Here is a 55,926-nt window from a genome sequence, read left to right as displayed (position 1 = left end):
CCTGCTGCAGCTGGACGCGATCGCCACGCGGCAGCGGTGCGTCCTCGTCGATATCGATGGTCAGGCCGACGCGGTGGCGGGCCATCTCACCGTCGAGCAGCAGGGCACACTCGTCGGCGAGCGCATGCAGGTCGAAGCGCACGTGCTGGCGTGGCTCCTTGCTGGCCAGGCTACGCACGCGGTTGACCACTTCACTCGCGCGGCGCGCATCGCGCACCAGGCGCTCGATGCCATCGCAAGCCTCGCCGAGGTCAGGCTGGTCACGGCGCAGCCAGCGCAGGGCGGCTTCGCCGTGGGTGACGATCGCGGCCAGCGGCTGGTTCACTTCGTGCGCGATGGTGGCGCTCATCTCGCCCAGCGCCGTCACGCGGGCGGCCTGGGCCAGCTCGGACTGCATCGCCATCAGGGCGTGTTCGGCGCGCTTGCGGTCGGTGATATCCACGACGCTCACCAGCACGCGGTCGTAGCGCGCGGCGCCCAGCGGCATGCTGATCGCGAACAGCACGTTGAGCCGCTCGCCCTTCAGGTTCACCAGGTGGGTTTCGCCCTCGGCGGTACCGGTCCCTTCGAACACGGTGAGCAGCACCTGCGCGAACGTGCGGTCGCTGCCCGGCAGGAACCGGTCGAGCGGGCCGATCAGGTCTTCGCGCCGCTGCGCGCCGAGCAGGCGCACGGTGGCGGCATTGACGTCGGTCACCATCGTCAACGAGCACGCATCGCGCACGAAAGCGGGGTGCTTGTGCAGGTAGGCGGCAAGGTCCACCACGCCCTGCTGGCGCAACACGGCGATGCGCTCCATGACGAGGGTGTAATCCTCTTCCCAGAACGAGAACCGCGCGCTTTCGAAGATGGCGCGGTAACGGCGCTCGCTCTCGGCCAGCGCGGCATCCGCCGCACGGCGCGCGGTGATGTCCGTGCCCGCTTCCAGGATCATCTGCGCGCGGCCCGCACCATCGCGCAACAGCGCGCAGCGGGCCTCGACCAGCACGATGCGGCCATCGCGATGCTGCTGGATGAGCTCACCTTCCCAACGGCCTTCGGAAAACAGCTCCGCATCCATCTCGGCACGGTTGCCCGCGAACGCGGTCGCCAGCAGTTCGCTGGCGCGACGGCCGATGGCTTCGCGCGCGGTCCAGCCGTAAAGCGCTTCCGCACCGCCGTTCCATTCGACGATCACGTCATCCGTATCGCGGACGTAGATCGAATCGTGGGTGAGGTTGATCAGGCTCGCCTGGCGGATGATGGTGACCATGCGCGCGCGGGCGCGGAGCGAAAGCACGCCCGTGACCACGATGGCCGCCAGGCTGACCACGCAACGCAACAGCGCGGCGTCGGGCTCGGGCCAGCCATGCCCGCGCACGTACGAGGCGATGGTTAGCAGGCTGCAACCGGCCACGGCGGCATGGATCGCGGCACGGCTGCCCGATGCGGCGACCAGCAGCACCACCACCAGGTAGACGACCGCGACGGCACCCTGCAGCGGCGTGAAGGTGTCCACGATGAATACCGCCACGGCAAGCAATGTCCCGGCGGCCGACAGCCAGCCGGATGCACCATGCCGCGGACCGATAAGGGTCCCGGCGGGCGCATGGCGAGAGGGCATCGTTGCTGGCATCAGTGGCTCACGTGGCGGCAGTCTTATACAGATTCGGCCAGAATCGTGGCGAAACACGTCATAGCAGTCTTGCACGCCGGTGATGGTTTTTGACCGTTACGGCACGACCGTTACAAGAAAGGTGTCATTGCTCCAAATCATCCTTAGGTATGGGCCCCCAGAGCCCAACGTAGAATTCAGCCGACCCCCTCTTCGCGCATAGGCTGCAAGCATGGGCGACGTGCCCATGTCCCCGCCCCCTCCGTGGAGCCAGACCATGCGCTACGAATCGAACGCCTATGCCACGCCCGGCCCGACCGCCGACGCGGTGCACGCCCTGAACACGTTTGCCGTGACCGCCGCCCAGGATGAGCCGACCGTGGCCCGCCTGCTGGAGCAGGCCCTCACCGCGGTGGAAACCGACCTCGCCACCACCCGCGCCTGCGTGGCCCGGGTGGCCGCGCTGCTCGAACAGGCCGAAGCGCCGCAGGCGCCGGCCGCGGTGGCGCCGCGCCGTCGCGTCGGTGCCGGCCTGGCCCCCTGGCAGGCACGGCGGGTGGCAGCGCATGTCGACGAGAACCTCGGCTTTGCGATCACCATCGACCACCTGTCGACGCTCGCCGGCCTTTCCAGCAGCTATTTCTGCCGCGCGTTCAAGGACACCTTCGGCGAACCGCCGCACGCCTTCATCATGCGCAAGCGGGTGGAGCGGGCGCAGCAGCTGATGCTGCAGACGCGTGAGCCGCTGAGCCAGATCGCCCTGGCCTGCGGCCTCTCCGACCAGGCCCACCTGTGCAACCTGTTCCGCCGGCTCGTCGGCCAGAGCCCCAGCCACTGGCGTCGCTCGCAGTGGCAGGAGGCCTGAGGGATCGTCAGCCGAACAGCTTCGCGGCCGTCTCCGCGATGAGCTTGCCCTGGAACCGCGCACCCGCCAGCTCGTTCTCGCTGGGCCGGCGCGAGCCATCGCTACCCGCGATGGTGGTGGCGCCATAAGGGCTGCCGCCGGTGATCTCGGCAAGGGTCATCTGGCCTTGGAAGCTGTAGGGGAGGCCGACGGGGATCAGCCCGAGGTGCAGCAGGTTGGTGATGATGGAGAACAGCGTCGTTTCCTGGCCGCCATGCTGCGTGCCCGTGGAGGCGAAGGCGCCGCCGACCTTGCCGTTGAGGGCGCCGCGGGCCCATAGCGGCCCGGTCTGGTCAAGGAAGTTCGCCATCTGCGATGTCATGCGGCCGTAACGCGTGCCGGTACCCACGATGATCGCGTCGTAGTGCTCCAGTTCCTCGACCCGGGCCACCGGTGCTTCCTGATCCAGTTTGAAATGCGCGGCCCGTGCCGTGTCTTCCGGCACAAGCTCCGGCACGCGCTTGATGTCTACGCTGGCACCTGCTTCACGTGCGCCAGCCGCCACCGCCTCGGCCATCGTTTCGATGTGCCCGTAGGCCGAGTAGTACAGAACCAGAACCTTTGCCATGGGACGTTCCTCGCTGAAAGGACCAGGACAGGGAAGGTAGGCAGTTTGCCGTGGAAGTCATGTGTGGACGCCACCCCGGGCGGCCACCACGTCGAGGTCATCCGTATGTCGTACGCCACCGTCATCGATATCCGCTCCGCCGCCACCACCCCGCCCAGCAAGGCCCACGCGTGGCAGGTGCTGCACGAAGCCTCGCGCATCGAACCGGACGAATCCGCGCGCATTGCCTGGTATCGCGAGCAGCCGATCCACGCCGTCGGTGGCCACACCGCGGAGTCGCTGGTGACGATGGGACGTTACGAGGAAGTGCTGGCGTTCCTGCGCCGCGTGCGGGTGGACCTTGGCCTTGAGGCGGCGCATGGGTTTGGTGCGTTTTGAACTGAGGCAAGACCTATCGCGCGCAAGCGCGCTCCCACAACCATCCCATGCCGGCCTTTGGTGGGAGCGCGCTTGCGCGCGATGGGGTGTGCGATATCCTGCGGGCATCCCGCGAGGCGCCCCGCACACGTGTCCATCGACGAAGCCCTCCTCCCCGGTAACGACGAACGCCTGAGCGCCGAGCGCGCCTACGAGCTCTACTGGGCCGAGCTGCTCGGCGACGAGCCGCGCTTCACCTGCGTCGGGACCGGCTGCGACGCACCGCTCACCTGCGCCTGCCTCAGGAAGCCCGAGCAGACCCTGCTGATCCGTCCGTATTTCCGCTCGCACCGGCTGGAAGACCACGCCGCCACCTGCGAGGTCGTGCACGGGGCCGGCGAGGCGAAGCGGCTGAAGGGGCCGGATGTGTTCGAGTCCGAGCGGCCGGCCCATCATTTCGATCGGGAGGCATCGCGCCCGAGGGCACTCCCACAAGGGGATGCGAACGCTGTGGGAGCGCGCTTGCGCGCGATGGCCCCGGCTGAAACGACGGCTAAGGAGCCATCGCGCGCAAGCGCGCTCCCACAGGGGCACGGGTCACCTGCGCCGAGCCACTTCTATCGGCTGTCGTCGCTGGTCCAGCGGTTCCTGGAACATCGCCGGGACAAGGACCTGGCCGAGGCGCCGGTCACCATCGGCGGCGAGACGACGACCTACGAGGCGCTGTTCCGCAACGTGTACCGGCAGAAGGCGGCCGACCATTTGCAAACGCGCGCAGTCTGGTGGGGCACGGCCTCGGTGCGGGCCACGAAGGACGGCGGGTATTACCTGCGCTTCAGCCGGCCCTTCCGCCACGGCGACGAGCTGCTGAAGCCGACGATCACGCTCACCGCAAGGGACATCGACGCCTACCCGGTGCGCAAGCTGCTGCGCGCGCGCCTCGACAAGCTCATCGCGGAGCACGAGGGATACTGCGTGGTGTTCGTATGGGCGAAACCCTGGATGCCGAAAGACGCGGAAAAGCCCTTCGTGCGCTTCTACGTGGATAACCTCGACCATATCGACGTCCGCAGCCCGGAGATCCTCGAGGAGCTGAAGAACACCTCGCGCGTCACCGCCACCGACTGACCTGACCCATGCCCCGTAAACGCCGCCTGCGCCTGCCCTTCGTCCGCCACCCCCGCGATGCGTCCCATGAGTTCGACGACGCCAGTTACGACGGCGGCATCTCCGGCGGCGCTTATACGAAACACATCGTGGTAGCCGTCGTGATCCTGATCATCCTGATCGCTATCGCGCGTTCGATCTTCTGAGCGACCTCATTGAAAATTGAGGAATTCGGTAGTCCGGCAGAATTGTCCGAGACATTTTGCAATCGGTTGCACATTTCACGCTGCGTATACCCCTTTAGGGGGTAGTCGCAAATCCTTGCATGCGCAATGCTTCGATCCTCATCCGATACCGTGAGGGTCGGCCATGTACCGCGCCGAGACCGCCTGTTCCGTCAGATTCCCGCGCACGCCCACGCTAGTGATCGACCTCGCGCAGCGTTCGGCCGCGCTCGACAGGCCGTCCGAAGGCACCCAGGTGCAGGCGTTGCGCGATCGGCTGGCGTTGACCGAAATTGCGATCGGCCCCGAGGACGGGGCTGATGACGACCTGCTGCTCGTCTACCGGACCACCGGCCCGGCCGACCCAGGGGCTGGCGCCATCCTCTTCCGCCACATGGCGGACACCCGCGACATCGTGCACCCGCCCGCCGTCCGCAGCCTTGCCCAGGTCCTGTTCGATACGCTCCGCGCCGAGGAGCCCAACGCCCCGCTCATGGCCCACGTGGCCATGGCCCTGCGCGCGATCATCCCGGCACCACGGCGCGACGATGCCGGCACCGTACGTGGCGGCCTCGCCACCTGGCAGGAACGCCGCGCGCTGACCTTCATGGAACAGCGGCTCGACCAGAGCTTCCCCGTGTCCGACGTGGCGGATGCCTGTGGACTGTCGGTCAACCACTTCTCCCGCGCCTTCCGGCGCAGCCTGGGCAAGCCCCCGCACCGCTGGCTGCTGGACCGCCGGATCGACCGTGCCCGTGAGCTGCTGCAGGAGACCCCGCTCACCCTGGCGGACATCGCCCTGGCCTGCGGGTTCGCCGAGCAGAGTCACTTCACCCGGGTATTTACCCGGCTGGTAGGCATGCCGCCTGGCGCATGGCGACGCGCCGCGGAGTAAAAATTCCAAGCGCCGCCGGTAATTTGCAAACACACCCTCTTTCAGTCAATTCCACAAACCCGCAGGGTGCGTATGATGGCCGCCATACCATCGGCAGGAACCACCCACCATGAGCGCGGAAACCGCAAACCGATGAGCGGCGAGAGCACCACACCCGTCGCCACCCTGCACCTCGGCAGGGATCTGATGCTTGCCGGTTCGCGCCTGCGCGATGCCGTGGGGCGGCGTGCCCAGCGCGAATTCGGGATCACCGCCCTGCAGGGCGACATGCTCCTGCTGCTGGCCGCCCACGGCAGCATGATCTCCACGGAACTCGCGACCACCTGCGGGGTTAACGCCAGCACGGTCACCCATGCGGTCGACGCGGGGATCGAGCGTGGGCTGATGAAGCGGACCCGGAACGAGGTCGACCGGCGGCTCGTGGATATCGGCCTGACCCCGGCGGGCAAGCGCATGGCGGAACGCGTCCGCGCACTGATCGCTGACGTGGCCCGCAACGCCCTCGAGGGCGTCGGCGCCCCGCACCTGCTGGTCCTGGCGGAGAGCCTGGCCCAGGTCAGCCGGAACCTCGACCGCGACTAGACCGCGCGGCGGCCCAGGATGAGGTGCAGGCCGAAGAGGGTGAAGATCGCGCCTGCCCCGCCGTCGATCCAACGGCTGGCGCGGACGTAACCGCGGCGCATGGCCGGCAGGGCGAAGATCGCGGCGACCACCCCGAACCACAGCGCCGTCTCCAGGGTCACCATGGCCCACAGGCCCCAGCGCGCGCCGGCATCGACCCCTTCGCCGATGAACGCGGAGAAGATCGAGGCGAAGTAAATGGCCGCCTTCGGGTTGGCCAGGTTGGTCAGCAGGCCGCGCAGCAGGGCCCGGCCGGGGCTGGAGTCACGGACGTCGACCGTGGGCACCGCGGCGTCGGGCTTCGCCTTCCAGGACGCCCGCAGCATCTGCAGGCCCATCCAGCACAGGTAGGCGCCGCCGGCGATGGCGATGCCGCGCTCGAGCCAGGCCAGCCGGTGCAGCAGGAGTTGCAGGCCCAGCAGGGCCAGAGCGGCCCAGACCGCCACGCCCAGGGCAATGCCCACCACCCCGGCCACCGCCTCCCGCCGCGAACGGCTGGCGGCCAGCTGGCTGACGAAGAAGAAGTCCGGGCCCGGCGTCACGAGGGCTACCAGCTGGACGACGGCAATGGTCAGGAATACATGCGACATGGCTGGATTATGGAGGAGCGGGCGCCGTGCGCGCACCCTATTCCCCGTGGGAGCGCGCCATTTCTTGTGGGAGCGCGCTTGCGCGCGATGGACCCGCCGCTAGCACCCATCGCGCGCAAGCGCGCTCCCACAAGGGCGGCGGGCGGGGGCCTTCACGCCTTTTTCGCGCTGCGCCTTGCCCCGGGGCGCCCCGTCCCGTAACCTCCCGTTTTTTAAGCGGTCGCGGGGCTACCCCCCGGGCTTCCAAGGGGTACGTCACGATGCTGGATCTGCTGGGCCACGTTCTGTTTGGCCTGTTCGGTTTGGCGATGCTCGTGGGCATCGCGTTCTGCTTCTCCAATAACAAGCGCTCGGTCGACTGGAAGCTGGTCGCCACGGGCATCACCCTGCAGATCGCGTTCGCCGCCATCGTGCTGAAGGTGCCGCTGGGCCGCGACGTGTTCGACGCGATCGCGACCGGCTTCGTGCGCCTGCTCGATTACGTGGAAGTCGGCTCGCGCTTCATCTTCGGCAGCCTGCTCGATACCGATAAGTTCGGCGTCATCTTCGCGGTGAAGGTGCTGCCCACCATCATTTTCTTCGCCTCGCTCACGGGCGTGCTGTACCACCTCGGCGTGATGCAGCAGATCGTGAAGGGCATGGCGTGGGTCATCACCAAGGTGATGCGCGTCTCCGGCGCGGAAACCACCAGCGTGTGCGCCAGCGTGTTCATCGGCCAGACCGAAGCCCCGCTGACGATCAAGCCGTACCTGGAGCGCATGACCCAGGCCGAGCTCATGACCGTCATGATCGGCGGCATGGCGCATATCGCCGGCTCGGTGATGGCCGCCTACGTGGCCATGCTCGGCGGTGATGATCCGGCCTCGCGCATGTTCTACGCCAAGCACCTGCTGACTGCCTCGGTCATGGCCGCCCCGGCGACGATGGTGCTGGCCAAGATCCTCGTGCCCGAAACCCAGGAGCCGCTCACCCGCGGCACCGTCAAGATCGAAGTCGAGAAGACCACGGCCAACGTGATCGACGCTGCGGCGACGGGCGCGGGCGATGGCCTGAAGCTCGCCCTGAACGTCGGCGCCATGCTGCTGGCCTTCATCGCGCTCATCGCGCTGATCAACGGCCCGGTGCAGTGGGTCGGCACGATCGGTGGCGAGCACAGCATCAACGCCTACCTCTCGGCCAACGCCGGCCACCCGGTCACCTTCAGCCTCGAAACGATCTTCGGCTGGGTGCTCGCCCCGGTGGCATGGCTGATCGGCGTGCCCTGGCACGATGCCACCATGGTCGGCAGCTTCATCGGCGAGAAGGTCGTGATCAACGAGTTCGTCGCCTATGCCGACCTCGCTAAGCACCTGCCGGACCTGATGCCGGAAAGCCGACTCATCGCGACTTACGCGCTGTGCGGCTTCGCCAACTTCTCGTCGATCGCCATCCAGATCGGCGGTATCGGCGGCCTGGCCCCGAACCGTCGCGCCGACCTGGCTCGCCTGGGCCTGCGCGCGGTGCTGGGCGGCTCCATCGCCACGTTCATGACGGCGACCATCGCCGGCGTGCTGGAACGCTTCTGATCCATGGCCGGCATCCGCCTGCTGGTGGTCGGCGGATATAGCGAGGAAGAGCGCTGGCGCGTGCCGCGCCTTCCCCGCCCCGGCGAACCGGTTCATGCCGAAGGCTTCGAGCGCCGTCCCGGCGGGAAGGCGTTCCACCAGGCCGTCGCCGCCGCGCATACCGGCGCCGGCGTGGGCCTGATCGCCGCCATCGGCGATGACGTGATCGACCCTTCCGGCCTGCCGCCGCTCGTGGATGCGCGCTGGCAGGTCATTCCCGGCGTCCGTACGGGGCGCACCGGCCTGTTCGACGAGCCGCGCGGGTCATCGCTTGCCGTGCTTTCCTCCGGCGCGAACGATCACCTCGATGCGGCCTTCGTCGCGGCGCAGGGCGATCTGTTCGACGAGGCCACCGTATTGCTGGCCTCGGCGGAAACGAACATCGATACCGTCGCCGCGGCGCTGGAATTCGCCGGCGCGAAGCGCCTGCTGCGCATCCTCGATCCGGGTCCGATGCCACCGCGCCTCTCGGTGCGGGAGTTCGCCAGCACCGATGTGCTGCTGCTCGGCCTGCATGAGTTCGCCCACGCATGCGGGCGCTTCCTCAATATCGATATCACCGCCGCGGCCGTCACGGCGATGAGCGACACGACGATCAACGCCCTCGCCCGCCGCCTCTGCGCGGGCACCGTGGTGATCTCGCTCGACAAGAGCTGCCTGGTCTCGCACGGCGCCGACCGCCACGACGACCACACCGACGTCTACCGCGTGCCCGCCTGCGGCCACGGCGATGCCTTCAAGGGCACGCTCGCCGCGCGCCTGACCCAGCCCGGGTGCTTCAGGGATGCATTGCAAGCGGCGTGCGAACGCTCAACCTGATTGTCGCGCGCAAGGGCTGTTGTGGGAGCGGGGGGGGGGGGGGGGGGGGGGGGGGGCCGGCCCCCCCCCCCCCCCCCGCCCCCCCCCCCGCTCCCACAAACAGGCACAAAAAAGGCCGCCCTGGGGCGGCCTTTTGTTGCGCCGGACAGTGCCGGATTACTTGACGCCGAGGCGCGACTTCAGCGCGTCGATGACGCGACGGACGCCGCTGGCATCGCCCTGCGCACGCACTTCGGAACCGGCGCCGCTGGGGTTCACGGTGAGGACCACCGAGTGCTTGTTGCCGCCACCCTGCGTCGCCTGCGGGCCGCCCTCGATCGCCTCGTCCGGGTTCTTGTTGCCACCACCGAACATCCGCTTGAAGAAGCCCCGCTTCGCCTCCGGCGCACCGGCGGTGGCGGCGATCTGATAGGTGTGGGTGTCGTCGTCGTGGGCGGTCACCGAACCGACGTCACCGACCGAAAGAACCTCACCGATGCGCTTGTAGGCGGCATCCGGGGCATCGGTCAGGATGAAGCCATCCGAGACCGGGGCGGCCGCCGAGGCGCCGGCAGTGGTGCCCGAGCCGGAGCCCGCGTCCGGAATGACCAGCGCGGCGCTCGTCGACGGCGTATCCAGGCCCGGCGGGATTTCCAGCGGGGCTTCCTGCTTCGCCTTCTCCCACTGCTTGGTGGAGCGGAACGCGCCGCAGCCGGAAACGACCAGGACGGACAGGAGCAGTGCCGGGACGACCAGCGCGTACGAGGTTTTCTTCATGAACAAAGGTTCCGTTGGAATCCGTTTAATTGGGTTGCTCAGGCGGCAGTCGCCAATGGTGCCAGAGCCGCGAGCGTTTCGCGCACTTTTGCCAGCGCCGGGCCGGGCTCGAGCTCGACCAGGGGCAGGCGGGGCGCCGCCGAACCCAGCCCCAGCAGGGCCAGGCCGGCCTTGACGGGAATGGGGTTCGGCGCACAGTTCAGGGCGTCGATCAGCGGGGCCAGGCGGGCCGTGGCGCTCGCCGTGCGCTCCGCGCTGCCCGAGCGGGCGGCGTCACAGAGTTCACGGAAAGGCCCCGGCACGAGATTGGCCACCACCGAGATGGTGCCCGCGGCGCCGGCCAGCATGGCCTGGTGGGCCGAACCGTCGTCGCCGCTGAGGTAGACGAAATCGGGGCGGATAAGTTCCGCGATGGCACGGATGCGCTCCGCGTCGCCGCGGGCCTCCTTGATGCCGATGATGCCGGGATGATCGCGAAGCACCGCCACGGTTTCCGGGGCGATATCGCAACCCGTGCGCGGCGGCACGTTGTACAGGATGACCGGCAGGCCGCCCTGGTCGGCGACGGCAAGAAAATGCCGGCGCATGCCCTCCTGGGTGGGACGGACGTAGAACGGCGCCACCACCAGGGCGGCATCGGCGCCCAGCTCCTTCGCCAGCCGCGTGGTGGCGATGGTCTTCGCGGTGCCGGCTTCACCCGTACCGGCGATGACCGGGACGCGTTTGTCGATGTGCTTCACGGCAAACGCCAGCAGGCGCTTGAACTCATCATGCTCGAGGAAGTGCGATTCACCCGTCGAACCCGCGACGACCACGGCCTGGGTGCCGCCAGCGAGCTGCTGGTCGAGCAGGCGGCCGAACGCGTCGAGATCGAGGGAACCGTCGGCGGCAAACGGAGTTGCCAGCGCGGTGATGCTTCCGGAGATATCCAAGGTGAAACCCATTGAGGAACCAGCCCTTCGCATGTTACCGGGGCGTTTCCGGGGAGTCCATTCGCGCGCGGCGCCCCACGCCGGCCCATGGTGTCTTGCTACTGTCCGATGGCGCCCGTTAAGCTCAACCCAACAGCGACGCCCCGCGCCCCGCGGGCCGCGCCAAGGGTAGTGAAGGCCTTGAATCGTTCCGTAGCACGCAACGCCGCCGATAACCAGCTACTTGTCTCGACGCTGTCGCCGGCGCACCGCGCGCCCATCCTCGCCCTCGCCAAGCGCATCGCCGATGCCGGCTGCAACCTGGCCGATGCCCGGGTTTCGACCATCGGCAACGATACCTCGGTCATGCTGCTCGCCTCGGGCTCGTGGGATGCCGTGGCCAAGCTCGAGACCGCGGTCGGGAAGCTGGCGCGCGACGAGGAACTGCAGATCGTGCATTACCGCACGACACCGCGCGAACCCACCGCCCACCTGCTGCCTTACCTGGTGGAAGTGATCGCGGCCGACCGGCCCGGCATCCTCGTGAAGATCATCGAGTTCTTCTCACGCCGCGATATCAGCGTGGAACAGCTCTCGTCGATGCGCTACCAGGCCATGCAGACCGGCGCTGAAATGTTCCAGGCGCAGATCACCATCGGCATCCCATCCGAAACGCATATCGCCGCGCTCCGCGACGATTTCCTCGAACTGTGCGATGGCCTCAACCTCGATGCCATCATGGACCCCGTGAAGTTCTGACGTAAGGGACGCAGACGTAACGCATGATCGGCAAGGGCAAGAAGGTTCCGAAACTCAAGGGCACGCTCGGCGATGGTTCCACGCTGGCGCTGTCTTCCCTCTCCGGCCAGTGGGTAGTGGTGTTCTTCTACCCCAAGGACAACACGCCGGGCTGCACCAACGAGGCGAAGGATTTCCGCGACCATTACGCGGCATTCCAGGCCCGCAACGCCGAGGTCATCGGCGTCTCGCGCGACTCGGTCCGCTCGCACGCGAACTACGCGGCGAAGAACGAGCTCCCCTTCCCGCTTGTATCCGACGCCGATGAAGCCTGGTGCCAGGCCTTCGACGTCATCCACGAGAAAGTGCTGTACGGCAAGCGCTACATGGGCGTCGTACGCAGCACCTTTCTCATCGACCCCGACGGCAAGCTGTATGCGGAGTGGCGCGGGGTGAAAATCCCCGGCCATGCGCAGGCCGTCCTTGAGAGCGTTCCCACCGCGTGACGGACACCGCGCCACGCGGCTCCTTCCCCCGGCCACGGCCACATGGCCGGGTTTCGCAACCTCCGCATGAGGTCACTTCCGCATGACCGGAAGCAAGCGCATCTACGCCCTCGACACCAACGTGCTCCTGCACGATCCGACATCGCTGTTCCGTTTCGAGGAACACGACGTCTTCATACCGATGACGGTGCTGGAGGAACTGGACGACAAGAAGAAAGGTGGCTCGGAAGTTTCACGTAACGCGCGCCAGGTCAGCCGTTTCCTCAACGAGCTGATCGAACGTGGCGGCGTGGACGGCCTGAAACAGGGACTCGAGCTCGAGAATCCACAAGGCATCAAGCTCAAGCGCGGCGCGGTGGGCCGCCTGTACTTCCAGCAACGCGCCAGCCATGGCAATGGCAAGGCCGATAACCAGATCCTTGCGTCGGTGATCGATCTCCGTGACCAGTATCCGGATCGCCCGGTCATCCTGGTCACGAAGGACATCAACCTCCGCATCAAGGGCTCGATCTACGGCATCACCGCCGAGGATTACGAGAACGACCGCGCCCTCGACGACTTCGCCCTGCTCTTCACGGGTTCCGACGCCCTGCCCGAGGATTTCTGGAACCTGCACCCGGAGGTCCGGTCGTGGAACGAACGCGGCCGCACGTTCTACGAACTGGAAGTACGCGAAGACGAGCATTGGTATCCCAACCAGTGCCTGTACATGCCGGGCGAAAACGACGTGGAACTGCGCGTACTCGAACTGCGTGGCCCGGAGGATGCGCAACGCGCCAAGCTCGTGCTGCTCGATGACCACACCCACGCCGCGCACGGCGTATGGGGTATCGCGGCGCGCAACCGCGAGCAGAACTTCGCGATGAACCTGCTGATGGATCCCGACGTGGATTTCGTCACGCTGCTCGGCACCGCCGGCACGGGCAAGACGCTCCTTGCGCTCGCCGCCGGCCTGGCCCAGGTGATGGACCAGCAGCGGTACCGCGAAATCATCATGACCCGCGCGACGGTATCGGTCGGCGAAGACATCGGCTTCCTCCCCGGCACGGAAGAGGAAAAGATGACCCCGTGGATGGGCGCGCTCACCGACAACCTCGAGGTGCTCGCCAATCCGGAGGAAGGCGGTTCGTGGGGCCGCCAGGCCACCAACGACCTGCTCGCCTCGCGCGTGAAGATCCGCTCGCTGAACTTCATGCGCGGCCGCACGTTCCTCAGCCGTTACCTCATCATCGACGAGGCGCAGAACCTGACGCCGAAGCAGATGAAGACGCTGATCACCCGTGCGGGCCCGGGCACCAAGATCGTGTGCCTCGGCAACGTCGAGCAGATCGACACGCCGTACCTCACCGAAACCACCTCGGGCCTGACCTACGCGGTGGATCGCTTCAAGATGTGGGCGCATTCCGGCCACATCACCCTGAAGCGCGGCGAGCGTTCACGACTGGCCGATTTCGCCTCCGAAGCGTTGTGACGAAGGCCAGACCCAACACCCTCACCATCGCCGGAAGCGATTCCGGCGGTGGTGCGGGGATCCAGGCCGACCTCAAGACCTTCCATTCGCTCGGCACGCACGGGCTCACCGCGATCACCGCCGTCACCTCGCAAAACACGCGCGGCGTCACCGCCGTGCACACGCTGCCGCTTGCCCATGTGCGTAGCCAGATCGATGCGGTTTTTGCCGATTTCCCGATCGCTGGCGTGAAAACCGGCATGCTCGGCAGCGCCGCCGTCACGCGCCTCGTCGCGAAGGAAATGGCGTCGCGGCAACCCGCGTGGCTCGTGGTCGATCCGGTGATGGTCGCAACCAGCGGCGCGCGACTGCTTAACGAGGATGCGCTGGAGGCGCTCGTGACGCGCCTGATCCCGCTCGCCGACATCCTCACACCCAACCTCCCGGAGGCCGAGGCGTTGCTGGGCCGCCCGATCGGCAAGGCGTTCGACGAAGCCGGGGCCGACCTGCTCGCCCTGGGCGCGGGCGGCGTGCTGCTCAAGGGCGGCCACGCAGGCGGACGCGACGTCGTCGACCGTTACTACGATGCGAGCGGCGTGCTGGCCTTCCGCCATGCCCGCCTCCCCTTCGAGGGCCATGGCAGCGGCTGCACGCTCGCTTCAGCCGTCACGGCCCACCTGGCGCGGGGCAAATCGCCGCATGCCGCTGTCAGGGCCGCCATTTCCTGGCTGGAAAAGGCATTTCGCGGCGCCTGGCGGCCAGGCGGCGGCGCCAGCCACGTGCTGGCCCACTGAGGCAGGAGTAAACTAGGCGGGTCCTTTTGAGTGCAACCCCATGAATCTCCTCGGGCCCCGCTTCATCGTCCTGTACGTGCTGATCCTCTTCACGCTGTGCGTGTTGCTGGTGCACCTGCGCGGCCGCTCGCGCCTGCGCTTCGATCGCCAGCTTGTCGATCACTCGGCACTGTTCGCGCCGTACAACCTGCTGATGTACGCCTTCTCGGCCGTGCCGGCCCGCCCGATCCTCGACCGCGCCGGCTTCCCCCAGCTCGACCTGCTACAGAACAACTGGCAGGCCATCCGCGAAGAGGCCATGCACCTTTTCGACGAGGGCTACATCCGTTCGGCGGAGAAGCACAACGACGCCTCGTTCAACTCGTTCTTCAAGCAGGGCTGGAAGCGCTTTTACCTGAAGTGGTACGGGGAGCCGCTCGCGTCGGCCGAGGCGCTGTGCCCGGAAACGGTGAAGCTGCTGAACTCGATCCCGAGCGTGAAGGCCGCCATGTTCGCGCTGTTGCCGCCGGGCAGCCGGCTGAACCCGCACCGCGATCCGTTCGCCGGCTCGCTGCGCTACCACCTCGGCCTGATCACCCCTAACTCCGATGATTGCCGCATCTTCGTCGATGGCGAAATGCACGCCTGGCGCGACGGCAAGGACGTGGTGTTCGACGAAACCTACGTGCACTGGGCGGAGAACCGCACCGACCAGACCCGCGTCATCCTGTTCGCCGATGTCGAGCGCCCGCTCAAGTTCGGCCTGATGACGGCGATCAACAAGCGCGTCGGCGCGTTCATGGGCTCGATCACGGCCTCGCCCAACAGCGACGACGGCAAGGAGCAGGTCGGTTTCGTCAACCGCATGTTCGCGCTCAACCAGCGTGGCCGCGACCGCACGCGCAAGTTCAAGAAGGCGAACCCGAAGCTGTTCCGCGTGCTCAAGTACATCGGCATCGTGGTGATGGTCTGGCTGGTGTTCCTGGCGCCCTACCCCTTCTTCCGGGGTTAAAGAAGATTTCACACCCCGCGATTCCTTGCGGGGTGATACTCCAGCCGGGGTGAGCCTGCATGGAGAAACGGGCATGAAACGGTTCGGCTGGTTCCTGGCTTTACTGATTCCCATGGCTGCGACGGCGGCTGAGAAGCCCGTGCATACGCCGCCACCGGGCACGCCACCCATGGCCGTGGCGCCCGCTTCGAACACACCACCCGACCTGGCTCCCGTCGTGGACCAGCTCGTCGCGAGCCTGACCACGGACTCCCGGACGCAGGCCAGGTCGTTCCGGATGCTGATGGGCCTGGGCAGGCCGGCGGTGCCTTATATCGTTGCCCACCTGGGTGATAGCCGGTCGTTACCCGAGCAGTCGATCTGGGTGCAGGCGCCGACGGGGCGGGCCGATACGCAGTACCACCCGTGGTACGTGCACGATGGGTTGCTGGCGGTGCTGAAGGAAATCACCGGCTTTTCGCGGGCGCCGTTGACGGGACATCTTTTGCCTTCGCAGCGGGCGAAGAGCGTGCGGAAGTGGGTGACGTTCTGCGTCGAGCGCTACCCGGCGCAGGCGGCCGTCTGCCAGCGTGCGCTGCAGAACACCTACATCCCCGCATCCAACGAATCCCCCGAAACCGCCGCTTTGTAGGAACGCGCTGTGGGAGCGTGCTTGCACGCGATGGGTACTTGCGCCACCGCCGATCGCGCGCAAGCGCGCTCCCACAGGCGCGGAAACAAAAAAAGCCCGGCCGGAGCCGGGCTTTTTCGTCATCGAACTACCGAGGCGATTACGCCGTGGCCTTGATCCGCTCGACGATCGCATCGCCGAAGGTATCGGTGTTGCCGGTGCCGCCGACGTCCGGCGTCGTGCGGTCGCGGGCGTTCATCACCTCGCTGATCGCCGAACGCAGGCGCGTGCCCTTGGCCACCATGCCCAGGTGATCCAGCATGTCAGCCGCAGCAAGCAGCAGCGCGCACGGGTTCGCCTTCTTCTGGCCCGCGATATCCGGCGCCGAACCGTGCACCGCCTCGAAGATCGCCGCACCCTTACCGATGTTCGCACCCGGCGCCAGGCCCAGGCCGCCGACGAGGCCAGCGCACAGATCGGACAGGATGTCGCCGAACAGGTTGGTGGTAACGATCACGTCGAACTGCCACGGGTTCATCACCAGCTGCATGCACGCGTTGTCGACGATCATTTCCTGGAATTCGAGGTCCGGAAAATCCTTCGCCACTTCACGGGCCACGTCGAGGAACAGGCCCGACGAGGTCTTCATGATATTGGCCTTGTGCACGGCCGTGACCTTCTTGCGACCCTTCGCGCGGGCCATCTCGAAGCCGTAGCGGCAGATGCGCTCCATGCCCGGGCGGGTGTTGCGGATGACCGAGACGGCCACCTCGTTCTCGCCGGTGCCTTCGCGCGTCTGGCCTTCGGCCATGTACGCACCCATCGTGTTCTCACGCACGGTGATGATATCGATGTTCTCGTAGCGCGCCTTCGTGCCCGGGAAGCTGATCGCCGGACGCACGTTGGCGTACAGGTCGAACTTGCGGCGCAGGGTCACGTTGATCGAGGTGAAGCCACCGCCGATGGGGGTGGTCAGCGGGCCCTTGAGCGCCACGGTGTGCTTCGCGATGGCATCAATCGTGCCCTGCGGCAGCAGGTCGCCGTGCTTCTCGAGGGCCACCATGCCCGCGTCCACGAAATCGTAGGTCAGGCCGCAGTCGAGGGCATCGAGGACGCGGATGGTCGCGTCCATGATCTCGGGGCCGATACCGTCGCCGGGGATCACGGCAATGGTCTTGCTCATGGGGATTACTCCTGGAAGGAAGCGGGTCTTGGACGCACGCGGATGCGGTCGCCGGGGAGAAAAATCGCCCAATTATCGGCGATTTTGCCCGCTTCCTTCAAGGTTTGGCCCCCTGGCGGGGCCGGTTCAGCCGTTAGCGTGGTCCGCGCAGGCCGCGGCATCCGCCTGGGCCGGCTCGCCTTCCAGCGAATCGAGGAAATCCACGGCGCGGCGCAGGTGCGGGATGACGATGGAGCCGCCCACGACCAGGCCTACGCTGAACACTTCGAAGAACTCATCGCGGTTCACGCCCGCTTCCTTGCACTGGGCCACGTGGTAGCTGATGCAATCGTCGCAGCGCAGGACCATGGAAGCGACCAGGCCCAGCATTTCCTTGGTTTTCACATCCAGCGCGCCCTCGCGGTACGTCTGCGTATCCAGGGCGAAGAAGCGGCGTACGACCTGGTTGTCTTCGCCCAGAATGCGCTCGTTCATGCGCTTGCGGAAGGCGGTGAATTCCTCGACGCGGGTCTTGTCCGTGGCCATCAGTGCGCCGCCTCGAGGATCTCGGCCAGGCGGCCGCTGCGGTCGGCAGCCGCCAGGTCGTCGAAACCACCCACGTGGGTGCCATTGATGAAGATCTGCGGCACCGTGCGGCGGCCGCCGCTCTTCTCGAGCATGATGTCGCGCTGGGTCGGATCCATATCGATGCGCACCTCGTTCCATGCGAGGCCCTTGGCCTTCAGCAGGTTCTTGGCGGCGACGCAGTAGGGGCATACCGCGGTCGAATAGATGGTGATATCGGGGGTGGTCATGGAACGGTGTCTCCGAACGCATTGATTACCGCTAAATGGCGGCCTGGGGCCTATTCTACAACCCCATGGCGAACCCCTGCCCGCCCGCGCGGTCCAAGCCGGATCCGGCCCCGTGGTGGTATCGTTTTCTCACTTATGCGCCCGCCCTTTCCCCGCCTGCTGCTCCTTGCCGCCACCACCGCCGTCACCTTCGTGGCCGGCGCGCAGGATGCGGTGCGCCTGCCCGACCTGGGCAGTTCCGCCAATGCCCTGATCAGCCCCCGGGAGGCCGACGACTACGGCGCGCAGATGCTCCGGCAGATGCACGCGCTGGACCTGACCGTCGACGACGCGCTGCTCGACCAGTACATCAACGACCTGGGTTACCGCCTGGTCGCGGCGAGCGACCGGCCGAAGGAGCATTTCCAGTTCTTCATCGTGCGCGATACGCAGATCAATGCGTTCGCGGCACCGGGCGGCTACATCGGCGTCAACGCCGGCCTGATCAACATCACCCAGAACGAAAGCGAACTGGCCGGCGTGATCGCGCATGAAATCGGCCACATCACCCAGAACCACCTGTATCGCGCCTTCGAGGCATCGAAGAAGGACGCGCCCCTCCTGGCGCTGGTCCTGCTCGGTGCCATCGCCGCGGGCGCGGGTGGTGCCGGTGGCGATGCCGCCGCGGGCGTGCTCATGGGTGGCCAGGGGCTTCTGCTGCAGCGGCAGATCAATTTCACCCGAAAGGATGAAATCGAGGCGGATCGCGTCGGCATCCAGACGCTGGCGAACGCGGGTTTCGATCCCGAAGCCATGGCCGATTTCTTTGGCCGCATGCAGGACACGCTGCGCGTCGGCGAGGGCGAGGATGCGTTGCCGGCGCTGCTGCAGACGCACCCGGTCACGCTGGACCGCATCAGCGATGCGCGCGCCCGTGCGCGTGTGCTCGAGGCTCGCCTGAAGGACCGGCCAAAGCTGCCGACGCTCGACAAGGCGGTGTGGGAAAAGAACACCGCACCGGTGCTTTTCGTGAAAGACCCGACCACCCTGGCCGGCACGGGCGCTGCGGTCGCCAGGGACAGCGTGGGCGATACCTATGCGCTGATGCGCGAGCGCGTGCGCGTGCTGTCGGGCGATGTCGGCAAGCTCGCCGCGTACTACGCCACGAACCTCAAGCGGAAGGACTTCGACACCGCGGCCAATCGCTACGGCTACGCGGTGGCCCTCACCCGCAGCAACCGCGGCGCCCAGGCCGTGGAGCAGCTCCAGCCACTCCTCGCCCAACTGCCGGATAGCGTGGTACTGCGCCTGGCCATGGCCGACGCCTACCTGGATGCCGGCCGCTATGGCGACGCCACGGCCATCTACAAGGCGCTGCACGCGAACTCGCCGCGTAACGTCGCCGTCGCGCTGGGCTACGCCAAGGCGCTCGCGGTCCAGGGCAGCACGGCCAGCGCCCAGCAGTCGGCCGCCCTGCTCCGCCCCATGCTGGACAACAGCGATGACCCCGAGATCTTCCGGACCTATGCCCAGGCCAGCGAGCGGGCCGGTGACAGCGTCCGGGCCGCGGAGGCCTATGCCAATGCCGCCTATCTCTCCGGGCGGCCGTTCGACGCCATGGAACAGCTGCGCCGGCTGCTGAAGCGCGACGACCTCGACTTCTACCAGCGCTCGCGGGTCCAGGCCCAGATCGCGGACCTGACCCCGCTCCTGCTCGAGCTGCGCAAGCGCCGGGTGGCCACCGATGACAATCCGGACGGCCGGACCCAGCAGGCCATGCCCCTTATCGGCACGGGCCGAATGTGACCGTTGTCATTGCCGTGTAACACTGCATGGCTGCAATATGACGGTCACAGCCACCAAGCGGTTCATAGCGTGCATAAGCGCATTCTTATCGTGGAAGACGAAGCATCGATTCGCGACATGGTCGCGTTCGCGCTTCGCAAGGCGGGCATGGACGCGGCACACGCCGCCGACGCCCGCGCCGCACAGATGGCCATTTCCGAGCGCGTCCCGGACCTGATCCTGCTCGACTGGATGCTCCCGGGCACCAGCGGCCTGGAGCTGGCCCGCCGACTGCGCCGCGAGGAGCTTTCCCGCGAGATCCCCATCATCATGCTCACCGCCCGCGGCGAGGAGATGGATCGGGTCAACGGCCTCGAGGCCGGCGTGGATGACTACGTCATCAAGCCGTTCTCCACCCGCGAGCTCATCGCCCGCATCAAGGCCGTCCTGCGCCGCAGCCAGGGTGATGACGGCTCGGGCGTGGTGGAACTGGGCGGGCTGCGCATCGATGGCCCGGCGCACCGCGTGTTCGCCGGTGACGATGCCGTGCCGATCGGCCCGACCGAATACCGCCTGCTGTTCTTCTTCATGACCCACCCGGAACGCGTCTACTCGCGCGCGCAGCTGCTCGACCATGTCTGGGGCGGCAGCGTGTACGTGGAAGAACGCACGGTGGACGTGCACATCCGCCGCCTGCGCAAGACACTGGAGCCGTGGAAGCTCGACGACATGGTGCAGACCGTGCGCGGCGCGGGCTACCGCTTCTCCGCCAATACCTAGGCTAACGCGGGCCAGCCGCGTTATGGTGCGAACCACCAGACCGCCGGTTACCCGCCATGCCACCCAGCTTCCTGACCTCCTGGCGATTGCCCGCCACCTGCGCCGCCCTGCTTTTCGCGGGTGGCGCGGTGGGCGTGCTCGCGGGCTCGGCGCTAGCGGGCGTGAGCGTTATCGCGCTGCTGGAAATCGTCGTGCTGCTGTCGCTATTCCGTCATATGGCCGGGCCAATGTTGCAATCGCCTGCAACGCCCCACCCTGAGCATGACCGTCTCATGACCCGCACACGCCGTATCGCCTCCCGCCTCCGCGACCTGCGCAGCGCGGCCGGTTCCCTCCCCGATGGCGTGGTCCTGCTGGACCACGCGCAGCATGTCCGCTGGTTCAACCACGCGGCGGAGGAACTGCTCGGCCTGAAGGGTCCGCGCGACCGCGGCCGCTTCATTACGGATGTGCTGAAGAACAGCGAACTGGCCGAATGGCTGGAAGAAGGCGCCCGCGAGCCGCTGACGGATGTGACCGCGCCGGGCCACCCCAACCGCCACATCACGGCGACCCTGCTGCCCTTCGGTAGCCGCCAGCGCGTGCTGCTGGCGCGCGACACGAGCCACCTCACGAGGCTGGAGCAGATCCGCCGCGACTTCGTGGCCAACGTGTCGCACGAGCTGCGTACCCCGCTCACCGTGATCCACGGGTACCTGGAGCTGCTCGATCCGGAAGACGTGCCCGAACTGGCGCCCGTGCTCGATGAAATGCGCGCGCAATCCAAGCGCATGGGCCAGATCGTCGAAGACCTGCTGACGCTCTCGCGCCTGGAGACGCAGGACCACCTCGCCGAGGAACACGTACAGATGGCGCCCCTGCTGGCGTCGCTGCGCAAGGAAGCCGAAGCGTTGAGCCAGGGCCGGCATACCATTTCACTCGACGTCGCCACCGGTTACGACCTGCTGGGTTCCACCAAGGACCTGCACAGCGCCTTTGGCAACCTGGTGGGCAATGCGGTGCGCTACACCCCGACGGGCGGCAAGATCGCCATCCGCTGGGCCGCGACCGACGGTGGCGCACGCTTCTCGGTGCAGGATTCCGGCTTCGGGATCCCTGCCGCGCATATCGCCCGCCTGACCGAGCGGTTCTACCGCGTTTCGTCGAGCCGCTCGCGCGATTCCGGCGGTACCGGCCTCGGCCTTTCCATCGTCAAGCACGTGCTGAACCTGCACCAGGCGCGCCTCTCGATCGAGAGCGAGCCGGGCAAGGGCTCCACCTTCGCCTGCGTCTTCGGCAGCGATCGCCTGCTCGACGGCAGCCGCCTGCACGACGTGGCGGGCGCACCGGCCTGAACGCATGGCTCCCCGGCGCCCGCAGGTTGCTGCGATGCCCCTTTCCGCGGCGGCCGGCGATGGTCCACCATCGGCGGTCATGAAACGAGCCGCGGAACGCATGAGCGCCAAGATCGACCTCGGGGCCCCCGAGCTCTACAACAACCGCGAACTGGCGGCGCTGGAATTCAACTTCCGCGTGCTGGCCCAGGCCAGCGACCCGGACGTGCCGGTGCTGGAACGGTTGCGCTACCTCACCATCGTGAGCAACAACCTCGATGAATTCTTCGAGGTGCGCGTCGCCGTGCTCAAGCATAAGCACGCCCTCGGCGTCGCCCTGCCCGGCGCGGACGGCCTCTCGTCGGGCGAGATCCTCTCGCGCATCCGCGAGCGCACGCTGGAACTGGTGCGCGAGATCTACCGCATCTGGCACGAGGAGCTCGGGCCGGCGCTCGGCGCCCAGGACATCCGCTTCCTCACCCGTGACCAGTGGTCGGACAAGCAGCGCCGCTGGCTGCAGGGCTATTTCCAGAACGAGATCATGCCGGTGCTGTCGCCGCTCGGCCTCGACCCGGCGCATCCGTTCCCGCGGATCCTCAACAAGACACTCAACCTGGCCGTCGTGCTCAAGGGCCGCGATGCCTTTGGCCGCGAGGGCCACATGGCGCTCGTCCGTGCCCCGCGCTCCCTGCCCCGGATCATCCGCATCCCTGCGGAGGTGTCGGGCAGCGATGGCGACTTCGTGTTCCTGGCCGAGGTGCTGCAGAGCTTCGCCGACGAGATTTTCCCTGGCTTCCAGGTATGCGCCGCCTATCAGTTCCGGGTGACCCGCAACAGCGAACTCGTGGTCGAAGAGGCCGAGGTGGAAAACCTCGCCCGCGCGCTCAGCGAGGAACTCGCGGGTCGCGGCTACGCGCGCCCGGTCCGGCTTGAAGTCGGTGCCGATTGCCCGCGCGCGATCACCGAGATGCTCATGGCGAACTTCCAGCTGGAAGACGCCGATAACTACCGCTGCGACGGCCCGGTGAACATCATCCGCTCCGGCGTGATCTACGACCAGCTCGATCGCCCCGAACTGAAGTTCCCGCACTTCACGCCACGCCTTTCGCCGGCCTTCGCGAAGGGCGTGAATGAATTCGACGTGCTTGGCGAGCGCGACGTGTTGCTGCACCACCCCTACGAGTCGTTCGCCTCGGTGGTGGAGCTGCTGCGCCGTGCGTCGCAGGATCCGGGCGTACTCGCGATCAAGCAGACGCTTTACCGCGCCGGCAAGGATTCACCGCTGGTCGACCTGCTGGTGGATGCCGCGCGCAACGGCAAGGACGTCACCGTGGTGATCGAGCTGCGCGCGCGGTTCGACGAGGAAGCCAACATCGGCCTCGCCAACCGCCTGCAGGAAGCGGGCGTGCAGGTGGTCTACGGCGTGGTCGGATACAAGACGCACGCGAAGATGCTGCTGATCGTGCGCCGCGAAGGCAGTGGCCTGCGCCGGTATGTGCACCTTTCCACCGGCAACTACCACCAGGGCAACAGCCGCGGCTACACGGACATCGGCCTGATGACCTCGAACGCCGAGATCGGCGAGGACATCCACAAGGTGTTCCAGCAGCTCTCGGGCCTGGGCCCGATGATCCAGCTGAAGCGCCTGCTGCATTCGCCTTTCACGCTGTACAGCAGCGTCATGGGCAAGATCGAGCGCGAGATCGAGCATGCGCGCCAGGGCCGCCCGGCGCGCATCGTCGCCAAGCTCAACGCCCTGAACGAAGCCCACGTAGTCGAAGCGCTGTACCGCGCGTCGCAGGCGGGCGTGGAGATCGACCTGATCATCCGCGGCGCGTGCACGCTGCGCCCGGGCGTCAAGGGCGTATCGGAGAACATCCGCGTTCGCTCGATCATCGGCCGCTTCCTCGAACACAGCCGTGTCTACTGGTTCGCCAACGATGGCGAGCCCGAGCTTTACTGCGCAAGCGCGGACTGGATGGAACGCAACCTCATGCGCCGTATCGAAGTCGGCGTGCCGATCCTCGAGCCCGACCTGTTCAAGCGCGTCTACGAGGAAACGCTGGAAAATTACCTGCGCGACAACACCCAGGCGTGGATGCTGGGCCAGGATGGTCGTTATACGCGGCGGCATCCCGCGGCGGGCGAGTCCCCGCATTCGGCGCAACAGGCGCTGCTGGCCAAGTACTGCGGGTGAAGCGGCGCATCCTGCTCCTGTCGGTATCCGCTGGCGCGGGGCACGTGCGCGCCGCGGATGCGCTTGAAGCCACGGTCGGTGCGCTGGCGGCCGATGGCTGCGACGTGGAAGCGCGCCACCTCGATGTCATGGATTACGTGCCTTCGAGCTTCCGGCGGATCTACGCCGATTTCTACCTTGGCCTGATCACGCGGTACCCGCGGATCTGGGGCATGCTTTACCGCATCACCGATGACGCGCGCCCCGACGCGGTGGTGCAGCGCATGCGCCGCACGATCGAGCGCCTGAACACCCGGCGGTTGCGCGCCGCGATCACGGAGTTCGCGCCCGACGCCATCGTCTGCACGCACTTCCTGCCTGCCGAGATGCTCGCGCGGCAGATCCGCAAGGGCCGCGTCACGGCGCCGGTATACCTGCAGGTAACCGACTTCGACCTGCACCGCATGTGGATCGTGCCGGGCATGAGCGGCTACTTCGCGGCGAGCCCGGAGATCGCGTATCGCATGCATGCGGTGGGGCTGCCCACCACGCTCGTGCACACCACCGGCATCCCGGTGATGCCGGCCTTCGCCGAAACACACGACCGGGACGCGCTGGCGCGCGGCTTCGGCATGGACCCGGCGCGCCCGACCTACCTGGTGATGGGCGGCGGCGCCGGCGTGGGTGCGCTCGACCAGCTCGCCGATACGCTGCTTTCCGCGGGCGGTGATTTCCAGCTCGTGGTGCTGGCCGGACGTAACAAGGACATGCTTGCGCGGCTGCAGGCACTCGCCTCCGGCAAGCACGCCGGCCGCCTCTTCCCCCAGGGCTATACACGGCACGTCGAGCAGCTCATGGCGTGTTGTGACCTTGCGATCACCAAGCCCGGTGGCCTCACGACATCCGAGTGTCTCGCGATGGGCGTGCCCATGATCGTCAACGCGCCGATTCCCGGCCAGGAAGAACGCAACGCGGACTACCTGATGGAACAGGGCGCCGCCTGGAAGGCGATCGACGGCGTGGCGATGGCGTGGCGGGTGCAGTCCCTGCGCGATGACCCCGCGCACCTTGCCGGCATGCGCGCGCGTGCACGCGCGATGGGGCGTCCGCATGCCGCGCGCGATGTGATCGACATCGTCCTCGCTTCGATGGGCCAGCGATGAGCCATTCGTCGCGCCGCCGCATCGCCTCCGTCGTCGCGACCGCTGCCTTCGCCTTCCTGCTCGCCTTCCTGTTCGCCCACGTGGAGGTCGAAATCGAAGGCCCCCATGGCTGGGCGACCAGCCTGCCCACCTGGCGCATCGAGAACCACTGGCTGCTCGATCTCCTGTGGGGCGGCCGGCCGATGACGGGCTACCATGCGTGGGTGTTTCCGTTCATTGCGCTGTTCTTCCATTTCCCCATGGTCTTCCGCGGGTTCTGGAGCTGGCGCGCCCAGGTGCGCATCATCGCCTGCGTCATGTTGTTCTGGGTGGCCGAGGATGGCCTTTGGTTCATCCTGAACCCGGCCTTCGGGCTTGCACGGTTCAACCCGGAGAACGTGCCCTGGCACCGCCACTGGTGGGGCCCTGCGCCAACGGATTACTGGGTGTTCGGATTCCTGTGCATCCTGCTCTTCGCGCTGTCGGCCATGCCGAAATCGCGCGCCGCCATTTCCACAAAGCGGTGAAGGCGTGACAAAATTCACCGAATACGCCGCTGCGGACATCTCCCTTGGCCACATCAGGTAAATCGCAGATCAACGATGGCGAATTCCTCGCCGCCGTCGACCTCGGCTCCAACAGCTTCCACATGGTGGTCGCACGCTACGAACACGGCGAACCACGGGTGATCGATCGCCTGCGTGATTCGGTGCGCATGGCCGTCGGCCTGCGTCCCGATGGCACTCTGGATGCGGCGCACCGCGCCGCCGCGCTCGGCAGCCTCGCCCGCTTCGGCCAGCGCCTGGCGGGCATCCCCGCGCTACACATCCGCGCCGTCGCCACCAACACCGTGCGCCGCCTGGCGTCGCCCCATGCGTTCCTTTCCGCCGCCGAGGCTGCGCTTGGCCACCCGGTGGAGATCGTCTCGGGCCGTGAGGAAGGCCGCCTGATCTTCCTGGGCGCCGCGCACGACCTGCCGGCATCGCGCGACCACCGCCTGGTGATCGACATCGGCGGCGGCAGCACGGAGTTCATCATCGGGCGCGGCACCTCGCCGCTGCTGACGGAAAGCGTGCAGGTCGGTTGCATCGCCTCCACCCTGCGCTTCTTCCCCGGCGGCAAGATCACCCGCAAGCGCTGGCAGAAGGCGCGGCGTGAAATCGGCGTGCTGCTGCAGCAGTTCTCCGAGGATTACCGTGAAGCTGGCTGGGCCGATGCCTACGGCTCGTCCGGCACGGCCAAGGCCATCGGCTCGGTCGTGCGCGCGATGAAGCTATCCGATGACGGCATCACGCCGGATGCGTTGGCGGCCGTGCGCGAAGCACTCATCGAGCAGGGCGCGACCGGCGCGCCGCTGAAGCTGCCGGGCCTCGCCGAGGACCGCGCGGAAGTGTTCGCCGGCGGCGTGGCGATCTTCGAGGCCGCTTTCGAAGCCCTCGGCATCGAGCGCCTGCGCGTGTCGGAAAGCTCCATGCGCGAAGGCGTGTTGTGGGACCTGATCGGCCGTTCCGCGGGTACCGACCCGCGCATGGCGAGCATCGACGCCCTCGCCGCGCGTTATGGCGTGGATCGTGCCCAGGCGCGCCGCGTGGAAACCACCGCGCTCGCTATCTTCGACCAGCTGGCCAAGGTCTGGAAGCTGGACGACGATGGCCGCGAATGGCTTTCGTGGGCCACGCGCGTGCATGAACTCGGCCTGGCCATCGCGCACAGCCAGCACCAGCGGCACGGCGCCTACATCCTGCGCCACGCCGATATGGCCGGTTTTTCGCGGCAGGAGCAGCAGTTGCTGGCCGCCATCGTTGAATCGCACCGGCGCAAGCCCGAGAAATCGGTGATCACCGCACTGCCGGTGCGCTACCGCCCGCTGGCCCGGCATATCACGGCCATCCTCCGCCTGGCCGTGCTGTTCCGGCGTGCGCGCCGCGCCGAGGCGTTGCCCCGCATCCGCGTGAACGCCACCCGCCAGCGCCTGCGCCTGACGCTGCCCGCCGACTGGCTCGACCAGCACCCGCTCACCGAAGCCGACCTGGAGCAGGAGCGCGAGCCGCTGGCTGAACTGGGCCTGGAACTCGAGATCGTTACTGAATAAGCCTGCCTGCCCCCACCAAGGGGGTATCATGGTCGGGTTGTCCCAACGCACGAACCGGTCGCCCATGCTGAAAGCCGTCCTCGCCAGCCTCCTCCTCGCCCTGCCCGCCGCCGCACTGGCCCAGCAGCAGGCCAAGCCGGCGGCACCCGCGCCAGCACCCGGCATGGTCGACCACCCGCGGGTGGTCATGCACACCTCGCAGGGCGATTTCACGCTGGAACTGTTCCCGGAGAAGGCGCCCAAGAGCGTCGCCAACTTCCTCCAGTACGTGCGCGATGGCTTCTACGACGGCACGGTGTTCCACCGCGTCGTCGATGGCTACATGGTCCAGGGCGGTCTTTACAGCCGCGACCTCACCCAGCGCCGCACGCGCGCACCCATTCCCAGCGAGGCCGATAACGGCCTGTCCAACCTGCGCGGCACCGTCGCCGTGGCGCGTGGCGCGGATGCCAATTCGGGTACCGCCCAGTTCTTCGTGAACCTGGTCGATAACCGCCGGCTGGACTACGTCAGCAATCAGAGCGGCCTGACCTGGGGCTTCGCCGTGTTCGGCAAGGTCGTGCAGGGCATGGATACGATCGACAAGATCGCCAAGGTGCCGACCAAGGCCCAGGGCCCGTTCGTGGGCGATGTACCCAACCCGCTGGTCATCATCAACTCCGCGCAGGTCGTCGGTGAGGAGAAGGCCGCGCCTGCTGCCGCGTCCACGGCGGCCGCCGCGCCGGCGAAGCCCGCGGCCGCGCCTGCAACGGATGCCGCGAAACCCGCCGCTGCGCCTGCGAAGAAGGCCGAAAAGAAGCCGGCGGCCAAGACCACGCCATGACGACGCTGTTCATCGCCGACCTCCACCTCGACGACGCCCGCCCCGAGATCACCACCCTCTTCGAGCAGTACCTGGGCTCCGACGAGGCGCGCGGCGCGAACGCCTTCTACATCCTGGGCGACCTGGTCGAGGCCTGGATCGGCGACGATGACGACGCCGAACTGCCTGCGCGGATCGCCGCCGCGACGAAGGGCCTGCGTGATGCGGGCGTGCCGGTGTACTTCATGGTCGGCAACCGCGATTTCCTGCTCGGCGAAGCCTTCGCGGAACGCGCCGGCATGACGCTGCTGGAAGACGGCACGGTGCACGAGATCGAAGGCGTGCCCACCCTGCTGATGCATGGCGACGTGCTCTGCACCGACGATGTCGAATACCAGGCCGTGCGCAAGCAGGTGCGTACCGATGCGTGGAAACAGCAGATCCTGTCAATGCCGCTGGCGGCGCGTCGTGCGTTCGCCGCGCAGGCGCGCAGCGACAGCAAGTCACGCACCGGGCGCATCGATGAGACGATCATGGATGTGAACCAGGGCGCGGTCGAAGACGCCATGCGCCATGCGCGCGTGACACGACTGGTGCACGGGCACACCCACCGCCCCGCCGTGCACGAGTTCACGCTGGGCGGCGCACCCGCGCAGCGCATCGTGCTGGGTGACTGGTACGACCACGGCTCGGTGTTGCGCATTGAGCCGGCGTCGGTCGAACTGCGTGGGTTGAAGCTTACCTAGCCCTGGGCCGCGCTCCGCGCGGATCGCGCGCAAGCGCGCTCCCACAATGTTCGGATAGCGTGCTCTTGTGGGAGCGCGCTTGCGCGCGATGCAGCCCGCCGTAACGTCAGAGAGTGACGAGCCAGGCCAGCTCGGACTCGGAGAAACCGGCTTCGCGCCGCGCATCGAGATTGAACGGCCCGCGCAGCGACCCGTTCATGTAATCGTTCAGCAACTGCGCGAATGTCGCTTCAGGCTCAACGCCATCCCGCGCGCAGCACCAGTGGAACCAGCGCGTCCCCGCGGCCACGTGCGCCACTTCCTCACGCAGGATGACCTCCAGGATCGCCACGGTGCGCTCATCTTTCTGGTGGCGCAGGCGCTCCATCATGCCCGGCGTCACGTCCAGGCCGCGCGCCTCGAGCACGCGCGGCACGAGCGCCATGCGCGCCGTATCGCTGTGCGCGGTTTTCTCCGCCATTTCCCACAAGCCATTGTGCGCATCGAAATCGCCGTACGCATGGCCCAGCTCACCCAGGCGGCCCTGCAGCATCATGAAATGCCGTGCCTCATCGTTCGCGCAGGAGGCCCAGTCGGCGTAGTACGCATCGGGCATGCCGCGGAAGCGGTACACCGCATCCCAGGCCAGGTCGATCGCGTTGAATTCGATATGGGCGATGGCGTGCACGAGCGCAACGCGGCCCTCGGGCGTACCCAGGCCGCGCTGCTTGAGATCCCGCGTTGAAACAAGCCGTGGCCGCTCGGGGCGGCCAGGCAGCGTGATCGGCTCTGGCGCCGGAGAAGCCGGATCCGGGGCGAGCCCGCCCTCGCCCAGGCGGGCAAACGTCTCGAACGTCAGCCGGACTTTCTCGGCGGGGTCCGCAGCATCGAGGCAGCGGCGGGCGGCGGCGTGGAGATCCTGCATCACTGGGAGCCGCGCGGCACGCCGGGCGTGCCGCGCTGTAGATCAGGCCGTGCGACGCTCGGTCTTGGCGTTATCCGAACGCAGGGATTCCTGCTGTTCCAGGAACGCCGCATCCACGCCGGTCACGTACTCGCCCGAGAAGCACGAGGTATCGAATTTCTTCAGGTCTTCGTTGCCATCGTTGACGGCCCAGACCAGGTCCTCGAGATCCTGGTAGACCAGCCAGTCGGCGCCAAGCAGCTTCTCGACTTCTTCCACCGTACGGCCGGCGGCGATCAACTCGGACGCGGCGGGCATGTCGATGCCGTATACGTTGGGGAAGCGCACCGGCGGCGCGGCCGAAGCGAAGTACACGTTCTTCGCACCCGCATCGCGGGCCATCTGGATGATCTGCTTCGAGGTGGTGCCACGAACGATCGAATCGTCGACGAGCAGCACGTTCTTCTTGCGGAACTCGAGGTCGATGGCATTGAGCTTGCGGCGCACGGATTTCACGCGCTCGCCCTGCCCCGGCATGATGAAGGTGCGGCCGATGTAGCGGTTCTTGACCAGGCCTTCGCGCATCGGCACGCCGAGCGCCTGCGCCAGCGAGCTCGCCGCGGTACGCGAGGTATCCGGGATGGGGATGACCGCGTCGATGCCGTGGTTCGGGCCGCGCTCGCGCAGGATCTTCTCGGCGAGCTTCTCGCCCATGCGCAGGCGGGCCTTGTACACCGACACGTCCTCGATCATCGAGTCCGGCCGCGCGAGGTACACGTATTCGAAGATGCACGGCGAATGCACCGCGCCCTCGGCGCAGCGCTGGGCGAACAACTGGCCACCCTCGGTGATGATCACGGCTTCGCCCGGCGCGATATCGCGCGTGCGCTTGAAGCCGAGCACATCCAGGGCCACCGACTCGGAAGCGATCGCGTACTCGCGGCCTTCGGCGGTTTCGCGCTCGCCGAGCACCAGCGGGCGGATGCCGTTGGGGTCACGGAACGCGATGAGGCCGTAGCCGAGCACGAGCGCGAGGCAGGCGTAGCCGCCACGGGCGCGGGCGTGCACGCGCGACACGGCCTTGAAGACGTGTTCCGGCGTGAGGTCGCCGCGGTCTTCCAGCTGCAGCTCGTGGGCGAGCACGTTCAGCAGCACTTCGGAATCGGAATCGGTATCGATGTGGCGACGGTCATCCTCGAACATCTCCTTGCGGAGCTGCTCGGTGTTGACCAGGTTGCCGTTGTGCGCGAACGCGATGCCGTAGGGCGAGTTCACGTAGAACGGCTGGGCTTCCTCGGTGCCTTCGGAGCCTGCCGTCGGGTACCGGCAGTGACCGAGGCCGATGCGACCACGCAGCTTGCCGACGCCCGCCGAGTTGAAGACATCGCGCACGAGGCCGTTGCCCTTGTGCAGGCGCAGGCGCGCACCATCCACGGTGGCGATACCGGCGGCATCCTGACCGCGATGTTGCAGGACGGTCAGGCCGTCATACAGGGCCGATGCCACTTCCGTGGTACCGACGATGCCGATGATTCCGCACATGGTGTTGCCTTCTACGAAGAGGCCGCCGTGGAAGCGGCAGCGGGGTGAGCCTGGTTATTGTCGCGCGTTTGCCCGGGGATCGGCAGGTCGCGCAGTTTCATGAGATCGTCCTTGCTGGGGAGCTGGACGTCCGGCATTTTCATGTTCTTCAACGCTTCCGGCGGGTGCATGTAATCACGCACGTTCGCCGGGATCTGCTCGCCAATCCATGTGGCCGGGGCGCGGAACTGCTGGAGCATGGTCGATTCCCGCCACCAGGGGTCGTTCGGCAAAGGCGTGAAGCCAAGGGCGAACACCACCAGGCTTACGATCAGCACGCCACGCACCAGGCCGAAAAGCATGCCGAAAAGGCGATCCGTGCCGCCCAGCCCCGTGCTCGCCACCAGCCGCGAGATCAGGAACCGGATCAGCCCGCCGACCACCAGCACGGCGACGAAGGCCAGCGTGTAGCCAATGCCCACGCGGGCGGTGGCGTTCGACACCGAGCCTTCGAAGTAATGCGCCAGCTGGGGCCCGATCGCCCAGGCGATCCAGAAGGCGGCGACCCAGATCACCAGCGACAACACCTCGGAAATGAGGCCACGCGCCAGGCCGATCAAGACCGAGATGAACAGCACCGCCAGGATGACGTAATCGGCCCAGTTCACTGCGCTGCTCCCCATCTGCCGGCCTGCGCGCGGTGCCGCCCCTTACGGGGCAGACACCACGACGCCATCGAGGCCGACCTTGGCCTTGATCTGGTCTTTCAGGCGTACGGCATCGTCGCGCTGCGTCTGCGGGCCGGCGCGGACGCGCCAGAGCTTCGCGCCGCTGCTGGAGGCGATGCTATCGACGTAGCCGGCGATGCCGGCGCCGCGCAGCTTGTCGCGCAGGCGGTTCGCCTCCGCTTCGCTGCTGACGGCGGCGACCTGGACGGCGAAGCCCCCGGCGCGGGGCGCTGCGGCCGGGACAGCGGCCGCCTGGGCCTGCTGCTGGGCCACGGCCGGGGCGGCAGACGGCTTCGGCGGGGCCGGGACGTCGGCGGCCTGGGCCTCGGGCTTCGACGAAAGCGACGCCGGGGCGCCCGGGACAGCCGCGGTGATCTTCAGGCGCGCGGCCTCCGCGGCGGCGCGGGTATCAAACGGACCCGCGGTGACCCGGGTCAGCGCCTTGCCGGCCTGGCTCATGCTGGCCGTGCTTACCGGATACCCGAGGGCACGGACCTTCTGGACCACGGCATCCGCCTTGCTGCGATCGGCGTAGGCGCTGAGGTTGATCGTGTAGTTGCCACGCGCAGCGGCACCGGCCGGCATGGCCGCCGCCGGCGTATCCGCCGGGGCAGGCGTCGCCAGGGCAGGCTTGGCCGGCTCGGCGGCCGGCTGGGCGAAATCTTCCGGCAGGGCATCCGCCGGCTTGCGCGACGCGATATCCACCGAGGCGAGGCGGCTGCCGCTGCCGGGCGTGACCGCAGCCTGCGGTGCCGGACGCGCGGCGGCCGGCGTCGCGGCCGGCGTGCCGGCGGGGGCCTGCTGGGCCACGGGCTGCGCTGGGGCGGGCTGTTGCGTACCCTGCTGCGCCTGGGTGGGCGTGGCCGCCGGCGTAGCGGCGCCGTTGGGCGATACATCCAGCGTGCGCGACTGCAGTTCGCGGTCCGGCGCCGGCGGGATCTCAAGGCTGACCGTCTGGTCGGTATCGCCCTTGGGCGGCGTGCTGGAGAACAGCATCGGCACGATCAGGACGAGCAGCGCGATAAGGACGGCGGCACCCAGCAGGCGTGTTTTCAAGGAAAGCTCCATTCGGCCGGCGCAATGCGGATCGCCGCGATTATAACCGGCAATGGGGATGGCCCGGTGCCCTCCCCCGTGCAGGCGTTCACACGCGCGTCGTAAGGGCGGCGCTCGCGACGAAGAACGAGCCGAACACGAGCACGGTGTCATCCGCGCCCGCGGCCTCGCGCGCCGCGCTCCAGGCGGAGGCGACATCCGGATAACCCGTGCGTGACGCATCGGGCAACACCTGATCGAACGCCGCGCCGATAGCGTCGGCGGGCAACCCGCGCGGTGTATCCCGGTCAAGCCCGGCAAGGAACCAGTCATCGACGCGCTGGCCGATCGCCCCGATCACGCCAGCCACGTCCTTGTCGGCCAGCGCGCCATACACGGCGAACACGCGACCGGCGCGCGGCTGCGCGTCGAGCCAGTCGGCCAAAGCACGGGCGGCCTGCGGGTTGTGACCCACGTCCACCAGCGTGAGCGGATGCTCCCCGATGCGCTGGAGGCGTCCGCCCACGCGCACGCTGGCCAGGGCCGAGGCGATCGCCCCGGCCGGTACAGTGACGCGGCTCCGGAGCATATGCAGCGCAGCGATCGCCGCCGAGGCGTTCGCGAATTGCACCGGTGCCGCCAGCGCCGGGCGCGGCAGTTCAAGCGCGGTGCCGTCCGTGTGCATCCAGCGCCAGCCGTCGCCTGACGAAGCGCCGGCGGCCGTATCCCACCAGTACGACGAGCCCGCGCGTTCGATCACGGCGCCCACGCCCCGCAGCGCGTCCAGCAACCCCTCCGGCGGGTCCAGCTCGCCGACCACCGCTGGCCGACCGGCACGAGCGATACCGGCCTTCTCCCTGCCGATGCTGTCACGGTCGCTACCGAGCCACGCCTGGTGGTCGAGGTCGATGGTCGTGATGACGACGGCATCCGCATCGATGATGTTCACCGCATCGAGGCGGCCACCCAGGCCCACCTCGAGGATCGCGACGTCGACGCCGGCGCGGGCCATCAGGTCGATCGCCGCCAGCGTGCCAAATTCGAAATAGGTCTGCGCGATCGTGCCGCGCGCCGCCTCGATCCGCTCGAACGAGGCCATAAGGTCGCCGTCTGCCGCGTCCACGCCGTCGACCCGGATGCGCTCGTTGTAGTCCACGAGGTGCGGCGAGGTGTAGCAGCCTGTCCGGTAACCGGCGGCGCGCAGCATGCCTTCAAGCAAGGCCACGGTGGAACCCTTGCCGTTCGTACCGCCCACCGTGATCACGAGCGGCGCCGGCCGCGGCGCGCCCATGGCTTCCCAGACCCGGCGCACGCGATCGAGGCCAAGCTCGATCTCGTGCACGTTGGTGGTTTCCTGATAGGCCAGCCACTCGGCCAGGGTGCGGGTCATGCGCGTGTCTCCGCGCGGTCGAGCCCGCGCATCCAGAAATCGAGGACGTGTGGCGTCGCGGCCGCATGGCCGCGTTCCTTCCACGAAAGCGTACAGCTCATGCCGCCGACGGGCGCGTAGCCGCGACCGCGCCAGAAGGCATCGTTCGAACGATGCTGCGCAGGCGCGCGCGGATCGGCCGGATCCCTGCGTACGGAACAGAACGCCGTCCAGCGAAAGCCTCCACAGGCCCGGGCATGGGCCTCGCGCGCATCGAAGAAGGCATGGCCGATCCCGCGCCCACGCCATGGCGACAGGAGCACCGATTCGCCGAAATAAAACACTTCGTCGAGGGCCATGCCGCGTGCCAGGAATGGCTCGTGGAATGCCTCGCCATCATCGGCGAGCGGGATCCCGGTGGAGGCGCCGACTACCTCGCCGCCCACGGTGCGCGCCACGACGCACACACTGCGCGGTGACGCCGCATAGGCGGCCAGGTAATCGCGCTCGTAATCGCGATCGCCTTCATAGAGGTAAGGCCAGTCGCGAAACACCGCGATACGCAGGCCGGCGAGTTCATCGACGACGGGCAGGATGTCCTGCCCCACGTACGGCGTGACCGTGATGCCAGGAATGGGGCGCATGGCGGGAAGCGTATCGAACGAGCGCTAAAGCTTAATGGGACCATCGCCCGTGCGCATCTGCACCTGCACCGGGCGAAAAAAAGGCCAGCAACGAGGCTGGCCTTTTTTCGTTGTCGGTAGCGACCGCTTAGCAGTCGGCGCCGCCGAACGGGTCGTCGAGCACGATCGTGTCGTCGCGGTCCGCGCCCGTCGCCACGAGGGCCAGCTTGCAGCCCGAGAGCTCTTCCACCGCGCGCAGGTAGGCGCGTGCGGCCGGCGGGAGCTTGTTCCAGTCACGGATGCCCGCGGTGGATTCTTCCCAGCCCGGGAACTCGAGGTACACCGGCTTGCACTCTTCCCAGCCATCCGCATCGAGCGGGGCCAGCTCACGGCGCTTGCCGCGGTATTCGTACGCGATGCAGACCTTGATCGACTCCAGGCCATCCAGCACGTCGAGCTTGGTGATCGCCAGGCCGTCGATGCCGTTGATCTGCACGGCGCGCTTCAGGGCGACCAGGTCGATCCACCCGCAGCGGCGCGGGCGGCCGGTGCTGGCACCGAACTCGTTGCCCTTCTTGCGCAGCAGCTCACCCATCTCGTCATTGAGCTCGGTCGGGAACGGACCGCCGCCGACGCGGGTTGCATAGGCCTTGCAGATGCCGAGCACGTAATCGATGTCACGCGCGCCCACGCCGGTGCCGGCCAGTGCGCCGCCGACGGTCGTGTTCGACGAGGTGACGTACGGATAGGTGCCGTGGTCGATATCGAGCAGCGCGCCCTGCGCACCTTCGAACAGGATGTTGCCGCCATCGCGACGCACGTCATGCAGGATGGTGGCGACGTCGTCGACCATCGGGCGCAGGTACTCACCCCAGGTCAGCGCTTCGTCGAGCACGGTCTGGTAATCAACCGGCTCGGCCTTCAGCCACTCGGTGAGCACGAAGTTGTAGTAGTCGACGGCCGCCTTCACCTTCTCCGGCAGCTCGTGCGGGTACATCAGGTCGGCCACGCGGATCGAGCGGCGCGCCACCTTGTCTTCGTAGGCCGGGCCGATGCCGCGGCCGGTCGTGCCGATGGCCTTGGCGCCGGAAGCCACTTCGCGCGCCTTATCGAGGGCGATGTGGTACGGCATGATCAGCGGCGTGGCCGGCGAGATCTTCAGGCGGGCGCGCACGTCGACGTTCTGTGCCTCGAGCTCGGCGATCTCGCTCATGAGCGCGGCCGGCGACAGCACCACGCCATTGCCGATGAGGCAGAGCGCGTCGTCACGCAGGATGCCCGAGGGGATCAGGTGCAGGACGGTCTTCTTGCCCTTGATCACGAGCGTGTGGCCGGCGTTGTGGCCGCCCTGGAAGCGCGCGACGGCACCGACGCGTTCGGTGAGCAGATCGACGATCTTGCCCTTGCCTTCGTCGCCCCATTGCGCGCCGAGAATGACTACTGACTTACCCATGGTGGTGGCTCTCTTAGGTTGCTGTGCCCGGGAGGGCGATGTGGAGACGTGTTAGCGCTGGCGGCCGGGGCCGTCGTTGAGGTAGCGCAGGAATTCGGAATCGGGCTTGAGTACGAGCGTGGCCTTGCCGTCGGCGAACGACCGCTTATATGCCTGCAGGCTGCCGTAGAACGCGAAGAACTCGGGATCCTGGCCATAGGCCGCCGCATAGATCGCCGCCGCCTTCGCATCGCCGTCGCCGCGCACGGCGGTCGCATCGCGCCTTGCGTCGGCAAGGATCACGGCCTTCTGCCGCTCGGCATCGGCGCGGATCTTCTGGGCGTTCTCCTGGCCCGTGGAACGCAGTTCGTTGGCAAGGCGCGATCGTTCGGTGCGCATGCGCTTGTACACCGACTCGCTCACTTCGGCGGGCAGGTCGATGCGCTTGATGCGAACGTCGACCACGCTGACGCCCAGGTTCTTGCGAGCGATCTCGTCGGTGCGCTGCCGGACATGGCCGGTGATGTCCTTGCGGCCGCCACCGATCAGGTCCTCGAGCAGGCGCGAGTTGAACTCGTCACGCAAGGCATCCTTCACGACCGGCGTAAGCCGGCCGATGGCGGCGGTCGGATCGCCCGCGGTGGCTCGGTAGTAAGCCGCCGGATCGGCGATGCGCCACTTCACGTAGAAATCGACGGAGACCGACTTCTTCTCACGGGTGAAATAACGCTCGGGCTGCGCATCCAGGCCGAGGATGCGGTTATCGAACGTAACCACCTGCTGGGCCAGCGGCACCTTGAAGTGCAGGCCGGGCTGGAAGTCCGAACGCACGATGCGGCCGAACTGCAGGAGAAGCGCGTTCTGCCCTTCCTTCACGACGAAAACGCTGTTGAACCCCAGCAGCACCAGGGCGACGACGACGAGGCCGGAAACGATCTTCACGGGTTGCTCCCCTGCTGGACCGGCGTGGCGTCGGTGCTGGCGGACTGGACCACGGCACCCACGCCCGGCACGTTGCGAATGCTGGCGTTACCGCCGCGCTCGGCGGACAGCTGGAGGATGTTCTTGCCGCCGCTGCCATCGATGATCTTGCCGTTGCGGCTCAGCACGTCCTCGACGGTTTCGAGCCACAGGCGCCGGCGGGTGACGTCAGGCGCCGCGCGGTATTCCTTGAGCAGCAGGTTGAACCGTTCCGCATCGCCCGTGGCCGCGGCAACGCGCTCGGCGCGCTCGGCCTCGGCCGATGCCGCGATACCTGCCGCTTCGCCGCGGGCATCGGGGATCAGCTTGCTCTGGTAGGCCTGGGCTTCGTTCTCGGAACGCTGGCGGTCTTCGCGCGCGGCGTTGACGTCATCGAACGCGTCCTTCACCTGGGCAGGCGGCGAGACGCTCTGGAAGCTGACGCTGCTGATGACGATGCCGGAGTCGTACATGTCGAGGGTCGACTGCAGGATGGCGCGCGTCTGCTGCTGCAGCGTCTCCTTCGCCTCGGGCGTGGCATCCACGGCCTGGGCCTGGCCTGCGGCGGTGGCGGCCGGCGCCGGCTGGGCATCCGAACCGGTGGTCAGGATGCTATCCATCGCGTTGGCACCGACCACCGAACGCACGGCGGCTTCGGCGGCGTTCTTCAGCATGCTCTCGGCAGGGTCGGCATTCGAGAACAGGAACTTGCGTGCGTCCGAGACCTGGTACTGCACGTTGAAATCAATGGCGATGATGTTCTCGTCGCGGGTCAGCATCGACACCGTGTCGGAAACGGTACGCACCTGGGTGGTTTCCACCTTGGTGACCGTCTCGATCGGGTTCGGGGCCTTGAGGTGCATGCCCGGGGGCAGCACGCGCGAGAACTGGCCGAAGCGCAACACGACACCGACCTGGCGGGCATCGATCACGGTGAAGCTGGACACGAGCAGCCACGCGACGACGAAGACCAGCACGATCGCCAGCACGCCGCCGCTGCCGGCGCCGAAGCGACCGAAACGCGAGGTGAACTGCTTCAGCAGGCTATCCAGGTCGAACTTGCGCTGACCCTGCCGGTTGCGGTTCCAGGGGTCCTTCTGGCCGTTGCCGGGTTCATTCCAGGGCATGGGCGACAGTCTCCTTCGGGGACTGGAGGGTGGGCGGCTGGAAAGCCTTCAGGCGGGCCTGTCCGACGGGGAACGACGGCAGGCGCATGAACGCCTGTCGCCGGGCCGATCAGGCACGCAAACACTTCGAATTCTAGCAGACCCGCCCCGCTCAGTGCTCGGCGTGGGGCGGATCGATCAGCTCGCGAAGGGACGTTCCGTGCACGTCATCACCCACCAGCGGTGCCAGGACCGAGCGCGGGGCGTCGATATCCAGCTGCCACCCGTTCTCGTCGATCGCCTCGCTCGCAATGGCGCCAGCGGCCTTGAGCCGGGCGTGGAGCCGGCCGGCGGTGAGCGGGAGGCGTACGCCGGCGCGGATCCGGTCGCCGCCCAGCAGTTCGCCGAGGGCCTCGCGCAAGCCATCCAGCCCGGCGCCTGAATGCGCCGAAAGCCAGACGGCCCGGGGCTTGCCGTCGTCGCCCCGATCGACCCGGGGCTCGGCGTCTTCAATGAGATCTATCTTATTCATGACCGAAAGCTGGGGAATATCCCCTGCCCCGACCTCTTCGAGCACCGCGTTGACAACCCGGCGGAGCAGCTCGCGCTCTTCATCCGCCGCGTCGCTGACGTGGATCAGCAGGTCGGCATCGCGCGCTTCCGCCAGGGTGGCGCGGAACGCGGCAACCAGGTCATGGGGCAGCTCGCGGATGAAGCCGACCGTATCGGCCACGACGGCTGGCCCGCAGGCGAGGCCATCGATCTTGCGGACCGTGGGATCCAGGGTCGCGAACAACTGGTCGGCGGCATAGACGCCGCCCGTCGTCAGCGCATTGAACAGGGTCGACTTGCCGGCGTTGGTGTAACCGACCAGCGCCACGCGCGGCACCGTGTTGCGCAGGCGCGCACGGCGTTGCTGGTCACGCTGGGTCTGGACCTTTTCCAGGCGCTTGGTAAGCATCTTGACGCGCTCGGCCAGGAGGCGGCGGTCGGTTTCGAGCTGGGTTTCACCCGGGCCGCGGTTGCCGATGGCACCGCCGCGCTGGGCGTCCAGGTGGGTCCACCCGCGGACGAGGCGCGTGGCCAGGTGTTTCAGCTGGGCGAGCTCCACTTCCAGCTTGCCTTCGTGCGAGCGGGCGCGCTGGGCGAAGATGTCCAGGATCAGGCCCGCGCGATCGACGACGCGGGTCTTCAGGTGCTTCTCGAGGTTGCGCTCCTGGACCGGGGTCAGGACGTGGTCGACAAGGACCAGGTCCGCCTCGAGGGCGCGCACGGCCTCGGCCACTTCATCGGCCTTGCCGCTACCAATATAAAAACGGGGATTGGGCTCGGCCACGCGAGCCGGGATGCTGGCCAGGATCTCGGCGCCTGCCGATGACACGAGCTCGGCGAATTCCTCGCCACGGCGCGCCGCGTCGCCCTCGCCCCGGGAATGCGGGAGCACCAGGACGGCGCGATCGCCTTTCTTTTGCCTGTCGAACACTTAGGGGAATGACCTCATGGATGGAAGAGAAGACGGGCAGGCCGGAATGGCCTGCCCGGTCTCGTCCTTATCGATATGGGTTCCGCCTTCGGGCCCCTCAACCCTCGGCGTCGCCCGCACCTTCTACGTGGCTCTCGTGGCCGCCGACCCGCACGTTCCGGCTCGGGACCACGGTCGAGATGGCGTGCTTGTACACCATCTGGCTCACCTGGTTGCGCAGGAGCACCACGAACTGGTCGAACGACTCGATCGTGCCCTGCAGCTTGATGCCGTTCACCAGGTAGATGGCGACCGGCACGCGCTCGCGGCGAAGCGCATTCAGAAACGGATCTTGCAATGACTGCCCTTTGGACATTTTTTCTTCTCCCCTACGCCTCTCGTACGGGTCCGGGTAAAAAACGCCGAAAACGGCGCCCCGGCCCAAGTGCTTTGAATCTTAACTGCTTTTAAACGCTGGCTGGAAGCACTCAGCGTGACGATGGTGGCATTTACAGAAACTGCGCCACCGCCTTACGCACTTCCGGCAACGGATCCCCCTGATCCGGGTCGAAAGCGCGTGCGTCGAGCTCGCTGCGCAGCCAGGTCACCTGGCGCTTGGCGAGCTGCCGCGTTGCATAGATACCACGGTCTCTGAAGTTCTGGGCATCCCCTTGTCCATCAAGGAATTCCCAGGCCTGGCGGTAGCCCACGGCGCGGATCGCGGGCAGGTCGGCGTGGAGGTCCCCGCGCGACTTGAGCCCACGCACCTCATCGAGGAAGCCATCGGCCAGCATCGTGTCGAAACGGCGGGCGATGCGCTCGTGCAGCGCAACCCGATTCTCAGGAAGCAATGCGATCTTCAACACGCGCCACGGGAACGGCTTCCGAGGGGCATTCTGCAGCTCGGTGATCGGGCGCCCGGTCAGCGCGAAGACCTCGAGGGCTCGCTGGATGCGCTGGGCATCGCCCGGGCGGATCCGCTCGCCGGCCGCCGGGTCGATCTCGGCCATGCGGGCGTGCATCGCGGCCCAGCCGATCTCCGCGGCTTGGGCACCCAGCCGCTCACGGACAGCGGGGTCGGCTTCCGGCAGGTCCGAAAGGCCACGCTGCAGCGCGCGGAAATACAGGCCGGTGCCACCCACCAGCAGGGGCACCTTGCCCTGCCCCGCAACGCGCGCCATGGCCGGTACCGCATCCTCTGCGAAATCCGCCGCCGAATACGGCTGGGCCGGGTCGCGGATATCGATCAGCTCGTGGGGATAGCGCGCCAGCGTGCCTGCATCCGGCTTGGCCGAGCCGATATCCAGCCCGCGATACACCAGCGCCGAGTCCACGCTGATGAGCCCGACGGGAAACGCATCGGACAGCGCGCAGGCGAGCGCCGTCTTCCCTGAGGCGGTCGGGCCCATGAGGAAGATGGCGGGGGGGCGGGCGTCGTGGGTCATCGGTCATGCTGGTGGGATCAGGGCAAGCCGAGAGTATGCCAGCCACCACCGCAAGGCTGTTTGGGCCATGAAAAAGGCCGCCCTGTGGGCGGCCTTTTATTCAGAGCGCTACGCCATACCGATCAGCGCGCGGGGACGCCCAGCTCCTTCAGCAACGCCGGCGACGGATACACCTTGTCCATCAGCCAGCGCATGTAGCGCATGTCCACGTGGATGGCGCGCTTGTAGCGCGGGTCGTACATCCAGCTCGCGCTCACCGCTTCCCAGTTGCTGTCGAAGTTCAGGCCGACGAGCTCACCCTTCGCGTTCAACACCGGCGAGCCGGAGTTGCCACCCGTGGTATCCAGGTTGGAGAGGAAGTCCACCGGCATCGCACCGGTCTTCGGATCGGCGTAGCCGGTGAAGTCGCCCTTGCTGATCGCATCGAGCAATGGCTTCGGCGCATCGAACGGCACCTTGCCGGTGTTCTTTTCGACGATGCCCTGCACCGTGGTGAGCGGTGCGTATGTCACCGCATCGCGGGCGACTAGCGGCGTGACCTTGCCGTAGCTCACGCGCAGCGTGGAGTTCGCGTCCGGGTAGACGGCCTTGCCCTGCTTCTCGCGGTAACCGATCAGCGCCTGCATATAAGCCGGGCGCAAGCGCAGGAGGTCGCCATCACGGCCCTTCTTCTCATCCTCGATGCGCAGCAGCGCCGGACGCAGGGCGCGGGCCGCTACCATCAATGCATCGCTGCTCTTTTCGATATCAGCAGGCGAGGCCGCAAAGAGGCGATTGCGCTCGGCTTCATCGCCGAATTTCGTGGCGCCGTAGATCGCATCCAGGGACTTCGCCAGGGCGGCCGGCGTGGTGCCGAACACCTTGTCGACCTCTGCCACGTGCTGTGCGGCCGGGAGTTTCTGGTAGCGGGTCAGCAGCGAGGTGATGAGCGCCTTCTCCACTTTCGGATCGTAGCGGCGCTGGATCTGCTTCAGCTGGCTCTGGATCAGCTCCTCGTCGCGCTTCTGGTAGCCGGATTCACGCTCGGCATCGGCCTTCGGGCGCTCTACGGCGAGGCGGTCGACGTTCAGCGCGCCGCGCATGAGCTGGGTCTGCGAGGACAGCAGCCCGATCAACAGGTCGCGCTCGCGCACATCCTTGCCCTGCGCGATCAACGCCATGACCTGGTCGATCTGCGGCTTGAGCGATTTCGCATCCGGCTGGGTCGCCAGCCACGCAAGCATGGCGGCCTCATCGTCACGGCGCGTGGCGACGGCGTCGCTGCGCTCCAGCCCTTCCAGCTCGCCACTGAACCGCTTGATGCCGTTCTTCAGCGATTGCAGCTGCGAGGCGTAGTGGATAGCGGCGTCCTTGTCGGCCTTGCCCTGGTCCTCGATCACGTCCTGCAGGCCCTTGAGCACGGCCACGGAGGTCGGCAGCCGCCACTCCACCTGGTCGGCGAACTCGGCGGCGGTGCGGTGGCGGTAGGTAATGCCCGGGTAGCCCGCCAGCATCACGAAGTCGGCCTCGGCCACGCCTTCCGTCGCGATCTGCAGGTGCGACGGCGGGTGGTAGGGCTTGTTGTCGGGGGAATAATCGGCGGGCTTGCCGTCCGGGCCGACATACGCGCGAAGGATGGTGAAGTCGCCGGCATGGCGCGGCCACATGAAGTTGTCGGTTTCGTCGCCGTAGTTGCCGATGGCGCGCGGCGGTGCGTAGACGAGGCGAAGGTCGCGCAGCTCAAGCTGCTTCACCAGGTAGAAGTCGCGGCCGTAGAACATCGTGGCCACGCTGCACTTCACCCCGGCTTCCTTCTCGCACTCGGCCACCAGCGCCTTCGAGGCGACGTCGATCGCGTCGTAGTACGCCCTGCCCGTCTTACCCTTCGCGCCGGCAAGGATCCGCTCGGTGACCTTGTCGAACCCGACCGTGACCCGTGCCCGGTAGTCCGGGTTGGCCGGCAGCTCGCCAGCACGGTCCGGCGCCACGTAGCCGTTGGTGATCAGGTCGCGGTCCGGCCTGGAGTTGTACTGGATGACGCCGAAAGCCACGTGGTGGTTGGTGACCAGCAGGCCGTCCGCCGAGACGAACGAGCCGGTGCCACCGCCGACGCGGACAACGGCGTTCAGGGGCGCCTTGGTCAGGTCGGCCAGGTCCGCGGCGTTCCCGCGGAAGCCCGCGGCATTGAGGTTTTTCGCAATCGAAGGCAGCTGGGAGGGCATCCACATGCCCTCGTCCGCCTTCGCTTCCAGCGCCAAAGCCATGGCGGCTCCCAGCATTACGGTCCGGATTCGCATCGTCTCACTTGCCCCTGAGGTTTCCAAAGCTGCCCCACCCTAGAGGCCCGGGCGGGCCACTGGCAATGCCGCGGCGCACAAGCCAACGTACCTGCCGCGGCTTATAATGGTGGTTTGGCCCACCCCGCGGCCTGTCCCCACGGAAACCTGAAAGCTCATGCAGCAGACGATGAAGGCGCTTGTTAAGCGCAACCCCGAACAGGGCATCTGGATGGAAGAAGTGCCGGTCCCGACCCCGGGCCCGAACGAAGTGCTGATCAAGATCGAGAAGACGGCGATCTGCGGCACCGACCTGCACATCTACAAGTGGGACGAGTGGTCCCAGCGGACGATCAAGCCCGGCCTCACCATCGGCCACGAATTCGTCGGCCGCATCGCCGAGATCGGCCCGGGCGTCACCGGCTACAAGGTGGGCGACCGCGTCTCCGCCGAGGGCCATATCGTCTGCGGCCATTGCCGCAATTGCCGCGCCGGCCGCCAGCACCTCTGCCCGAACACCATCGGCATCGGCGTGAACCGCAACGGCGCCTTTGCCGAATACATGACCATGCCGGCCTCGAACCTGTGGCCGATCCCGGACCAGATCCCGTCGGAACTGGCTGCATTCTTCGACCCGTACGGCAACGCCGCGCACTGCGCGCTGGAGTTCGACCTGATCGGTGAGGACGTGCTGATCACCGGCGCCGGCCCGATCGGCATCATCGCCGCGGGTATCGCCAAGCACATCGGCGCGCGCAACGTGGTGGTCACCGACGTCAACGATTACCGCCTCAAGCTGGCCGCCGACATGGGCGCCACCCGCGTGGTCAACGTGGCGAACCAGTCGTTGAAGGACGTCGTGAAGGACCTGCACATCGAAGGCTTCGACGTGGGCCTGGAGATGAGCGGCAACCCGCGCGCCTTCAACGACATGCTCGAGTGCATGTACCACGGCGGCAAGGTCGCCATGCTCGGCATCATGCCGCGCGGCGCCGGCATCGACTGGGACAAGGTGATCTTCAAGGGCCTGACCCTGCAGGGCATCTACGGCCGGAAGATGTACGAGACCTGGTACAAGATGACCCAGATGGTGCTCACCGGCTTCCCGCTGCAGAAGGTGCTCACCCACCAGATCGCGATCGACGACTTCCAGAAGGGCTTCGACCTGATGGACGCCGGCGTCTGCGGCAAGGTCGTCTGCAGTTGGACCTGAGCCTGCCGTAGGAACCCACGGCATGGCGCTGTGGGAGTGAGCTTGCGAGCGATCGGGTCGCGGAAAGGCATCGTTCGCAAGCTCACTCCCACGACTCCTCAGTCACCGCCTGCGTGCCGGCCAATTACCACGCTCTTCACAACGAGTACACTTCCGCCCCGGGGGTAACGCGTTCGAAGGGGTGGATGGTATGGACACTCGCAAAGGCTGGCGGAACCTGCCCTGGCAAAGCGCGCGGGATCGCGCGCTGGCGACCTACCGGTCACGCCGGGCCCGGCGCATCGGGCTCGGGCTGGTCATCGCCCTTATCCTCTTCGCCCTGCTCGGCTTTCTCGCCGCGCCCTCGCTTATCCGTTCGCAGATCGCCACCCGCGCGAGCAACGCACTGGGCCGAGAGGTCACGGTCGGGCATGTGAGCCTGAATCCGTTCACGCTGCGCCTCACCCTCGACCAGCTGCACATCGCCGAAGCGGACGGAAAGACGGCTTTTCTCGATATCGGCCGGGTCACGGCCAATGCATCGTGGGCCTCGCTGTTTCGTGCCGCGCCCATCCTCGACGAGCTGCGCATCGACAGCCCGCGCGTCCACCTGCAGCGCAGCGCGCCCCAGCAGTTCAATTTCACCGACATCATCCAGCGTTTCGCCAGCCAGCCAGCCGCCAAGGACAGCAGCCCGGCGCGCTTCGCCCTGACCAATATCGCCATCCATGATGGCCAGGTCGATTTCGACGACCGTGTGCTCGATGCCACCCACCACGTGGACCATCTCGAGCTGGGCATCCCGTTCATCGCGAACCTGCCGGCCGATACCGATATTTTCGTGCAGCCGTTGCTCGCGATGACTATCGATGGCAGCCCGCTCAGGGTGCAGGGCCAGACCAAGCCGTTCGCCACCAGCCGCGAATCGACGGTCACGTTCCACTTCGACCAGCTCGACCTGCCCCGCTACGTCGGCTTCATACCTGCGCCCCTGCCGGTCGCCGTGCCGGGCGGCAAGCTGTCCGGCCTGCTGGGCGTGAGCTTCATCATGGGCGAGAAGGCGCCGACCATCCGCATCAAGGGACGCCTGGCGCTGGACGGCCTGAAGGTCACGGGCAAGGACGGTGGCGACCTGCTTGCGATCGGCCATGCCGACGCCGACCTGGGCGTACTCGACCCCATGTCGTCGCGCTACCGGCTGAGCGAGATCACGATCAAGGATGGCGCCCTGCGCTACGCCCGCCTGCCCGGCGGAAAGAGCAACTTCGATGCCCTGACCGGCGGCGATAGCAAGCCCGACCCGGCTGCACCGCCCATGGATGTGCGCATCGGGCTACTCACCTTGGTAAATACCCGCGTCGAGTATGCCGACCTTGCCGCGCCGGCTCCCGCGCGCCTGGTGCTGGAACACCTCGCCGGCACGCTCAAGGGCCTCAGCACCGTCAAGGCCCCGCCCGCGGTGCTGGACGTGTCAGCCAACATGGCTGGCGGCTCGCTTGCCACGCAGGGCCAGTTCGAGCTTGCGGCCAGCCGGTACGCCGGCAAGGTATCAATCAGGGACGTCTCGCTCGCACCGCTGATGCCGCTGACGCCTCCGCTGCTGGCCGCCGATGTCACCGGCGGGTCGCTCACCGCCAACGGCACGCTGAAAGCCGACTGGCATGATGCCGCGACTCTCCGGCTCGAGCAGGCAAAGGCGCGCGTGGACGGGTTCAACCTCGTGCCACACGGCGGAAGGGCATCTCCCGTCACGTGGAAATCGCTTAGCGCGACCATCGCCTCGGTCGACATGGCGACCAGCGAAGCGCGCATCGATAGCGTGCTTCTGGACGGTCTCGTCCTCGACCTGAAGCGGCTCGCCAACGGGAACCTGGATCTAACCGGCGTGCTCCCCGCGAATGCCAGCGCCGCCCATCCCGCGGGCAAGGGCTGGCAGTGGAGCGTCGCCCATCTCGGCCTGAGCGATGGCAAGGTCACCTTGCGCGACGCGAAGGCGCCCGGGAGGCGCAGGGGCATCAACCTCACCGCCAGCGCCTTCGGCATCGACGGGCTGTCCGACGACCTGCGCAAGCCGATCAGCCTGGATCTGAAAGGTGGACTGGGCGACGGCACGTTCGTGGTCTCCGGAACAGTCAAACCCGAACCGCTCGATGCGGAACTGAAGGTTCAGGCCACGCGGATCGACGTGGCGCCGCTGCAGGCGCTCGTGACCGTGCCGTTGAACGTGACCGTGGCCAGCGGCCTCCTCAGCCTGGAGGGCGACGCGCGATACACCGATCGCGGCAGGGACACGCCGCGCGTGGGCTACCGTGGCAAGGCCACGCTGGGACGCGTCCGAGTGCAGGACAAGCTGACCAACGACGACTTCCTGCGCTGGAACTCGTTGAGTGCCACGAACATGGCCGTGGCCATGGGTGAAGGCGTGCCGAAGGTCGCGATCGGCGGCCTCGCCCTTGATGACTTTTATGCGCGCGTGATCATCAACGCGACCGGCCGCCTGAACCTGCAGGATGTCGTCGCCAACCCGGAAGCCCCGGGTGCCGTCTCGGTCACCCAGGCACAGGCGAACCCCGCGCCGAAGAAAGCCGACGAACCGGTGCCCGTGCCCGCCGCGGCGGGGCCCGATGCCGACATCCGCATCGGCCAGATCACCCTGACCAAGGGCCGGCTCAACTACACCGATAACTTCATCAAGCCGAATTACACGGCCGATGTGATGGACCTCACGGGCAAGATCGGTGCGTTCGGTACGGCCGGCGGCGCGCCGCCGGCACCGCTCACCCTGCAGGGCCAGCTCGACGGCAACGCGCCGGTCAACATCGACGGCACGATCAATCCGCTGGCGCCCGTCGCGTTCCTCGATATCACCGCCAAGGCCGAGGGCATCCAGCTCACGAACCTGTCGCCCTACTCCGGCAAGTACGCGGGCTATCCCATCACGCGCGGCCGCCTGAACGTCGATGTCCACTACACGCTGGACCAGCGCAAGTTGAGTGCGGATAACCACATCTTCATCGACCAGCTCACCTTCGGCGACCGCATCGAAGGCCCGGGCATCAGCCATCTGCCGGTGAAGCTGGCCGTCGCGCTGCTGAAGGACAGCGAAGGCCGGATCGACGTCCATGTGCCCGTCTCCGGCTCACTCGACGATCCGCATTTCAGCGTCGGCGGCCTGGTATGGCGTGCGATCGGCAATCTCATCGTCAAGGCCGTGACCTCGCCGTTCCGCCTGCTGGCTTCGGCAGGCGGCGGTCGCGAAGACCTGGGTTACGTGGAGTTCGCCCCGGGTTCGGCCGTACTCGACCCAGCAGCCGACACGAAACTGGCCGAGCTGGTGAAGGTGCTCAACAACAAGCCTTCGATCAGCCTGGATATCGTCGGACGGATCGATACCAGCAAGGACGAAAGCGGCCTGCGCAAGGTGATGGTGGACGACCTGGTCCACCAGGAGCAGGTGAACGACAAGGGCGACGATACGACGCCGCCGACCCAGGAGCAGCAGGATAAATACCTCGAACGCGCCTACCGGCACGCCGACTTCCCCAAGCCGAAGAACATCATCGGCCTGACGAAGTCGCAGCCGCCGGAGGAAATGCGCACGCTGATGGAGACCAACATGCCGGTCGACGCCGATGCACTGCGCCACCTGGCCGAGCGGCGGGCCAACGCCGTGCGGCAATGGCTGCAGGGCAAGGTGGACGACAAGCGCGTGTTCGTCGTGGCGCCCAAGCTCGATCCAAAGGGCATCGACGACGGCGGGAAGACCACCCGGGTGGACTTCGGCCTGCACTGAGCCCGTCCCGCCCCTTGTGGGAGCGCGCTTGCGCGCGATCGGCGGTGGCGCAAGCACCCATCGCGTGCAAGCACGCTCCCACAGCACGCTCCCACGGCGCGCTCCCACAGCGTGTCCGCGCGGTAGAATCGGGATTTCCCCCGTCCCGGAATACGCCCCATGTCCTATCCCGCCCAGGAACGCCTCGCCGCCGAGCTCGCCTCCATCCGTGAGCAGGGCCTGTTCAAGGCCGAGCGCATCATCGTGTCGCCCCAGTCCGCCGAGATCGAACTCGAGGGCGGCCGCAAGGTGCTCAACTTCTGCGCGAACAACTACCTGGGCCTGGCCGACCACCCCGAGGTGATCGCCGCGGCCAAGGAAGCCCTGGACACCCATGGCTTCGGCATGGCCAGCGTGCGCTTCATCTGCGGTACGCAGGACCTGCACAAGGAGCTCGAAGCGAAGATCGCCAGCTTCTTCGGCACCGAGGACACCATTCTTTACGCGGCCTGCTTCGATGCCAACGGTGGCCTGTTCGAGCCGCTGCTCGGCGAAGAAGACGCGATCATTTCCGATGCGCTGAACCACGCCTCGATCATTGATGGCATCCGCCTGTGCAAGGCAAAGCGCTTCCGTTACAACAACTGCGACATGGCCGACCTGGAAGCGCAGCTGCAGGCGGCGGACGCCGCCGGCGCACGCACCAAGCTGATCACGACCGATGGCGCGTTCTCGATGGACGGCTTCATCGCCCCGCTCGATGAGATCACCGCGCTGGCGAAGAAGTACAACGCGCTGGTCCACATCGACGAGTGCCACTGCACCGGCTTCCTCGGCGACACTGGCCGCGGCTCGGCCGAGTACCACGGCGTGCTCGACAAGATCGATATCTTCACCGGCACCCTGGGCAAGGCTCTCGGTGGCGCGCTCGGCGGCTTCACCACCGGCCGCAAGGAAGTCATCGAGATGCTCCGCCAGCGCTCGCGCCCGTACCTGTTCAGCAACTCGCTGCCGCCGCACGTGGTGGCCGCGGGCAGCAAGGTGTTCGACATGCTCGCCGCGGCGGGCGACCTGCGCGACAAGGTGAAGGCAAACACCGCGTACTTCCGCGAGAAGATGGCCGAAGCCGGCTTCGACATCCGTCCGGGCGTGCACCCGATCGTCCCGGTGATGATCTACGACGCGAAGCAGGCCCAGGCCATGGCCGCGGAACTGCTCGAGGAAGGCATCTACGTCACGGGCTTCTTCTTCCCGGTGGTGCCCAAGGACAAGGCGCGCATCCGCACGCAGATGAGCGCCGCGCACACGCGCGAGCACCTGGACAAGGCGATCGCCGCGTTCACCAAGGTCGGCAAGAAGCTGGGCGTCCTCAAAGCCTGATCGGCAACCCTGTGGGAGCGCGCTTGCGCGCGATCGCGCGCAAGCGCGCTCCCACAGGTCAGGACAGGTCAACGGCGGCGCAGGCTCTGCACTTCGGTCGTCGTGAGGTGCCGCCACTTGCCCTTCGGCAGCTCACCGAGCGGCAGCTCGCCGATCGCCACGCGCACCAGGCGCTGCACTTCAAACCCCAGCACCTGCATCAACCGGCGGATATGCCGGTTGCGCCCCTCGTCCAGCGTCACCTCGAGCCACGCATTCTTTTCGCCCTGGCGAAGCAGCGTCGCGGCGCCGGCCCGTAGCGGCTCGCCTTCGTCCACGACGCCCTCGAGCATCGCGGCTATCGTCGTGTCATCCGGATGTCCGGCTACCTGCACGTGATAGGTCTTCGGCACGTGCGTGGCCGGATCCGTGATGCCGGCGGCCCACACCGTATCGTTGGAAAGAAGCAGCAGGCCTTCGCTAGCCTTGTCCAGGCGGCCCACCGGGCCGAGCCACGGCAGCCCCGCGCCTTCCAGCAGCGAATAGACGGTATCGCGGCCGCGCTCGTCCGAGGCGGATACCACGATGCCGCGCGGCTTGTTCATCACGACGTAAACCGGCGCGGCGGCTTCGGCACCCCCGCCATCCACGTCGATGCGCTCGTGCCCGCGAATGGGAAACTCGGGATCGCGAACGACCCGCCCATCCACGCGCACCCTGCCCTCGCGCGCGAGCTTCTCGCCCTGGCTGCGTGAACAGATACCGCGCTTGGATAGGACGCGTGCGAGACCGAAGGTGGGGGTGTGGGACCGGGGCATCCGGCTAGGTTAACGCGCGGCAAAAAAAAACGGCATGCCGTGGCATGCCGTTTCGGAAAAGTCGTTGAAGGGACCCGTCAGATCTTGGCGATACCTTCGGGACGCTTTGCGCCCGCGAAGTGCTTGGACCAGTACGCCTCGTTGAGGCTATCCACGCGCACCGTCTTGCCAGCCGACGGGGAGTGGATGAACTGGCCGTTATCAATGTAGATGCCGACGTGCGAGATGGCCTTGCCGCGGGTGCGGAAGAAGACCAGGTCGCCCGTCTTCATTTCGGTGCGCTTGACCGACAGCCCCGCGAGGAACTGGCTGGCCGAGTTGGTGGGCAGGTCGAGGCCGATGCTCTTGGCGAACACGTAGCGGACGAAACCGCTGCAATCGAAGCCGGCGGTCGGGGTGCGGCCACCGCGGTGGTAACGGATGTCACGGAGCTTCATCGCGAACGAGAGGAGCGCTTCGCGGGCGTGGCCATCGACGTGGCCGGCCAGCTTGGCGGTGGCGGCGGCGACGAGGCTGTCGTCGTCATCGTCGCTGTCGACCGCATCGGCTTCCTGTGCGTCCTGGGCCGAAGCGACGGTGGCGGCGGCAGCCTTGGGCGCGAAGGTCGAAGCGTCCGGGATGATGGACTGCGCCAGGCCGTTGGCCGGGGCGAAGACCGGAAGATCGGTAAGGAGCAGCGTCGCGGACTGGTCAAGGCCTTGTGGAGCCTGGACGGTGTCGGCGATGGCGGGTGTAACGGCGGCGATACAGCAGGTAGCTAACGCGAGAGCGGTCAGTCGCTTGAATTGCATGAGCGAGAAGGCCTGATCATCGTGGAGTTAAGCCGCCGTTTAAGTGAGACGACCGTGAACGAGTGGTGAAGTTAGCAAACCCCATTACCCCTGTTGTTGGCATAAAGTTAAAAACGGCCATTCCTAGGAATAATTCCGAAATTCCGTAATAAATAACGTGGAATCGCTCACAATCCTGAACAGATTTAGGCACTTGCTTCACGTATGTGAGCACTTACGGGTCGCCTCCCGGCGATCTCATTGCCGTTTTCCATTAACTGAACTGGTCAGTGCTTGTAATTCCGTGCACCGAAAATCGAGCTGCCAATTCGCACTTCGGTGCTGCCTTCGGCGATGGCGAGGGCATAGTCGCCGCTCATGCCCATCGACAGGCGCTCGAGCGGATGGCCCGCTTCTTGCGCCCTGTTCCGGCACTGATACAGCGCGCGGAAGTTCGCCCGGACCACGCCCTCGTCCTCGCTGTGCTCGGCGATCGTCATCAACCCGCGCACGCGCAGCGAGTGGAAAGCCTTGAGCTGGTCGAGGAAAGGCAGGAGCTGATCGGGCGGCAGGCCGGTCTTCGTGTCTTCCGGCGAGGTCTTCACCTGGACCAGGACGTCGATGCCCCGCCCCTGCGCCTGCAGGGCCTTGTCCAGCGCAACCGCCAGGTCCAGCCGATCCAGCGACTGCACCTCGCTGGCCAGGGCCGCCACGGCCTTTGCCTTATTGGTCTGCAGGTGGCCGATCACGACCCAGTCCAGCCCAAGCGCCGCGAGTTCAGCGGCCTTCGCCTGGATCTCCTGCACCTTGTTCTCGCCGAAGCGGCGCAGCCCGAGGCCGGCCGCTTCAGCCACCACATCGGCGCCGAAGGTCTTGCTGACGGGCAGCAAGGTGACCTCGGCCGGGTCGCGGCCCGCCGCATGGCAGGCCGCGTCGATCCCCGCCCGCACGGCCGCCAGCCGGCCAGCCAGCGTGGCGAGGTCCCCGGTCATGCCTTGCTGGCTTCCTGGAAGTGACGGGCGACCACGCTGGCGACGACCATGCTGACCCGCTTGCCGGTCGGGATATGCAAGAACTCGTTCGGGCCGTGCGCGTTCGAATGCGGGCCGAGCACGCCGGTGATCAGGAACTGCGCCCGAGGGAACTTCTCGCCCAGCATGCCCATGAACGGGATGCTGCCACCCTCGCCCATGTAGGCGGCCGGCTGGCCGAAGTAGTCCTGCGAGGCCTGGGCCACGGTCTCTTCGAGCCACGCCGACAGGGCGGGAGCATTCCAGCCGCTGCCATCCTTCTCGAGGGCGAAGGTGACCTTCGCGCCGTACGGCGGATCCTTCTCGAGCAGCTGCTTGAGGAACTTGCCCGCCTCGGCGCCGTTAAGGGTCGGCGGGACGCGCAGGCTCAGCTTCACCGAGGTCTTCGGGCGCAGCACGTTGCCTGCGCTCTCGAGCGGGGGCATGCCGCCCACGCCGGTGACCGACAACTGCGGGCGCCAGGTGCGGTTGAGCACCAGTTCGGTGAGGTCATCGGTGGTCGGCTGCATGCCTTCGACGAACGGGAACTTGTCGTAGATGGCCGTGCCGAGCACGTCAGCCGACTTGCGTGCCTGCGCCTTGCGCTGTTCCGGGATCTCGACGTAGAGCTCCTTCGGAAGGATCTTGCCGGTCTCCTGGTCTTCCAGGCGGCTCAGCAGGTCACGCAGGATGCGGAAGCTGGACGGCACCACGCCCGAGGCATCGCCCGAGTGCACGCCCTCTTCCAGCACCTGCACGGTGAGGTTGCCGCCGGTCATGCCACGCAGCGAGGTGGTGAGCCAGAGCTGGTCGTAGTTACCGCAGCCCGAATCCAGGCAGACGACGAGTGCCGGGTTGCCGATGCGGTCGGCGAGGTGATCCACGTAGTACGGCAGGTCGTAGCTGCCCGATTCCTCGCAGGCTTCGATCATGATCACGCAACGCGCGTGCGGCACACCCTGTTCGCGGAGCGCGAGCAGCGCGGCGAGCGAACCGAAGATCGCGTAGCCGTCATCCGCGCCACCGCGGCCGTAGAGCTTGTCGCCCTTCAGCACCGGGGTCCACGGGCCGAGGTCGTCCGCCCAGCCGGTCATTTCCGGCTGCTTGTCGAGGTGGCCATAAAGCACGACGGTTTCATCCGTGCCCTTGCCGCTGACGCCCTGTGCGGGCACATCGATATAGATCAACGGGGTGCGGCCTTCGAGGCGCACCACTTCGAGGCTGGCGCCCTCGAGCGCCGGCAGCTTCGAACGCGCCCAGTCCTCCATCAGCTTGACCGCCTGGTCCATGTAGCCGTGCTCGCGCCACTGCGCGTCGAACATCGGCGACTTGTTCGGGATGCGGATGTATTCGACCAGCTGCGGGACGATTTCCTGGTCCCAGAGGCCGCTGACGAAAGAAGTAATGCGGGAGGTATCCATGGCGCGCCTTTCCAGGTGGGGCAAAGGCCGATTGTAACAGCGCGTAGGTGCACGCCTTCACAACGACTCCGAAGAGGCTCACACGCCGCCTCGTTCGGCGCCGCTGAGCACGGCAAGCGCCCCACGGCACAGTGCCGTTGCGCCATCCGGCGCCCAGCCAAGGAACCTCCATGCCCATGCGCCACCTGCTCTTCGTCGCGGCCCTCTTCGCCGCCCCGGCGTTCGCCTCCGCGCCCGTCAACATCAATACCGCCGATGCCACCACCCTCGCCCAGTCCCTCGATGGAGTCGGCCTCGCCAAGGCCCAGGCCATCGTGGCCTGGCGCGACGCGAATGGCCCCTTCACCTCGGCCGACCAGCTCGCCGAGGTGAAAGGCATCGGCAGCTCGCTCGTCGACCGCAACCGGGATGCCATCCAGCTCGACGCCGGCAAGGCCACGGCGAAGTCGCGCCCGGCCAAGGCCGCCAAGGCCAGGAAGGCCGCCGCGGCGGACGACGAAGGCTGAGCCACGGGGCCGCCGTCACCGGCGGCCCTTCCACTCCACGCCCAACGCGCTACACTCGCGCCCCATGCCAGGCCGGGGGGCCGTGGCACGGAACTGGGGCAAAGAAGATCCAATGATCCTTCCGCGTTACCGCATCGCCGAGTCGACCATCCAGGGGGCCGGCAAGGGCCTTTTTGTCGACGAATTCGTGGCCGCGGGCCGCGTCGTCACGGCGCCCGACACCATCGACCGCACCTATCCGTGGGCCGAGATCCAGGCCTCTCCCGACCTGTTCGCCGCCGCCCGCTGGTTCGAGGATCGCTACACGCTGTCCCCGGACTGGCCGGACGAGTGCTACGTGAACCATAGCTTCCGCCCGACCGGCCTCTGGCATCTCGGATTTATATTTGCCGCCAAGGATTTGCCGCAAGGCACTGAAATCACTGTTGATTATCGCCACCTACTCGCGCCAGGCCAGGTTGAGGACTTTGCCGACAGCGAAACTGGTGAGAAAATAACCGGCTTGTCCTGGCAGGAAAGCCTCCGCGTGAGCACTCACGCCTTAGCCACCCTGCTCGGTTGAATCTTCTGGTCACTTCGATGGCAACTGCAGATATCCCCGTCCTGGAAACACCGCGCCTGCGGCTCACCGCGCTTACCGAACGCCACTTCGACGACTACGCCAACATGCTGGCGGATGCCGACAGCACGCGTTGGATCGGCGACGGCCAGCCCCTCGATCGCATGAATGCCTGGCGTTCCATGGCCATGCTGCTCGGCCACTGGGCCCTGCGCGGGTGTGGCATGTGGGCGATTGAACTGAAGGACACCGGCGAGTTCATCGGCCGTGCGGGCCTGATGAAGCCGGAAGGCTGGCCCGACCTGGAACTCGGCTGGATGTTGAAGCCGGAGCATCGCCACCACGGTTACGCGACCGAGGCGGGCTCGGCGATCCTGGATTTCGCGTGGAACCAGATGCACGCGCAGCGCGTGATCAGCCTCGTGCGCATCGGTAACGAGGCGTCGGATCACGTAGCCGAGCGCCTTGGCGGCGAGCATATCGACAACATCGATTTCCTCGGCGGCGCTACGCATCTCTTCGCGTACTACCCGCCGCACCGCGAAGTCCGCCGCGCCAGCTGAGCGCGACGCCTTCGAAATAGAAAAAGGCTGCGATCACTCGCGGCTTTTTTTTGTGCGTGCGAGAGGGCTCGCCTTCGGCTTCGCGGGGGCTCGGCTTCGCCATCGCTTCTAGCGCTCTGACGTCTCCGGAAAGAGCCCTTGGTGCCCACCCTCGCTGCTCAGACAGGTCCTCGTCGTTCGAAAGGGAGTGCCCCTCCGGGGCAAATGTACTTATTGCCCTACGGGCGCGAACCGGCAGCCGGGCGGGGCTTTTCTACGAGACGTCCGGCGATCTCAACCGATCGATGCAACGGCTTGGTTGAGTAC

At 67.0% G+C, this 55,926-nt stretch carries 54 protein-coding genes (1 of these 54 only partly in view); 29 read left to right on the top strand and 25 right to left on the bottom strand.

All coding sequences use genetic code 11. The features are described from left to right. Positions 1–1,603, bottom strand: partial view of a PAS domain-containing sensor histidine kinase gene (locus ACZ6YI_RS20085; RefSeq protein WP_465780175.1) — the 5' portion only. Its footprint begins 329 nt before the window's first position; only the first 1,603 of its 1,932 coding nucleotides appear in the window; the start codon lies at positions 1,601–1,603; its stop codon lies off the left edge, out of view. 268 nt (positions 1,604–1,871) lie between these two features. Between ACZ6YI_RS20085 and ACZ6YI_RS20080 the strand changes: the two genes are divergently transcribed. Then, positions 1,872–2,459, top strand: coding sequence for a helix-turn-helix domain-containing protein (locus ACZ6YI_RS20080; RefSeq protein WP_465780174.1), 588 nt, complete (start codon positions 1,872–1,874; stop codon positions 2,457–2,459). Between the two features lie 7 nt (positions 2,460–2,466). Here the strand turns inward: ACZ6YI_RS20080 and wrbA are convergent, their stop codons facing one another. Further along, a complete protein-coding gene (gene wrbA / locus ACZ6YI_RS20075; protein WP_440326732.1) occupies positions 2,467–3,066 on the bottom strand; it encodes an NAD(P)H:quinone oxidoreductase in 600 nt (199 codons plus the stop codon). Positions 3,067–3,129: 63 nt separating this feature from the next. On the opposite strand from wrbA, the gene ACZ6YI_RS20070 reads away from it, so the two are divergent. From ACZ6YI_RS20070 to ACZ6YI_RS20050, 5 genes are all read left to right on the top strand, one after another. Further along, the gene (locus tag ACZ6YI_RS20070) at positions 3,130–3,444 is read left to right on the top strand and encodes a hypothetical protein (RefSeq protein ID WP_465780173.1); all 315 of its coding nucleotides are present in this window, start codon (positions 3,130–3,132) and stop codon (positions 3,442–3,444) included. A gap of 129 nt (positions 3,445–3,573) precedes the next feature. Beyond that, positions 3,574–4,551: a hypothetical protein gene (locus ACZ6YI_RS20065; RefSeq protein WP_465780172.1), complete on the top strand. Its 978-nt coding sequence runs from the start codon at positions 3,574–3,576 to the stop codon at positions 4,549–4,551. Positions 4,552–4,559: 8 nt separating this feature from the next. Next, positions 4,560–4,736: a hypothetical protein gene (locus ACZ6YI_RS20060; protein WP_465780171.1), complete on the top strand. Its 177-nt coding sequence runs from the start codon at positions 4,560–4,562 to the stop codon at positions 4,734–4,736. A gap of 163 nt (positions 4,737–4,899) precedes the next feature. After that, positions 4,900–5,649: a helix-turn-helix domain-containing protein gene (locus ACZ6YI_RS20055; protein WP_465780170.1), complete on the top strand. Its 750-nt coding sequence runs from the start codon at positions 4,900–4,902 to the stop codon at positions 5,647–5,649. Between the two features lie 132 nt (positions 5,650–5,781). Continuing rightward, on the top strand, positions 5,782–6,231 hold the full coding sequence (locus ACZ6YI_RS20050; protein ID WP_440325510.1) for a MarR family winged helix-turn-helix transcriptional regulator: 450 nt from the start codon (positions 5,782–5,784) through the stop codon (positions 6,229–6,231). Here ACZ6YI_RS20050 and rhtC read toward each other — a convergent pair. Beyond that, entirely contained in the window at positions 6,228–6,860 is a 633-nt protein-coding gene (rhtC, locus tag ACZ6YI_RS20045; RefSeq protein ID WP_440325508.1) for a threonine export protein RhtC, read from the bottom strand. The genes ACZ6YI_RS20050 and rhtC overlap by 4 nt on opposite strands. 260 nt (positions 6,861–7,120) lie before the next feature. Between rhtC and ACZ6YI_RS20040 the strand changes: the two genes are divergently transcribed. Together ACZ6YI_RS20040 and ACZ6YI_RS20035 are read left to right on the top strand one after the other, a co-directional pair. Beyond that, positions 7,121–8,425: a NupC/NupG family nucleoside CNT transporter gene (locus ACZ6YI_RS20040; protein WP_440327290.1), complete on the top strand. Its 1,305-nt coding sequence runs from the start codon at positions 7,121–7,123 to the stop codon at positions 8,423–8,425. Between the two features lie 3 nt (positions 8,426–8,428). Beyond that, on the top strand, positions 8,429–9,283 hold the full coding sequence (locus ACZ6YI_RS20035) for a PfkB family carbohydrate kinase (RefSeq protein WP_465780169.1): 855 nt from the start codon (positions 8,429–8,431) through the stop codon (positions 9,281–9,283). Between the two features lie 156 nt (positions 9,284–9,439). Here ACZ6YI_RS20035 and ACZ6YI_RS20030 read toward each other — a convergent pair whose 3' ends face one another. Both ACZ6YI_RS20030 and dapA read right to left on the bottom strand, forming a co-directional pair. Next, entirely contained in the window at positions 9,440–10,039 is a 600-nt protein-coding gene (locus ACZ6YI_RS20030; RefSeq protein WP_465780168.1) for a hypothetical protein, read from the bottom strand. 38 nt (positions 10,040–10,077) lie between these two features. After that, the gene (dapA, locus tag ACZ6YI_RS20025) at positions 10,078–10,971 is read right to left on the bottom strand and encodes a 4-hydroxy-tetrahydrodipicolinate synthase (RefSeq protein WP_465780181.1); all 894 of its coding nucleotides are present in this window, start codon (positions 10,969–10,971) and stop codon (positions 10,078–10,080) included. An 87-nt stretch (positions 10,972–11,058) separates the two neighbouring features. Between dapA and ACZ6YI_RS20020 the strand changes: the two genes are divergently transcribed. The 6 genes from ACZ6YI_RS20020 (at position 11,059) to ACZ6YI_RS19995 (ending at position 16,060) form a co-directional block, all read left to right on the top strand. Then, positions 11,059–11,709, top strand: coding sequence for a glycine cleavage system transcriptional repressor (locus ACZ6YI_RS20020; protein WP_465780167.1), 651 nt, complete (start codon positions 11,059–11,061; stop codon positions 11,707–11,709). Between the two features lie 23 nt (positions 11,710–11,732). Further along, on the top strand, positions 11,733–12,194 hold the full coding sequence (locus ACZ6YI_RS20015; RefSeq protein ID WP_465780166.1) for a peroxiredoxin: 462 nt from the start codon (positions 11,733–11,735) through the stop codon (positions 12,192–12,194). An 82-nt stretch (positions 12,195–12,276) separates the two neighbouring features. Further along, on the top strand, positions 12,277–13,665 hold the full coding sequence (locus ACZ6YI_RS20010; RefSeq protein WP_440326683.1) for a PhoH family protein: 1,389 nt from the start codon (positions 12,277–12,279) through the stop codon (positions 13,663–13,665). Then, positions 13,662–14,438, top strand: a complete 777-nt coding sequence (thiD, locus tag ACZ6YI_RS20005; RefSeq protein WP_465780165.1) for a bifunctional hydroxymethylpyrimidine kinase/phosphomethylpyrimidine kinase — start codon at positions 13,662–13,664, stop codon at positions 14,436–14,438. The genes ACZ6YI_RS20010 and thiD overlap by 4 nt, the downstream gene beginning before the upstream one ends. 64 nt (positions 14,439–14,502) lie before the next feature. Further along, the gene (locus tag ACZ6YI_RS20000; protein ID WP_465780180.1) at positions 14,503–15,429 is read left to right on the top strand and encodes an aspartyl/asparaginyl beta-hydroxylase domain-containing protein; all 927 of its coding nucleotides are present in this window, start codon (positions 14,503–14,505) and stop codon (positions 15,427–15,429) included. A 73-nt stretch (positions 15,430–15,502) separates the two neighbouring features. Then, positions 15,503–16,060, top strand: a complete 558-nt coding sequence (locus ACZ6YI_RS19995; protein WP_465780164.1) for a hypothetical protein — start codon at positions 15,503–15,505, stop codon at positions 16,058–16,060. Between the two features lie 139 nt (positions 16,061–16,199). On the opposite strand, the gene ACZ6YI_RS19990 is transcribed toward ACZ6YI_RS19995, so the two are convergent. From ACZ6YI_RS19990 to grxC, 3 genes are all read right to left on the bottom strand, one after another. Next, entirely contained in the window at positions 16,200–17,222 is a 1,023-nt protein-coding gene (locus tag ACZ6YI_RS19990) for an isocitrate dehydrogenase (RefSeq protein ID WP_465780163.1), read from the bottom strand. A 126-nt stretch (positions 17,223–17,348) separates the two neighbouring features. Further along, on the bottom strand, positions 17,349–17,747 hold the full coding sequence (locus tag ACZ6YI_RS19985) for a carboxymuconolactone decarboxylase family protein (protein WP_465780162.1): 399 nt from the start codon (positions 17,745–17,747) through the stop codon (positions 17,349–17,351). Next, a complete protein-coding gene (gene grxC / locus ACZ6YI_RS19980; protein WP_465780161.1) occupies positions 17,747–18,016 on the bottom strand; it encodes a glutaredoxin 3 in 270 nt (89 codons plus the stop codon). The genes ACZ6YI_RS19985 and grxC overlap by 1 nt, the downstream gene beginning before the upstream one ends. A gap of 135 nt (positions 18,017–18,151) precedes the next feature. On the opposite strand from grxC, the gene ACZ6YI_RS19975 reads away from it, so the two are divergent. The 9 genes from ACZ6YI_RS19975 (at position 18,152) to ACZ6YI_RS19935 (ending at position 28,831) form a co-directional block, all read left to right on the top strand. Next, positions 18,152–19,801 (top strand): M48 family metalloprotease, encoded by a 1,650-nt coding sequence (locus ACZ6YI_RS19975; RefSeq protein WP_465780160.1) that lies wholly within the window; start codon positions 18,152–18,154, stop codon positions 19,799–19,801. 69 nt (positions 19,802–19,870) lie between these two features. Continuing rightward, on the top strand, positions 19,871–20,560 hold the full coding sequence (gene phoB / locus ACZ6YI_RS19970; RefSeq protein ID WP_045827901.1) for a phosphate regulon transcriptional regulator PhoB: 690 nt from the start codon (positions 19,871–19,873) through the stop codon (positions 20,558–20,560). Between the two features lie 56 nt (positions 20,561–20,616). After that, on the top strand, positions 20,617–21,894 hold the full coding sequence (gene phoR / locus ACZ6YI_RS19965) for a phosphate regulon sensor histidine kinase PhoR (RefSeq protein WP_465780159.1): 1,278 nt from the start codon (positions 20,617–20,619) through the stop codon (positions 21,892–21,894). Between the two features lie 79 nt (positions 21,895–21,973). Beyond that, positions 21,974–24,070 carry a polyphosphate kinase 1 gene (gene ppk1 / locus ACZ6YI_RS19960; RefSeq protein ID WP_465780158.1) on the top strand — a complete coding sequence of 699 codons (2,097 nt, stop codon included), beginning with the start codon at positions 21,974–21,976 and terminating at the stop codon, positions 24,068–24,070. Further along, positions 24,067–25,212 carry an MGDG synthase family glycosyltransferase gene (locus ACZ6YI_RS19955; protein WP_465780157.1) on the top strand — a complete coding sequence of 382 codons (1,146 nt, stop codon included), beginning with the start codon at positions 24,067–24,069 and terminating at the stop codon, positions 25,210–25,212. The genes ppk1 and ACZ6YI_RS19955 overlap by 4 nt, the downstream gene beginning before the upstream one ends. After that, positions 25,209–25,718: a hypothetical protein gene (locus tag ACZ6YI_RS19950; RefSeq protein ID WP_465780156.1), complete on the top strand. Its 510-nt coding sequence runs from the start codon at positions 25,209–25,211 to the stop codon at positions 25,716–25,718. The genes ACZ6YI_RS19955 and ACZ6YI_RS19950 overlap by 4 nt, the downstream gene beginning before the upstream one ends. A 44-nt stretch (positions 25,719–25,762) precedes the next feature. Continuing rightward, positions 25,763–27,283, top strand: a complete 1,521-nt coding sequence (locus ACZ6YI_RS19945; protein ID WP_440325995.1) for a Ppx/GppA phosphatase family protein — start codon at positions 25,763–25,765, stop codon at positions 27,281–27,283. A gap of 64 nt (positions 27,284–27,347) precedes the next feature. Then, positions 27,348–28,106, top strand: coding sequence for a peptidylprolyl isomerase (locus ACZ6YI_RS19940; protein ID WP_465780155.1), 759 nt, complete (start codon positions 27,348–27,350; stop codon positions 28,104–28,106). After that, complete coding sequence (locus ACZ6YI_RS19935; RefSeq protein WP_465780154.1) at positions 28,103–28,831, top strand: UDP-2,3-diacylglucosamine diphosphatase; 729 nt, start codon at positions 28,103–28,105, stop codon at positions 28,829–28,831. Before ACZ6YI_RS19940 ends, ACZ6YI_RS19935 begins: the two co-directional genes overlap by 4 nt. A 106-nt stretch (positions 28,832–28,937) precedes the next feature. Here ACZ6YI_RS19935 and ACZ6YI_RS19930 read toward each other — a convergent pair whose 3' ends face one another. The 13 genes from ACZ6YI_RS19930 to ACZ6YI_RS19870 form a co-directional block, all read right to left on the bottom strand. Further along, positions 28,938–29,735 carry a ferritin-like domain-containing protein gene (locus ACZ6YI_RS19930; protein WP_465780153.1) on the bottom strand — a complete coding sequence of 266 codons (798 nt, stop codon included), beginning with the start codon at positions 29,733–29,735 and terminating at the stop codon, positions 28,938–28,940. Between the two features lie 42 nt (positions 29,736–29,777). Beyond that, positions 29,778–31,256 (bottom strand): amidophosphoribosyltransferase, encoded by a 1,479-nt coding sequence (gene purF / locus ACZ6YI_RS19925; protein ID WP_465780152.1) that lies wholly within the window; start codon positions 31,254–31,256, stop codon positions 29,778–29,780. A gap of 11 nt (positions 31,257–31,267) precedes the next feature. Then, positions 31,268–31,903, bottom strand: coding sequence for a CvpA family protein (locus ACZ6YI_RS19920; RefSeq protein WP_465780151.1), 636 nt, complete (start codon positions 31,901–31,903; stop codon positions 31,268–31,270). A gap of 42 nt (positions 31,904–31,945) precedes the next feature. Beyond that, the gene (locus tag ACZ6YI_RS19915) at positions 31,946–33,019 is read right to left on the bottom strand and encodes an SPOR domain-containing protein (RefSeq protein WP_465780150.1); all 1,074 of its coding nucleotides are present in this window, start codon (positions 33,017–33,019) and stop codon (positions 31,946–31,948) included. An 88-nt stretch (positions 33,020–33,107) separates the two neighbouring features. Continuing rightward, positions 33,108–34,388 (bottom strand): bifunctional tetrahydrofolate synthase/dihydrofolate synthase, encoded by a 1,281-nt coding sequence (folC, locus tag ACZ6YI_RS19910; RefSeq protein ID WP_465780149.1) that lies wholly within the window; start codon positions 34,386–34,388, stop codon positions 33,108–33,110. Next, on the bottom strand, positions 34,385–35,011 hold the full coding sequence (locus ACZ6YI_RS19905) for a GNAT family N-acetyltransferase (protein ID WP_465780148.1): 627 nt from the start codon (positions 35,009–35,011) through the stop codon (positions 34,385–34,387). Before ACZ6YI_RS19905 ends, folC begins: the two co-directional genes overlap by 4 nt. Before the next feature lie 127 nt (positions 35,012–35,138). Then, entirely contained in the window at positions 35,139–36,443 is a 1,305-nt protein-coding gene (locus tag ACZ6YI_RS19900) for an adenylosuccinate synthase (RefSeq protein WP_440323804.1), read from the bottom strand. Positions 36,444–36,494: 51 nt separating this feature from the next. Then, complete coding sequence (gene hflC, locus ACZ6YI_RS19895) at positions 36,495–37,364, bottom strand: protease modulator HflC (protein WP_440323802.1); 870 nt, start codon at positions 37,362–37,364, stop codon at positions 36,495–36,497. Continuing rightward, on the bottom strand, positions 37,361–38,509 hold the full coding sequence (hflK, locus tag ACZ6YI_RS19890; protein ID WP_465780147.1) for a protease modulator HflK: 1,149 nt from the start codon (positions 38,507–38,509) through the stop codon (positions 37,361–37,363). The genes hflC and hflK overlap by 4 nt, the downstream gene beginning before the upstream one ends. Positions 38,510–38,660: 151 nt before the next feature. Continuing rightward, on the bottom strand, positions 38,661–39,971 hold the full coding sequence (gene hflX / locus ACZ6YI_RS19885) for a ribosome rescue GTPase HflX (protein WP_440323798.1): 1,311 nt from the start codon (positions 39,969–39,971) through the stop codon (positions 38,661–38,663). A gap of 97 nt (positions 39,972–40,068) precedes the next feature. Continuing rightward, positions 40,069–40,326, bottom strand: coding sequence for an RNA chaperone Hfq (gene hfq, locus ACZ6YI_RS19880; RefSeq protein ID WP_440323796.1), 258 nt, complete (start codon positions 40,324–40,326; stop codon positions 40,069–40,071). A 133-nt stretch (positions 40,327–40,459) separates the two neighbouring features. Further along, entirely contained in the window at positions 40,460–41,395 is a 936-nt protein-coding gene (gene miaA / locus ACZ6YI_RS19875) for a tRNA (adenosine(37)-N6)-dimethylallyltransferase MiaA (protein WP_465780146.1), read from the bottom strand. Between the two features lie 122 nt (positions 41,396–41,517). Further along, on the bottom strand, positions 41,518–43,638 hold the full coding sequence (locus tag ACZ6YI_RS19870) for a S46 family peptidase (RefSeq protein ID WP_465780145.1): 2,121 nt from the start codon (positions 43,636–43,638) through the stop codon (positions 41,518–41,520). 190 nt (positions 43,639–43,828) lie between these two features. Here ACZ6YI_RS19870 and tdh point away from each other — a divergent pair, with 190 nt between their 5' ends. The 3 genes from tdh to kbl all read left to right on the top strand — a co-directional run bounded on the left by tdh (position 43,829) and on the right by kbl (position 49,994). Continuing rightward, positions 43,829–44,863: an L-threonine 3-dehydrogenase gene (tdh, locus tag ACZ6YI_RS19865; protein WP_440327270.1), complete on the top strand. Its 1,035-nt coding sequence runs from the start codon at positions 43,829–43,831 to the stop codon at positions 44,861–44,863. A 190-nt stretch (positions 44,864–45,053) separates the two neighbouring features. After that, complete coding sequence (locus tag ACZ6YI_RS19860; RefSeq protein WP_465780144.1) at positions 45,054–48,635, top strand: DUF748 domain-containing protein; 3,582 nt, start codon at positions 45,054–45,056, stop codon at positions 48,633–48,635. Positions 48,636–48,794: 159 nt separating this feature from the next. After that, entirely contained in the window at positions 48,795–49,994 is a 1,200-nt protein-coding gene (kbl, locus tag ACZ6YI_RS19855) for a glycine C-acetyltransferase (protein WP_440326065.1), read from the top strand. A gap of 68 nt (positions 49,995–50,062) precedes the next feature. On the opposite strand, the gene ACZ6YI_RS19850 is transcribed toward kbl, so the two are convergent. The 4 genes from ACZ6YI_RS19850 to ACZ6YI_RS19835 form a co-directional block, all read right to left on the bottom strand. Then, positions 50,063–50,791: a pseudouridine synthase gene (locus ACZ6YI_RS19850; protein ID WP_465780143.1), complete on the bottom strand. Its 729-nt coding sequence runs from the start codon at positions 50,789–50,791 to the stop codon at positions 50,063–50,065. 77 nt (positions 50,792–50,868) lie between these two features. Further along, complete coding sequence (locus tag ACZ6YI_RS19845; RefSeq protein ID WP_465780142.1) at positions 50,869–51,582, bottom strand: C40 family peptidase; 714 nt, start codon at positions 51,580–51,582, stop codon at positions 50,869–50,871. Between the two features lie 266 nt (positions 51,583–51,848). Then, on the bottom strand, positions 51,849–52,553 hold the full coding sequence (locus ACZ6YI_RS19840) for a YggS family pyridoxal phosphate-dependent enzyme (protein ID WP_465780141.1): 705 nt from the start codon (positions 52,551–52,553) through the stop codon (positions 51,849–51,851). After that, positions 52,550–53,992 (bottom strand): M20 family metallopeptidase, encoded by a 1,443-nt coding sequence (locus tag ACZ6YI_RS19835; RefSeq protein ID WP_465780140.1) that lies wholly within the window; start codon positions 53,990–53,992, stop codon positions 52,550–52,552. The genes ACZ6YI_RS19840 and ACZ6YI_RS19835 overlap by 4 nt, the downstream gene beginning before the upstream one ends. 170 nt (positions 53,993–54,162) lie before the next feature. Between ACZ6YI_RS19835 and ACZ6YI_RS19830 the strand changes: the two genes are divergently transcribed. The 3 genes from ACZ6YI_RS19830 to ACZ6YI_RS19820 all read left to right on the top strand — a co-directional run bounded on the left by ACZ6YI_RS19830 (position 54,163) and on the right by ACZ6YI_RS19820 (position 55,620). Then, positions 54,163–54,498, top strand: coding sequence for a ComEA family DNA-binding protein (locus tag ACZ6YI_RS19830; RefSeq protein WP_465780139.1), 336 nt, complete (start codon positions 54,163–54,165; stop codon positions 54,496–54,498). Between the two features lie 112 nt (positions 54,499–54,610). Further along, a complete protein-coding gene (locus tag ACZ6YI_RS19825) occupies positions 54,611–55,060 on the top strand; it encodes an SET domain-containing protein-lysine N-methyltransferase (RefSeq protein WP_440326077.1) in 450 nt (149 codons plus the stop codon). A 17-nt stretch (positions 55,061–55,077) separates the two neighbouring features. Then, positions 55,078–55,620 carry a GNAT family N-acetyltransferase gene (locus ACZ6YI_RS19820; protein ID WP_440326079.1) on the top strand — a complete coding sequence of 181 codons (543 nt, stop codon included), beginning with the start codon at positions 55,078–55,080 and terminating at the stop codon, positions 55,618–55,620. The last annotated feature ends 306 nt before the right edge of the window (positions 55,621–55,926 follow it).

It is taken from the genome of Luteibacter sp. NPDC104163 (genome assembly GCF_055584245.1).
This window is presented reverse-complemented; position numbering and strand designations above follow the sequence as displayed.

Excerpts from the sequence above, each read along its gene's own strand:
- ACZ6YI_RS20080 (WP_465780174.1), top strand. The coding sequence starts at position 1,872 with ATGCGCTACGAATCGAACGCCTATGCCACGCCCGGCCCGACCGCCGAC.
- wrbA (WP_440326732.1), bottom strand. The coding sequence starts at position 3,066 with ATGGCAAAGGTTCTGGTTCTGTACTACTCGGCCTACGGGCACATCGAA.
- ACZ6YI_RS20060 (WP_465780171.1), top strand. The coding sequence starts at position 4,560 with ATGCCCCGTAAACGCCGCCTGCGCCTGCCCTTCGTCCGCCACCCCCGC.
- ACZ6YI_RS20055 (WP_465780170.1), top strand. The coding sequence starts at position 4,900 with ATGTACCGCGCCGAGACCGCCTGTTCCGTCAGATTCCCGCGCACGCCC.
- ACZ6YI_RS20050 (WP_440325510.1), top strand. The coding sequence starts at position 5,782 with ATGAGCGGCGAGAGCACCACACCCGTCGCCACCCTGCACCTCGGCAGG.
- rhtC (WP_440325508.1), bottom strand. The coding sequence starts at position 6,860 with ATGTCGCATGTATTCCTGACCATTGCCGTCGTCCAGCTGGTAGCCCTC.
- ACZ6YI_RS20040 (WP_440327290.1), top strand. The coding sequence starts at position 7,121 with ATGCTGGATCTGCTGGGCCACGTTCTGTTTGGCCTGTTCGGTTTGGCG.
- ACZ6YI_RS20035 (WP_465780169.1), top strand. The coding sequence starts at position 8,429 with ATGGCCGGCATCCGCCTGCTGGTGGTCGGCGGATATAGCGAGGAAGAG.
- ACZ6YI_RS20030 (WP_465780168.1), bottom strand. The coding sequence starts at position 10,039 with ATGAAGAAAACCTCGTACGCGCTGGTCGTCCCGGCACTGCTCCTGTCC.
- ACZ6YI_RS20020 (WP_465780167.1), top strand. The coding sequence starts at position 11,059 with ATGGTGTCTTGCTACTGTCCGATGGCGCCCGTTAAGCTCAACCCAACA.
- ACZ6YI_RS20015 (WP_465780166.1), top strand. The coding sequence starts at position 11,733 with ATGATCGGCAAGGGCAAGAAGGTTCCGAAACTCAAGGGCACGCTCGGC.
- ACZ6YI_RS20010 (WP_440326683.1), top strand. The coding sequence starts at position 12,277 with ATGACCGGAAGCAAGCGCATCTACGCCCTCGACACCAACGTGCTCCTG.
- ACZ6YI_RS19995 (WP_465780164.1), top strand. The coding sequence starts at position 15,503 with ATGAAACGGTTCGGCTGGTTCCTGGCTTTACTGATTCCCATGGCTGCG.
- ACZ6YI_RS19990 (WP_465780163.1), bottom strand. The coding sequence starts at position 17,222 with ATGAGCAAGACCATTGCCGTGATCCCCGGCGACGGTATCGGCCCCGAG.
- ACZ6YI_RS19985 (WP_465780162.1), bottom strand. The coding sequence starts at position 17,747 with ATGGCCACGGACAAGACCCGCGTCGAGGAATTCACCGCCTTCCGCAAG.
- grxC (WP_465780161.1), bottom strand. The coding sequence starts at position 18,016 with ATGACCACCCCCGATATCACCATCTATTCGACCGCGGTATGCCCCTAC.
- ACZ6YI_RS19975 (WP_465780160.1), top strand. The coding sequence starts at position 18,152 with ATGCGCCCGCCCTTTCCCCGCCTGCTGCTCCTTGCCGCCACCACCGCC.
- phoR (WP_465780159.1), top strand. The coding sequence starts at position 20,617 with ATGCCACCCAGCTTCCTGACCTCCTGGCGATTGCCCGCCACCTGCGCC.
- ppk1 (WP_465780158.1), top strand. The coding sequence starts at position 21,974 with ATGAAACGAGCCGCGGAACGCATGAGCGCCAAGATCGACCTCGGGGCC.
- ACZ6YI_RS19950 (WP_465780156.1), top strand. The coding sequence starts at position 25,209 with ATGAGCCATTCGTCGCGCCGCCGCATCGCCTCCGTCGTCGCGACCGCT.
- ACZ6YI_RS19940 (WP_465780155.1), top strand. The coding sequence starts at position 27,348 with ATGCTGAAAGCCGTCCTCGCCAGCCTCCTCCTCGCCCTGCCCGCCGCC.
- ACZ6YI_RS19935 (WP_465780154.1), top strand. The coding sequence starts at position 28,103 with ATGACGACGCTGTTCATCGCCGACCTCCACCTCGACGACGCCCGCCCC.
- ACZ6YI_RS19930 (WP_465780153.1), bottom strand. The coding sequence starts at position 29,735 with ATGCAGGATCTCCACGCCGCCGCCCGCCGCTGCCTCGATGCTGCGGAC.
- purF (WP_465780152.1), bottom strand. The coding sequence starts at position 31,256 with ATGTGCGGAATCATCGGCATCGTCGGTACCACGGAAGTGGCATCGGCC.
- folC (WP_465780149.1), bottom strand. The coding sequence starts at position 34,388 with ATGACCCGCACCCTGGCCGAGTGGCTGGCCTATCAGGAAACCACCAAC.
- ACZ6YI_RS19905 (WP_465780148.1), bottom strand. The coding sequence starts at position 35,011 with ATGCGCCCCATTCCTGGCATCACGGTCACGCCGTACGTGGGGCAGGAC.
- ACZ6YI_RS19900 (WP_440323804.1), bottom strand. The coding sequence starts at position 36,443 with ATGGGTAAGTCAGTAGTCATTCTCGGCGCGCAATGGGGCGACGAAGGC.
- hflK (WP_465780147.1), bottom strand. The coding sequence starts at position 38,509 with ATGCCCTGGAATGAACCCGGCAACGGCCAGAAGGACCCCTGGAACCGC.
- hfq (WP_440323796.1), bottom strand. The coding sequence starts at position 40,326 with ATGTCCAAAGGGCAGTCATTGCAAGATCCGTTTCTGAATGCGCTTCGC.
- miaA (WP_465780146.1), bottom strand. The coding sequence starts at position 41,395 with ATGACCCACGACGCCCGCCCCCCCGCCATCTTCCTCATGGGCCCGACC.
- ACZ6YI_RS19870 (WP_465780145.1), bottom strand. The coding sequence starts at position 43,638 with ATGGCTTTGGCGCTGGAAGCGAAGGCGGACGAGGGCATGTGGATGCCC.
- tdh (WP_440327270.1), top strand. The coding sequence starts at position 43,829 with ATGCAGCAGACGATGAAGGCGCTTGTTAAGCGCAACCCCGAACAGGGC.
- ACZ6YI_RS19860 (WP_465780144.1), top strand. The coding sequence starts at position 45,054 with ATGGACACTCGCAAAGGCTGGCGGAACCTGCCCTGGCAAAGCGCGCGG.
- kbl (WP_440326065.1), top strand. The coding sequence starts at position 48,795 with ATGTCCTATCCCGCCCAGGAACGCCTCGCCGCCGAGCTCGCCTCCATC.
- ACZ6YI_RS19850 (WP_465780143.1), bottom strand. The coding sequence starts at position 50,791 with ATGCCCCGGTCCCACACCCCCACCTTCGGTCTCGCACGCGTCCTATCC.
- ACZ6YI_RS19845 (WP_465780142.1), bottom strand. The coding sequence starts at position 51,582 with ATGCAATTCAAGCGACTGACCGCTCTCGCGTTAGCTACCTGCTGTATC.
- ACZ6YI_RS19840 (WP_465780141.1), bottom strand. The coding sequence starts at position 52,553 with ATGACCGGGGACCTCGCCACGCTGGCTGGCCGGCTGGCGGCCGTGCGG.
- ACZ6YI_RS19835 (WP_465780140.1), bottom strand. The coding sequence starts at position 53,992 with ATGGATACCTCCCGCATTACTTCTTTCGTCAGCGGCCTCTGGGACCAG.
- ACZ6YI_RS19830 (WP_465780139.1), top strand. The coding sequence starts at position 54,163 with ATGCCCATGCGCCACCTGCTCTTCGTCGCGGCCCTCTTCGCCGCCCCG.
- ACZ6YI_RS19825 (WP_440326077.1), top strand. The coding sequence starts at position 54,611 with ATGATCCTTCCGCGTTACCGCATCGCCGAGTCGACCATCCAGGGGGCC.
- ACZ6YI_RS19820 (WP_440326079.1), top strand. The coding sequence starts at position 55,078 with ATGGCAACTGCAGATATCCCCGTCCTGGAAACACCGCGCCTGCGGCTC.